Raw genomic sequence first — 57,671 nt, 5'->3', positions numbered from 1 at the left:
GGTGTAGGCGGTTTTTTGGAAATAGGAAAGTGAAAAATATACTTTTGCCAAAAACATTAAGTAATGAAAAGAAAAAATTATTTATTAATGATGATATTCTTTGTGAATATTGTCTTTTCCCAGGTGGGGATGGGGACAGCCAATCCTAGAGGTGCTTTAGACATCAATAAAGAAACTACCAATAATATGGGGTTGGTCCTTCCTACCAATGCAGATCCGAAAAATCTTATCAATCCGATGGGGGGTAATGTGGCAATAGGCACCATTATGTATGATTCTACATTAAGTTGTGTAAGAGTATTCAAATCTACAGGTTGGTCAAATTGTTTATGTGATCAATGTGGCCCAACACCAGGGTATAGTTTAGATTGCTCCAGTGGAGCTCTTACAGGAACCTTTACAGCAGGTACTGCTTCTAATGGTACTAAAGTAATCAAATATACCAACGCAACCGGACAGGCTTATGGAGCTATTTCTATTGCTTCTACAGGAGTAACCGGACTTACCGCAACAGCTCCTGCAGGGACACTGAACGGAAACGGAAGCATCAGTCTTTCTATCAGTGGAACACCTTCTGCATCAGGAGTTGCTAATTTTACGGTGAATATCGGAGGTCAGTCTTGTACGTTTAGTGTAACAGTAGGAGGTCAAACATTTAGAAAAATGAATGTATTAGGAATTACTGCAGAGCCATGGTATGCTCCTGTGGATAATAATACTTATGCTTCAAGAGCTATTCTTACATCTTCACAAAACTTCGGACAAAACGGAACTTTCCCTACCAATGGATTCAATATTGTTGCTGGTGGTGTTTCACAAGGGGTGGCGTTGAAAAACCTTATTAATAATAACAATATTGATATTATCATTATAGGATATTCATATGTTCCTAATGATGCTTCTATTGCAATATTAAATGATTTTGTACAAAACAAAAAAGGAGTATTGATGTATTCGGAAGAATATAATTATACTCAGACACCTAAGTTGATCAATGCGATTTGTGGTGGAAGTGGTACTACGATGACTAGAATTGCAGGTTCCAAATATGATCAGTTGACGAACGTGAATGATCCGTTATTAAATGGTCCTTTTGGAGATATCAGAGGGAAACTAATCGGTTCCGATTATGCTGATACTTCATTCTACACAAAATCAGGATTGCCATCTAATGTGACTGTTCTTGCTAACAGATTTAATGATGCAAGTACCCCATTAATGTTTAAACATAATTCATTAGGATTTGTGTATATGGGAGACTCCGGATGGCTTGGAGGAAGTGCTACGGATGTCAGAACTCAGATCTTCCCAATAGGAATGAATGCGGCAGGAGCTCCTCAAACAAAACCTTGGGCTGATACAACCACTTCATATATGGGATTCCTTTATGCAAATGCTATAGCTTGGGCAGTACAATATGCTCAAACCAATACCAGTACAAATTATATCATTCCTTAGAATACTTAAAGATGGTGTAAGAGTAAAAAGCGCTTATCTTTATTAAAAAAGGAATGTTTTTAAAACAGGCAGGTTATCATAAATAACCTGCCTTGTTTGTTTTGTATGTATTGAAAGTTATTTATTTTTATCTTCTAAGAATAACCTTCTGAGAATAACCTTTCCCTTCTTTTGTTTTCAGATTAAGAATATAAATTCCTCCCGGTAATGTAGCCGGTAGTTCAAACATTTTAGATTGGTATTTTGAACGGTACACTTCTTTTCCAAAAGTATTGGTAATAGAAATATCTGAATCTGTAAATTGAATATCCCCATCTAGAGTGATTTGTCCTGTGGTAGGATTAGGAGATACCGTGAATACTTCGCTGGCTAAGGTTGTTTTTTGTGATATGCGGCCTGATGGAATAGCGAAAGGATCTGCTAATTTTGCAATTTCATTGTTAGTAAGAGTTCTGTTATATATAATTACATCATCCAATAATGCAGCATCCAATCCTCCTGATATGTTAATTTGCATGGGTTGTGTTGTTGTTTTTCTTTTCCAATTTTTTATGAAACTATACGTACCATTGATGTAGACGTATGTTGTTACATCATCTTTTCCTTCCTTATATAGTATTGCATAATGATTATATTGGTTGGTACTAACGGAAGAGGATTTAGTTTCTCCGTCTTGTTTAATTGATATTTTATTGTCTGTGACAAGAATATCAATATCTTCATGATTGTAATTCTTGAATTGGACGGATTTACCTTTATCAGCACGAGCCCAAAATGATAAGGTAGTTTCATCCGCTGAGGTCATTTCGGGAGCTGTAATTTCTGATGAAGTAGCAGCCAGTCCATAGTTACCATAGCTTGAGAAATGAAAGTTTTTAATAGGTGATGTAAAGTCTAATCCTTTCATTTTATCATCCAGGTTTCCATCGAAGGGATAATAAGCTAATGGATCAAGCGGTGGGTTACCATTGGTTGTAAATTGTGTAGGAAGATGATGAACATACTGTATTCTGATATCCTTTCCTAATCCCAGTTCAATGGGAGCACCGTATACAGTAAGAACAATTCGGTTGAAACGTTTTGCCGGTATAAATTCAATGATTCCCTTTTGAGGGTTGGAACCTGGCTTTAGCATACTTGTACTTACTCTTGTTTTGTCATTATTTGATGTGTTGTCATTGAATGATTCAACGAAAATTTGTCTTTCTGCCTGTTTTTTTATTGAGATATTAGGAGTTTCTATACCAATACTTACTTTTCTGAAATTAGGTGTAAGCTCCGGGAAGCTTATGCTTTGCTCAATGCTGGCATTGATTCCTATAGGAATCCTTAGAGTGGCAAAATCGTTTTCATTACTTCCTAACATATTATTCGGGTTATCTATACCACAGAGAAGGCAAAGCCCGCTAATCTTGTAGGATTGGTCTTTTGCATAGGTTTCTTCAAGCTGCGCATAGTATAAAGCGCTCGTTAGAAATAAGGTCGTCAATACTGTTTTCTGCACAGTATTTTTGGAAAAAAATAAATTTTTCATATAATTAATATTTAAGTTGGATGTTTTATGGTGTGGAATGATGCCTTTATTTGATAAAATAGGCTATTGAGAAGTATTGCTATTTTCGATTAAAACTTTTTCAGATGCTTGTTTCATGAGGGAAAGTGAGAATAGCTGGTTTTTCATATAAATGTAAAATAATGCAATTGGTTATTGTGTTGAGCAAATTTACAATATAAAAGGAAATTATATGTCAATTATATGTGAAATGTTTTATTGGTAAGGTTATTTGTTTATAAAATATTGACTTTTAATTTATTAAAAATAAAAAAAGACAGACTCATAAGTCTGCCTTCTATTGATTGTTTTTAATACGATTTATCTAGTTAGAATAATTTTGTTTGAAAAGACTTTTCCATCTTTTGTTTTCAGATTAAGAATATAAATTCCTCCCGGTAATGTCGCCGGCAGTTCAAAAGTCTTCGTTTGGAACTTTGAACGGTACACTTCTTTTCCAAAAGTATTGGTAATAGAAATGTCTGAATTTGTAAATTGAATATCCCCATCTAGAGTGATTTGACCTGTGGTAGGGTTAGGCGATACAGTGAATATTTCATTTGTTAATGGAGCTTGTGGGATAGTAAAATTTGTTGGAACTCTGTATGATTCTGGTAATCCTAATAATTCGTGTAGCTCGTCAATAGTAAGCTTTCGATCATACAAAAGAAGCTCATCCACTTGTGTTGATGAATCAATATTGATCCTTATAGGGCTTGGGCCTGGATATATGAAGCTTTTCTCTATCACATTGGAGATACGTTGAGTGCCGTCTATAGCAATAGATATATCTATCTTATTTTGTCCCAGATCGTTATATTCTATTACGTAATGGTGGTATTCACCAAGAGTGAGGGAAGTAGGTACTCCGTAGAGGGGTAAATCACGAAAGCCGATTGTTTTTGGACTAATATCTAGACTACCAAGTCCAATATTGGTATCGGTGAAAGATAAAACACTTGTGTTCTCGTTAAATCGTGTCCAAAATGAAATAATAAGATTGTGTGATGATATTATTTGTGGGAGAGTTATTTCTGTATCTGTGATAGCTTGCCCGCATTTTGATTGATTTGAAAATGTATTGCCTGCAGTTATAATATTCAACTCTCTTATTCTATCACTCATATCACCATCAAAAGAATAGTAAGCATATGGATCAAGAGGCAGATTATTGCTACATGTGCTAAACTGTGTGGGAAGATGATGAATATAATATACTCTAAATTCATTGCCTAAATTAAGTCCAAGCAGTCCGCTGTGTATGGAAATATTTACTTTATCAAACTGTTTATTAGTGGTAAATTCAATAGTTCCTTTTCTGTTATCACTAGGGGATATTTTTAACATGGTATTATCTACTCTTTTTCTGTCTCCATTGGATGTATTCCCTCTAAAAGTTTCAACATAGATTTCTCGGTTGGCTGATAATGGGGTGTTAGCAGTACCAACACCAATAGATATTTTCCTATAAGCAGGCGCTAATGGAAATGTGAATGTCTGCTCAATCCTGGCACCGTCGAGACCTAAAGGTAAATTAAACGTAGTGTAATCCGTTTCATTGTTTCCTACTGCGTTTTGTGGATTTTGAACCGAACAAAGAACACAAGTTCCGTAAATCTGGTTGGTTTGGCTGGTTGCGTAGGTTTTTCCAAGTTGTGCCTGGTATAAAACGTTGACTAGTAATAGCAATGTGACCAATACTGTTTTTTTTACAGCATATTGGCCCAAGAATAAATTTTTCATAAAATAAATATTTGTTTGGGTTGTATTTAACGATGAAAAAGAAGGTAAGGTTGGGTATAAGTGTATATATACAATTCCCCCTTAACGGTATGCCGGTACAATGCTTTGAATTCCTCTTGAAATGGCAATTTTTCTAAAGATGAATGCCTTTTCACAGAGGTAGTTTACTGAATAGTCAAAATTAATAAATAATAATGAATTGTATGTAAATTTAATATAAAATAATTATGATTTACATTATTTGTTATTAAAATAATAGATTATGTTTTATTAAAATAAAAAGACAGGCTTGTTTGCCTGTCTTAGATGTAATAATTCATAAGGTGTATTATCTTGTCAAAATTATTTTGCTGGAATACATTTTCCCTTCTTTTGTTTTCAGGTTAAAAATATAAATTCCTCCCGGTAATGTCGCCGGCAGTTCAAAAGTCTTCGTTTGGAACTTTGAACGGTATACTTCCTTTCCTGAAGTATTAGCAATGGAAATTTCTGCATCTGTTAATGGGATATTCCCACCGAGTGTGATTGGACCACGGGTTGGATTAGAAGCAATGGTGAGGCTTTCATCAGCTATTGCCATTTTTTGAGTAGTTAGACTTGTTGGAATATTGTAAGATTGCACCAGTTGGGTAATTTCAGTGTTATTCAATTCTCTGTTGTAAGCAATTATTTCATCAATATTCGAATTTTGCATATTGAATACCAGGGTACCATCGTTTTTAGGAGTTTTCCAATTGTCTATTTGGCCTACCGATACTCCATTAATATATAGTTTTACTGTAAGTGTTGTATTATCGGTATTTGGAGAGAAAGTTAATAAATAATGTTTGTATGTATCGGCGGTAATACTACTTTGGATATGTTGAGTTCCATTAAGTTGAGTTAAATACACTGTGTTATCAAAATTAGATATCAATAATCTGGCATCTTGAAAATCTGATACCGCAATATAAGATATGGTAGTACTTACTGTGTTTAATTTTGCCCAAAATGAAATGGTTGCCCCATTGTTTAATAATGCTGTTTTCCCTATAGTAGGAGTTTCGAGACGAACATATGCAGATGGTGCTTTAAGGGAAGTTCCACATATACCGCTTGAAAATTGAGCAGCAGGATATGATGAAAGATCATGCCCGATTATTTTATCTTTAATGTCTCCTTCAAATGGATAATATGAAAACGGATCAAGCGGAGGGTTTCCACATGAAGTAAACGGAGCAGGAAGATGATGGGTATAATAAATTCTGAGTTCTTCACCCATATTAAGTAATCCGCTGCTAAGTGAAATCTTGATTCGGTCAAAACGTTTTGAAGGGTTAAACTCAATGGTTCCTCTTATTGAATTAGGATCATCGGTTTTTACCATTGTATTGTCTAATACCGTGGCGTCATTATTGGAAATATTTCCATTAAAAGTTTCTATCGATATTTTTCCTAATGGTAACGATGTAACAGGGGTATTCACAGTGCCGATTCCAATAGTTACCTTTCTGAAATTAGGGGCAAGCTCTGAGAAAATAAGGGTTTGATCAATACTGGCAAAAAGACCAATGGGAATCTTTAAAGCAGCGTAATTGTTTTCATCACTTCCTACGGCATTTTGTGCATCTACTATGGAGCAACTCAAACAAGGACCCGAAACCTGATGGGTCTCACTACTCGCATAGGTTTTGCCTAGCTGAGCATAACAAAAAATATTCGTTAAAAATATCATGACTGTCAATACAGCTCTTTGAATGCTGTTAAATAAATTTTTCATATAATTAAAATATTGGGGGTTATATATTTAATAAAAGAAGTGATCGAAATTGGGAAATTTAAAAACAGGTTAAACTCCTCGATTATATAAATCATTACTGGGGGAATATGTAGTAAAGATACTGTCATATGCAGCAATATAAGGTTAATATTAGCCCAAAATTAAATAATTAAAGTGAATCATATGTCAATAATAAGTGAATATTTTATTTATTACATTCTTTTTATATCGTATTCCATTCGTTAATAGAGAAATGTAAAAAGACAGGCTTTAAGGCTTGTCTTGAATTAAATAATTATCTTGTTAAAATGACCTTACGCGTAAGACTTTTTATCTTCAGTTTTCCATAAGAGTACAAGTCAGTGTATTTATTTTTATGGAATTTTTATTTTGTTTTTTTAGAATATAAGGAATAAAAAAACCGGCAAACTTAAAAGTTTGCCGGTTTTTTGTTGATAGTTTATTTAATAATAATTTTATTAGAATAGATTTTACCTTCTTTTGTCTGTACCTTCAGGATATAGATGCCTTCAGGTTGTCTTGATTCAAAAGTGTTGGATTTTAATGTACCATGATATACTTCTCTTCCGAATGTGTTGATTAAGCTAACTTCTGATCCTTCAAAAGGAATTTTCCCATCAAGAGTGATCTGACCATCTGTGCTGTTAGCTTTAAAGGTGATATGCGGATCTTTGTATTGGTAAGCATAATAGAGTCTAAGTGCAGCATTTAGACTAAGCAGCCCTCCGTTAAGATTTACTTTAACACGATCAAAAGGTTTGTTCATCGTGATTTCAATTTCTCCTCTGCTTGGATCAGTTCCCCCAAGATTAAGGTTACTAGAATTAAGGGTTTGATAATCGTTATTAGAAACACCTCCATTAAAAGTTTCTATAGTGACACTCGTAGCAATCTGTGCTGCCAACATTGTTTTATCTGTACCAAAACCAATAATAAGTTTATTCGTATCAGCAGCGATATTGGTTTTGTCGAAAATCAAAGTCTGTTCGGTTCTTGCAATAAGTCCTACTGAAACTTGTAGAGTGGAGTAGGTAACGTCATAATTATCCACGGCATACTCCGGATTCAGGACACCGCATCCCAAACAAATGCCCACAACCTGGTTACTTTGGCTGGTTGCATAAAATTTGTTAAGCAGTTGTGCAGATAAATTGTTCATGAAGAACAATGATAAGGCCAATAGAATAGTTTTTCTTGTGAATTGGCTCGCTAATAAATTAGTTTTCATATGGTGAAATTTTGGTTTTAGTTTTTTTTGTAAATCTACACATAAAATGATTATGTTGATAAATTTATTTTATTTTTTTGTAAAATGGTAATAATTCTACTTTTTTAAATATGAATTATTAATTTTTATTTAACGGAGTTTATTGATTGCTCCTTTCCTGAGATTCATTTAAATATAATTCTGTTTTGACAAAAAACTGAGTAGTTGGCAAATGGTAAAAGAATAGCGGTGAATGTAGTATTGAATAAGAATCTACATCTCAAAAGTAAATTAAATTTCATGTTATTAATTTTTAGCTAAGCCAAATTTAAGCATTAATATAAAAAGAGAAAAGAAATATTTCCTTTTTTGGTGATATTTATAATGGCTATGATTGCTACTTTCTATTCCAGCCTTAAGAATAACTTCTAATGATAAAAAGGGATCAGTCCCAAAGTTGTGGGCTAGGTAAAAAATTAGTTAATCTGAAGAAAAAAAATGAATTATCTTTTTACTTCTCTAGGCTTTATATTGAAATTTAATTTCAACGCAAAGATAAGATTCAATTCATTATTGATAAGGGAGCTAAGAAAGCGACAAAAGTCGCTGATGAAGCGATGTAGATATGCGTACGCTTAGAAAGAATCAATACAATTGATTCAGCCTTTGCTTCCTAAAATACAACACCTGATAATAGAAATCCTGGATCAGGCGCAAAACTTGTGGACTAGGCAAAAAGTTAGGTTATCTGAAGAGAAAAAATGTTCTGTCCTTTACGCCCCTAAGATGTATTCTGTAGTTTTACAAAACGCAAAGACAAGAGCGATTCCTTATTGATGAGGAGGCTAAGAAAGCGACAAAGTCGCTGATGAAGCTGTATGGATATGCACACGCTTAGAAAGAATCAATGAAGTTGATTCCAATCTTTGCTTCCCTAAAATAATTCGCAAGAATACTGAAAACTTTGCGTTACATTTAAATGATATAGGTATAAATATTCCAACCTCCCCAACTTTTGAGACTGATCCAAAATCCTTTGCGTTACATTTTAAAATTAAACAGATCTAAATATTCTAAGCCCCACAACTTTTGCGCTTGATCCATAAAAGCAGGTGTATCTCATTATAAATTAGAAGTACGAATGTGTGGTATTTAACCTAAAAGAAAATATGATGTAAATTATAAAGCAAAAAAGAGAAGATCTAATGAAAGTCTTCTCTTTGTAGCCCGTAGGGGAATCGAACCCCTCTTACCAGAATGAAAATCTGAGGTCCTAACCGATAGACGAACGGGCCGGTTAGATGTTTGTTAAGGTATAGCTTTTCAACTTTTGTTTTAAAAAAACCACCGTAAAAATGTCAGTGGTTTTTTAAAACTAAGTAGCCCGTAGGGGAATCGAACCCCTCTTACCAGAATGAAAATCTGAGGTCCTAACCGATAGACGAACGGGCCAGCTATACTTTTACGCTAATTTATTAACGTGCTTAGTTAATTTACTTTTTAAGTTAGCCGCTTTGTTTTTGTGGATAATATTTTTCTTAGCTAATTTATCCAATAAAGCGATAACTTTTGGCAGTTGCTCTGTTGCAGCAGCTTTATCTTCTTCACTTCTCAAGACTTTCATTGCAGTTCTTGCAGTCTTGTGGTAGTATCTGTTACGAAGTCTTCTAGCTTCGTTTTGTCTAATTCTCTTTAACGCTGATTTATGATTTGCCATATCGTTTAAATGTGAGTGCAAAACTATAAACTTTTTTTTAAACTACCAAATTTATTTTGAAAATTTTTAATTTTCTTCTGAAAGGTACTTTCTAAGCTTATCTATTGCCTGTTCTATTTTAAAATTTTCTTGTTCTTTCTCTATTTTTTTGATCGTGTTTCCTAACATGATCAATGCGTTGTTCCATTCTCCAGTCGTATTGGTGAAAGTAAGTTCATCTATTGTCACTTCAAAAGCAACCCTTTCTCCAGTCCTGTAAAGTCTGAAACTGATTTTATCATCTTTGCCTACAATCCCGTCTTCATTGATCTTTAAATCATAACTTTTTGGGTTAGAGTGGATTTTCTTAAAAAGCAATTTAGCTTCTTGTATTTTTAAATCCGGCATGATATAAAATTTGATGGTTCGAAAATCATCTTATACAATGATTTATCAATAATATTTTTCATCAGTGTCACCATATTTGTATCAGCAATTATGGCTAAAATTTTTGCAAATATAAGGCTTTTGTGATATATAATGTTAATGAAATGTCTTTTTAGAATAAAAGTAAAATGTTTTTTTTAATAAAACTCAGTATATCAATACAGTGTATTTTGCCAATTTTATTTCTAATTTGAGAATGTTTCCAAGTCTAGAGATTCTGAAGGTGTATCTGGTTCGAAGAAATTGAGAAATAAAGTCAGATAATATAAAATCCCGTTGTGCATTTTGATATTTTAGTGTCAGTTCAGAGTATGTTTTGAAGCCTGAAAGCTGGAAGTAAATTATAACGAATAACGATTCATCTTTTTTTATTGATCTTAAGGCAAAAGTTAATGTTGCCATAAGCTGTCAGTCATTACAACTGAAAATAACTTCCAGCTTCAACCCTTTTACCGGACATATTTGTCTCGAACTCGCAGGAGATTTTGAAGCAAGAGTTGTAAGGCTTAGAATATTTAAATCTGTTTAATTTTAAAATTTCATGTAAAGGATTTTTATTATCCGTGTTATATTTTAGAAAAAAGACTGAATCAATTGTATTGATTCTTTCTAAGCGTATGCCTATCTACATCGCTTTATCAGCGACCTTTATACTCTTGGCTCCCTTATCAATAATGAATTATATCTTGTCTTTGCATCTAAATAAAACTTCAATGTAAGTTTAGGGTAGTAAAAAGATAACTCATTTTTCTCTTCAAATTAACCCAACTTTTGCACCTGATCCGTTAAATAATATAAAATAAAAAACCTTTAACTATTCAAGGATAGTTAAAGGTTTGTAAGTAGCCTATAGGGGAATCGAACCCCTGTTGCAAGAATGAAAATCTTGAGTCCTGACCACTAGACGAATAGGCCAAATTTTGAGGTTGCAAAAGTAATAATTACCTGCGAAACTTCAAAATTATTTTTTTAAATTATTTATATACTTTTTGTATTACCGTGTTTTTTATGCCCTTACCTTCAAGGTCTTTTTGGAGCTTTACAGCATCTTCCAGGGTATAAACCTTTCCATAGGTATAATAGAATACACCGCTATCTTTGTTTCTTTCTATATCTTTCAGGTTTTGTAAGATGTACGAATTACCGTTTAGTTTTTCACCGGCATATACTTCTATCGTATAATATCCCATGCTTATTTTTTGGTTAGGCATAAAACCTACGGCAAAAGCATTTTTGAATCCTGCATCCTTAGCGGTTTTAAGATTGATATCTCTTACGGAAGCCATATTCGTTACAGCATAATAATATTTGTATTGTCCGTTTTCTTTGAGAGTAAGGACATAGTTTAATCCTTTTAATGCCGGATCATTTTCATTGTACTTGGTAGGAGAACTCATCAATAATATTCTGAAATCATTCTTCAGAGCTACTTCAGCCGGTTTCTCAGGCTCCGGTTTTTTCATCGCGAAAGATCCTCCTGTTTTTCTGTCTATAGCTTTCTTATAGTCTATGATTGCATTATAAATACTTTCTGCAATTTCACTTTGTCCTTTTTCAGAAGCGATATAATGACTTTCCTCAGGATGATTGATGAATCCGGTTTCGATCAGTACAGATGGCATGGCATTCATACGAAGTACGTGAAGGTTTTTCTGAAACACCCCTCTGGAAAATCTTTTGTCTTTATTCACAAAATTATCTTCTACCAGACCGCCCAGAAGGAGACTTGATTCCAAATATTTACTCTGCTGAAGTTTTAAAGCTATTAAAGACTCAGGAGAGTCAGGATTATAAGAACCGAAAGTCTGTCTATCTTTTTCATCAAGAAAGATTACATCATTTTCTCTTTTGGCTACCTCCAGATTTTCGTTGTTCTGGTTGGGTCCTTGTACATAGGTTTCCGTGCCATAAGCTGTAGGTCTTGCTGAAGAGTTACAGTGAATAGAAACGAATAAGTCTGCCTTACTTCTGTTGGCCAGATTCGTTCTGTCCGATAATGATGGATATTCATCGATCTTACGGGTGTATATTACTTTGAAATCTCTGTTTTTTTCAAGCATTGCCCCAACCTTTAACGTAATGGCAAGTGTAACGTCTTTTTCAGCCACTCTTCCAATGTCTGAATAGGTCCTGTTGGCCCCATGATCACTTCCTCCGTGTCCTGCATCCAGAACGATAGTAAATTTCTTTTGAGCGAAAATAAAGTTGCTGATAAGGATAAGGAGAAATGATAAAATTATTTTAAAATTTTGTTTGTGCATCTTACAGTTATAAAAATTATATTAATTTTGGGCCTTAATTATATATAATAAAATTGGCCAAAACCGTCTTCAAAAATATATTACAAATTTTAATTATCCTAATTTTTAACAATTTTTTAGCACAGAAAACTCCTGAAAAATTGCCTAAAAATGCGGTTAATGATACTATTTCCAAAAAGGATACCATTGTTGCAAAAAAAGAAGCTTTGGATGATGTTCTTCGTACAAAAGCCGATGATCAAAGAAGAGACATCCCTAAAAAGATGACATTCCTTAATAAAAATGCACAGGTAAAATATCAGGATATGCAGATTGATGCAGATTATATTTCTATTGATGATAACAAAAACCTGATCTATGCCAGAGGTAAACAAGACTCTTTAGGAAAAATTATTGAGCCTGTTATTACAACGCAGGCCGGTAAAAAATACGAGACCAATCAGTTTAGTTACAATACTAAAACAAAACAGGCGATCGCTTTTAATGCCAGAACAGAGGAAAGTGAAGGGGTGATTATTGCTCAAAAAACGAAAAAATACAATGATTCGGTGTATGCTATGAGAAAAGCGGACTATACAACCGATGATTATTTTATAAAGAAAAAAGATACAGCTGCGGATTATTTTATGAGAGCTTATAATATCAAGCTTATTAAAACCAAGAAGAAATCACAGATTGTTACAGGTCCTATTCAGATGTTTATAGAGAAGGTTCCCACACCTCTTTATTTACCATTTGCGATTCTTCCGTTTTCAGATAAAAGAGCTGCTGGTATTTTGATTCCAAGTTTTGGAGAAAGGGAGGATGTAGGTTTCTTTCTTAACGGGATAGGATATTATCAGCCAATAGGAGAGCATTTTGACCTTAAAGTACTTGCTGATATTTATACAAAAGGAAGCTGGAACCTAAGACCACAAATGAACTATCAGAAAAAGTACCGATATTCAGGGAACTTTACAGCGGATATTGGAACAATGGTAAGAGGGATTAAAGGACTGGATGATTATACCAAAAATAGTACATATAGAATTTCCTGGACCCACTCACAGGATACGAAAGCCAATCCGTTCCTTACCTTCAGCGCTTCTGTGGATATTGTGAGTACAAAGTTTTATAACAATCCACTTAATAATAATTATATTTTCAACCAGAATGTGTTGAATACACAGCAGAATTCAACGGTAACCCTTACCAAGAGATTTCTTAAGCTTCCGGTAACGATTACGGGAACGGCGTCTTATTCACAGAATTTTGCTACCGGATTAACGGATTTGCGTCTTCCACAGATGAACGTAGCGATCAATCAGTTCTATTTATTTAAATCAAAAACCGGAGTAAGACAGGGACTTATTGAAAATATTACGGTAAATACAGGATTGAACCTTACAAATTATGTCAATTCGCAACAAAATGAATTGTTTACCAAATCGATGTGGGACAAAATGCAGACAGGGCTTAAAAACAATATTGCTTTGGCAACCAATACTACTTTGGCTAAATATTTTACATTCAGCTTAAGTGCAAATATTGATAATGCTCTAACGACGAAATCATTAAACAGATACTATGATCCTGTTAAGGCTGTTACTGTAGATGAAATCCAGAAAAATTTTACAGGATATTCCACATTCTCTGCAACAACCAGTCTTCAGACTACATTATACGGTATGATGAAGTTTAAAAAAGGTTCGGTTGTAGAAGCAGTAAGGCATATGATGACTCCGAGTATTGGATTTACCTATTCTCCGGATTTCTCAAGTCCTAATTTTGGCTATTATAAAAATTACTATAACGCGAATGGGGCACTTACTCCTTATTCCATTTTTGAAAAAGGAATCATAGGAAGCCCTACCAGTGGAATGGTGGGTGCCTTAGGATTTAATATCGGGAATAATATCGAAATGAAAGTAAAGTCTAAAAAAGACTCTACCGGAGTGAAGAAGATCAAGATTTTTGAATCCTTAAGCCTTGCAGGAAACTATAACTTTGCAGCTAAAGATCACCCTTGGTCGGTGCTTTCTATTAATGGGCAATCTTCTTTCTTTAATAACAAACTTAATGTTAATACAAGTCTTACCATAGATCCTTATAAAATTGTTTTTGTTCCGGGACAGGATACCGGGATCAGAACAGAACAATTTGGAGGTTTTAGTGTACAAGGGTTTAATGTACAATTGTCTTATCCTTTAAGCAGCGAAGTTTTCGGAGAAAAAAAGGATTATGCTAAAAAGTATTCTTCGAAAGGGGAAGTCCGAAATGAAAATTATTATTTCGATGATGATCATTATGCTCATTTTGATCAGGCCTGGACGTTGAACATTAATGCCAACTATGCATATACAAAAGGTCTGAGCAGATTTGGTTCTAAAATCGCATCGCTTGGTCTTGATGGAAGTATAAAGCTAACTCCTTATTGGAATATCAACGGAAGTACTCACTATGACTTGGTGACTAAACAATTGGCTTATACAAGGATTGGTTTTTCAAGGGATCAACGAAGTTTTACCATCAATTTCAACTGGGTTCCTTTCGGACAGTATAAAGTATATGACTTCTTTATCGGGATAAAAGCCAATATCTTAAGTGATGCATTGAAGTATAAAGACAGAAGTTTCACTCAGCCTAATGCACCTTTCTAATATCAGATTGGCATTTGAGAATATAAATTTTATATTTGCAACCAAAATAAATTCTATTGAAATTGTCATTAATGAAATTGTTTAGTAAACAAATATGTACTTTAAATGGCGATGGCATATGACTTTATAAAAAATAAATACCCACATATGAAACAAATAATCAACACAGTTAATGCACCTGCAGCAATCGGGCCTTATTCACAAGCTAATATGGCCAATGGAGTTTTGTATATCTCCGGACAGATTCCTGTAGATCCTGCAACTGGTAAACTGGTAGAGGGAATCGAAAAAGAAACACATCAGGTAATGAAAAACCTTGAAGCTATCTTAACAGAAGCAGGAATGACTTTTAAAAATGTTGTAAAAGCTACGATCTTCCTTAAGAATATGGATGATTTTGCAGTGATGAACGATATTTATGCTTCTTATCTGGATGCAGAAAGCTTTCCGGCACGTGAGACAGTACAGGTTTCTTGTCTGCCTAAAAATGTGGATATCGAAATTTCTATGATTGCACATCAGGATTAATGAATTTTATAAGAAATACATTTGCGGTGTTGGTGGGTCTTGCTATAACAGGGCTTATCATTACTCTTGGTATAAGAGCATTTCCGCAATGGGTAACCTTTGAAGCTTTTGCTCCGTTTGAGCATTGGCAAAGGTTTCTTTTCAGCATGAAGAATGATAAGGCTTTCTTTGGCTTTCTATTGTTTATTTCAGGATTAGGAACGACAATAGGAGGTGTTGCTACGGCAATTATCGTGAAATATGCAAAAGTGGCTTATGCTATTCTTATCGGATTCATCATGCTTTTTATTGCGATGTTGGATGTGATTATATTTCCTTATCACCCGACATTTTATAAGATTTCTATTTTCCTTACTTTCTTTCCGTTTTCCTGGATCGGGGGTAAGATTGTAGAAGTGATTTATGAGCGGAATAAGAAAAAAAGAATCGTTGAAAAAATGAATAAACCCAAATAAATAAAAAACGCTGTAGAAATTCTCTACAGCGTTTTTTGTTGATATGAAACAAACTATTGTTTGTTTTTTATTAAGGCATTTTAAATCCTTTAGTATAAATTCTTCCGTATTCATCCACAAACTTCACTTGTACATTACCTTGGTATTTATCCAGGATTCTCTCGATATCCTTTTGTGAATTTACAGGCTTTCCATTGATTTCAACAATGATGTAATTGTCAACGATTCCTATTTTTGCCATTTCACTTCCTTCTGCTACATTTTTAGTCGTTACACCACTTGTTAATCCATAGTCTGTTTTAAATCTTTCACTTAATGGTTCAAACTCAGCACCGATTTTTTCAGTAACGCTAAGATCTGCTTTTGTTCTGGTAGAAGTGCCTCCTTTTTGGTCTCTAAGGGTAACTGTCGTACTTCCTTCTTTACCGTTTCTTGAATAGAATACCTGTACTTTATCTCCGGGACGTTTGCTTCCGATAGACATGGAAAGATCAGCGAAATCTGAAATATCATAATTGTCTATTTTGGTAATGATATCACCTTTTTTAAGACCTGCATCTTCTGCGCCACTATTGTCCCCAAAACCTGTAACATATACTCCGGAACCGGATTTAATATTGGTTTTGAACTTTTGGTTGTACATTGCAACTTGCTGATCGTTAGAAAGATCTAAAGACTGAACGCCTAAGAAACCTCTTTGCACGATACCGAATTTCTTGATGTCTTCAACAATTTTTCTTGCCAAATTAGAAGGTACAGCAAATCCATATCCTTGATAATATCCTGTGGTAGACTGGATTGCAGAGTTGATACCGATCAAGTCTCCATTGGTGTTTACTAATGCACCTCCTGAGTTCCCCGGGTTAATTGCTGCATCCGTCTGAATAAAGCTTTCAATTGGATTCGTTGCTTTTCCCTGTCCTCCTAAAATTCCGATTCCTCTTCCCTTAGCAGAAACGATACCTGCTGTTACTGTAGAATTCAATCCCAGTGGATTTCCTACTGCCAATACCCATTGTCCTACTTCAATATTGTCTGAGTTGGCAAAGTTTAAGTAAGGAAGCCCTTTTTCTTCAATCTTTAATAAAGAGATATCCGTGTTAGGATCAGTTCCTACTAAAGTGGCGATATATGATTTCTTGTTGCTTAATACTACTTCTAGTTTATTGGCCCCGGCCACTACGTGGTTATTCGAGATGATATAACCGTCAGGAGAGATGATTACTCCGGATCCCATCCCTGAAGGCATATTGTCCGGAGCTTGTTGTTGCTTCTGCCTTTGCTGGCCTCTGCCTCCTCCAAATGGATCTCCGAAGAAATAGTCGAACAGATCTTGTTCAGATGCTCTGTTTGATGTTCTGCTTTGATAATTCTTAATGGTAACTACAGCCGGAACTGTCGTTTTGGCTGCCTTTACAAAATCATCACCTGTTGCTCCTGTATTCATACCTGCAAATGTTGCTGTAGGTGCTGATGTTGTGAAATAAGATTGATCTCCACTGTTGGAACCGTGTCCGAAATATTGTATTGCTCCAACGGTAGTAGCTCCTGAGATAACCCCTACTACTGCAAATGGTAATAGTTTTTTTAAAGTACTCTTCATTGTATATCTTTCTTTGTTGTTTATTAATTAGTTTTCTTTTTATGTTTTTGAGTAAACAAATTTAATGTTAAATAAGTAAGCAATTACTATGCTATGTTTCAATTTTAACTAAAATTTAACGGCTATTATGTCATTTTATATCTTATGTGATAATTGTTAATGTCAGGATTAACAAAACTTAAAAATTTATTAAAGAAAATATGACAGAAATGATAATATATGTTATAAGCATACAATATAAAAATGCCATCTGTCACTCATCAATTTATGCTTGTTAATCCAGTCATAAATATACTTAATTTAAAAATGTCTATCTTTGCAAAAATATTTTTCTCACTTAAAACGTTTATAGCATGCAACTGTATAACACCTTAAGCGCAGAAGAAAGAGCTCAACTTATTGATGAAGCTGGTAAGGAACGCCTTACGTTGTCTTTCTATGCGTATGCCAAAATTGAAGATCCCAAAAAATTTCGCGACGATTTATTTATAGCCTGGAATGCTCTTGATGCACTCGGCCGTATTTATGTTGCTCACGAAGGAATTAATGCTCAAATGAGTGTTCCTGCTGATCAATTTGAGGCTTTCCGTGATACGCTTGAAGCTTATGATTTCATGAAAGGCATTCGTTTGAATGTAGCGGTTGAACAAGACAATCACTCTTTTTTAAAGTTGACGATAAAAGTCAGAAATAAAATTGTTGCTGATGGTTTGAACGATGATACTTTTGATGTTACCAATAAAGGGGTTCATCTTAAAGCTCAAGAGTTTAATGATATGCTTGATGATCCTAATACCATTGTTGTTGATTTTAGAAATCACTACGAAAGTGAAGTTGGGCATTTTGAAGGAGCAATTACTCCGGATGTAGAAAACTTTAGAGAAAGTTTACCAATCATTAATGACCAATTACAGGATTTTAAAGAAGATAAAAATCTGTTGATGTATTGCACGGGTGGAATTCGTTGTGAAAAAGCCAGTGCCTACTTTAAACATCAAGGTTTTAAAAATGTTTTCCAATTAGAAGGAGGGATTATTGAATACACCCGTCAGATAAAAGAAGAAGGTATCCAGAGTAAATTTATTGGTAAAAACTTTGTATTTGACCATCGATTAGGAGAACGAATTACGGATGATATCATTTCGCAATGCCACCAATGTGGTAAACCGTGCGACAACCATACAAACTGTGCTAACGATGCTTGCCATCTATTGTTTATCCAATGTGATGAATGTAAAGCAGCTATGGAAAACTGCTGTTCTACCGAATGTTTAGAAACAATACATTTACCTTGGGAAGAACAGGTGAAACTTAGAAAAGGTTTACAGGTTGGAAATAAGGTTTTCAGAAAAGGGAAATCTGATGCTTTGAAGTTTAAACACTCAGGTGATTTATCAACACAGCCTTTAGCACAAGCTACAAAAACAAAAGCTGAAACTAAAAATATTCGTCAAAAGATATCTGTTAAAAAAGTGTTGATCGGAAAAGCTGAACATTACTATTCAAAATCTAAGATTGCACAGTTTTTAATTGAAAATAAAGAACTTTCTATTGGGGATAAAGTATTAATTTCAGGTCCTACAACAGGTGAGCAGGAAATTACAATTACTGAAATGTATGCGAACGGTGGTCCTTGTGAAGTTGCAAAAATAGGAGATCAAATTACTTTTGAACTTCCATTCAGAGTTCGTTTATCGGATAAATTATATAAAATCTCGCACGCTGAAAACGCATAATAAGTATGTTGAAAGCCGAGCTTAGAAAAAAATATCTACAAAAAAGAAAAGCCTTGTCACGTGATGAGGCTTTCTTGTTATCTCAAAATATTTTCGATCATTTTGTAGCTTACTTTAAGCCTGAAAAGGGGCAAAAAATACATGTTTTTGTACCTATAGAGAAGTTTAATGAGGTCAATACACAAGTTCTTATTCAGTATTTTTTGGAGCAAAATATTCGTGTTTTTGTGCCTAAAGTTGTGTCAGATCAGCTTATCAATATTGAAATATTTGAAGATACTGTTTTTGCAACAAATAGTTGGGGGATTTCAGAGCCGGTTTCCAATGAAGATTCCGGTGAAAATTACTTCCAATATGTTATTACCCCTTTGCTGTATTGTGATCCAAAAGGAAATAGGGTAGGATATGGAAAAGGATTTTATGACGCACTTTTTCAAAGTCTTTCATCAGATACAAAAAAAATCGGAGTCAATTATTTTGACCCCGAAGAATATATCGATGATGTCTGGGAAAATGATATCCCGTTAGACTATTTAATTACGCCAACCAAGGTGCTGTCTTTCTTTAATGGCTTGGAATAAAAATCTAAAAAGTAAAACTTAAATTCTTTCTTAAACTTAGGAGTCGAAAGTAAGATGTACTGTGCGTTTTTCTCAAAGCTTCCTAAAGACTTGTTTTTATTGTCAAAGTATTCCACGTTGAATTTGGCATAATCCAACGTATCTTTTTTATAAAACTCTTTATAGACATTCAGGTTGTTTACTTTCACTGATTTTACTTTCATACTGTCCAATTCTTTGAATAGCCTTTTGAAAGTTAATGAATCGGGTTTATGGAAGTAACTTTGCATCTGAGAGTAGATTACAGTGTCTATTTCCGTATTTCTATTTCCGGAAAGGTATAAGGTGGACAGGTCCAGAAGTTCCTGAACTTTTTGTTTTGTAATGGAGTTTATTGCCTGCATGCTATCCATTTGTACTGCAGGATAGCTTTTTGCGTTATTGCTGTTTCTTAGTTTGTCAAGATCACTTACTTCTGTCTTTTTATTATTGCAGGCAACAAATGCTAGAAGAAGCATGGTGAAAATTAAAAAGTTATTTATTCTTTTCATCTGTGGAGGCAATTTTAAATTTGATGGATATAATCTTTCCTTTATCTTTTTTCATTTCTATAACGCTCAGGTTTTTCAATGAGGTTGTAGGAGTGGTTACTAAGGTGATATACTTTTGTTTGTCTAGTCTTTCTATACCATAGGTGTTATTGTCATATACCTGATATATTACAGCATTATTGCTGATCAGGTTTTCCAGTTGATTTCTTTTTTGTTTTAAAAGTTCCGGATTTCCGTTGGCATCTTTTACGGAGAAATAATTAACCGCCATTTTATAGTCATCCGGTTTTAATTCAATCATTTCTTCCTCCGGGGCATTTTCAAGGTTTCTGTTTACTTCCAGATATTCATAGAAAGGAGCATTGATCTGCATCTTTATATTCTTATCCTTTGTGGAATAATAAAAACATTCTCCCGGTTTTATTTTATAGAGAAGGGGTGATTCGTTTTGCTTAATAACGCGTATTTCTAAAGTATTAATGACTGAAACTCCACGGTCTTTATCTGTGAAACAATATTTATATGTTTTAGAAAAAAGAACATCTTTAAAACCTAATAGTCCGGTTATGGCGATTAAAACCGAAGTAACAAGTGCCCAGGCATTTTTTTTGAAGAAGTTTTTCTTAGGCGATGTCGTTGAAATTTCAATATCATTTATTGTAGGTGCTGTTTTATTAACCGGTTGATTTTCAGTGATTGATTTTTGTAAATCTGTATTTTCGAGGGTGTTGTTTTCAGCTTTTTCAGGTTGAATTTCATTTTTTTGAAGCTCAGGAGACTCGGCAACGATTTTTTCTAATTCCTGAATATCTTCATCTTCTAAATTTTCATTTTCCTGTAGTAATTCTCCGGCAAAAAGATGTTGCTTTTTGAAATCATACCAAGAATCATATCCCGCATAAATACTCAGTAAATTGAGCATGTCGATCCTCGGTAATTTAGTAACCGGTGAAGTTTTGAAATAGGTATAAAATGATTTTTCGCTGATGTTTCCTTTGGCTTTTTTGCGAAGGTCTTCCTGGAAATATATAATATCGATTCCCTTCCATTTTGAAATATCATCAAAGGAAGGAGTGTATTCTTTTAAATATTGACCTTGGACATCCTTTTTTAGCTGTTCAAAGTGTAATAGATCTAAATCTGTCAATTTTTTAAAAAATAATTAAATTATTGATTATCAGTTATGTTTTTTTGTAAAACTATTTTACAAAGGTATTACAATTATTTTTCATAAACAAATTTTCTAACTGCTCTACCTTTGTCTTGTTCAAATAACAGAACAGAAGAAAATTTTATAAAACAATATTAACAAAATTAAATTTAATTTATTATGAAAAAGTCATTATTCGTAGCTGCTATCGCTGCAATCTCTCTAGTTGCTTGTAAAAAAACTGAAGCTACTGCTACTGAAGGAGCTACTGATTCAGCTGCTGTTACTGCTGATTCTGCTGCTGTTGTAGTTGATTCTGCTGCTAAAGTTGTTGATTCTGCTGCTACTACTGCTGTAGGTGCTGCTAAAGATGCTGCTGCTGCTACAACTGCTGCTGGTGCTGAAGTTGCTAAAGATGCTGCTAAAGGTGCTGCTGACGCTGCTAAAGGAGCTGCTGATGCTGCTAAAGGAGCTGCTGATGCTGCTAAAGATGCTGCAAAAGACGCTGCTAAAAAATAATTTTAGCTTAGCTTAAAAATAAAGGAACCGTTTCACCCAGTGAAACGGTTTTTTTATGCTTTATATTGAAATTTTATTTCAACGCATAGACAAGATTCAATTCATTATTGATAAGAGAGCTAAGAAAGTGACAAAAGTCGCTGATAAAGCGATGTAGATAGGCGTATGCTTAGAAAGAATCAATACAATTGATTCAGGCTTTGCTCTCTAAAATACAATACCGGATAATAGAAATCCTTTGCGCGAAATTTAAAAATTAAACGGATCTAAATATTCCAAGCCCCACAACTTTTGCTCTTGTATCCGAAATACTGATAACTTATCCTTTCTTTTGTTTTAAAGATTCATAGCAGGTAATGGCAACTGCATTACTCAGGTTCAAAGAGTCTATGCTTCCTGCCATAGGAATTAATGTGTTTATGCCTTTTCCTATCCAGAAATCACTCAACCCTGAATGTTCAGTGCCAAATAATACCGCAGAACGCTGGGTAAAATCTCTTTTGTAAAGATGTTCTGCTCTCTCATCCATAAGCGTTGTATAGATATTGAATTTGTTTTTCTGAAGGAATTCCAGGGTTTCTTCATTCTCAGCTTGATATACTTCCATCCCGAAAAGACATCCTACACTGGATCTGATCACATTCGGATTATAAAAATCCGTTTTTCCATCGGCAACAATAAGAGCATCAATGCCAAATGCTTCACAACTTCTTAAAATAGCACCAAGGTTACCCGGTTTTTCTACTCCTTCTACAATAATTACTGTAGAATTATCTTTTGGAGCAAAGGAGGAAAGAGGGACCTCTTTAGCATTGTATATTCCGATAATCCCTTCTGAGCTTCCTCGATAAGCTATTTTTTCATAAACCTTATCGCTTACATAATGAATCTTTCCATCAGGAGTTTTTCCTTTAAATATATTTTCACAAATAAAATATTCTAAAGGTTCAAAATGATATTGGACTGCTCTTTCGTTTTCCTGTTGTCCTTCAACAACAAATACTTTTGATTTTTTACGGAATCTGTTGTCAGTAAGAAGCTTAGTGACATGTTTTATTTTATCGTTTTGAAAACTTTCTATCAACATGCCGCAAAATTATGCAAAATTTATGATTGAGCATATAATCATTTCTTCGGGTGCTCCGAAATAGAGAACTTATGGAAAAAAGAATTTCGTAGTAATTTTTTTTAAATGGTTTTATCTGTCTGTTTTCCGAGGGGCTTTAGTATGATAATATTTCCAATAAACAGAGTAAGACAACTTGCGACCCAAAGATAATATCCCAGTCCATAAGAAAGTATAGGATATTGATGTCCTGCTTCATCAACCGTTATTTCTCCAAAAAACAGATAAGATAAAGATAGACAGACTGCAAGTAAACTCAGTACAGTTGACACTTTTACTTGTTGCATTAATAAAGCAATAGCCGAAATAAAGAGTAGTGGATTGGCCAGCCAAACGAAAAAACCACCATCTGATTCTGCCCAACCTAAGAGAAAACAATCTATGGCCGGCATTTCTCCTTTATTATTACTTATATAGACTGCGGTAAAAAAAAGAGATACAATAAAGAGAATGATGCTCAAAATAAGGGTAATGTATATCTTTTTCATAAGGTTTAGTTTTCGGATGAATCTATGATATTGCTATTGTCGACAAGGCTCTGAGGTAAATCTTTTTTATTTTTGATACCTAATGATTTCAGTTTTTGAGTTTGAATAATTAGATTGTCATTTCCGGTGTGAAGTTGTTTATAGGCATCATTGTATACGTTTTTAGCCTGATCCAGGTTTCTTCCTACTTTTTCCAGATTTTCCACAAATCCTACAAATTTGTCATAGAGTTTGGCACCGCGTTCCGCTATTTCCATAGAGTTTCTGTTTTGATATTCGCGCTTCCAGAGATCTGCAATCAATTTAAGAGAAGTAATAAGATTACTTGGGTTTAGTAATAGAATCCTTCTTTCATAGGCGTAATTCCAAAGATTTTGGTCAGCCTGCATTGCTGCGATATAAGCTGGTTCACTTGGGATGAACATCATAACAAAGTCTAATGATTTTCCATAATCATCATAGGCTTTCTGACTCAATTGGGTAATATGATTTTTAATAGAACCCAAATGCTGGTTGAGTTTGATGGCGTATACATCAGCGTCCGTTTCGTCTACCAATTCTGTAAATGCTGTCAACGAAACTTTAGAATCAATAATCACATTTCTTTCATCCGGATATTTTACAACGGCATCCGGACGCATTTTTTTACCTGAAAATTCGGAAAATAGGGCATTGTTGTCCTCATCGCGTAGCTCATGTTCGAGGAAATATTCTCTTCCTTTTACTAATCCTGATTTTTCAAGGATGCTTTCCAGAATCATTTCGCCCCAATTTCCCTGAGTTTTGCTTTCGCCTTTTAAAGCTCTGGTTAATTTTTTTGCATCATCAGAAATTTGTTGGTTCAATTCTGCAAGTTCTTTTACTTTTTCAGCCAATGAGAAACGTTCCTTATTTTCTTTTTCATACGCTTCATTAACCTTGTTTTTTAAGTCGGCAATTTTCTCTTGAAAAGGTTCCAGTATATTTTTGAGATTATTTTGATTTAAAGTAGTAAACTTTTCTGTTTTCTCTTCTAAAATCTTATTGGCTAAATTTTCAAACTGCAGTTTAGATTCTTCCTGGATTTTTGTGATTTCTTCTTTTTGAGTCTCCAAGGATTGTTGAAGGCTGTCATTTTTTGCGGAAAGCTCTGAATTTTTAGCAAAAATATCCTGTTTCTCTGTAATTAGTGTTTCAATATAATTGGTTTGTTTAAAATTGAGTTGTTTCAATTCCTGGAACTGAGTATTCAACGAAGAATATTCAGCAGAGATTTTGGCAAATTCATTTTTAAGATCGTTCAATAAATCCTGATGTAGAAGATTTTGTTCTTTTTCTTTGTGAACTTCCTGGTTGAGCTCTTGGATTTTTTGATTGGCATTTGCAAAGTCCGAATTACTTTTTATGTATAAAGTATTTAATTCATCATAAGAACTTCTTGAAACCATTGAGGATTTCAACGCAAAATATAAAATAACTGCACCCAGTACTCCGCCTGCAATACATCCAATAATTAAATATATCATCTCCATCTTCCAAAATTATGAAAAAAGGGCATAAGTTGGACAAGAGTTCCGAGGGCTCCGGAAAAAGTGGTGAAAAAATCAGCTTCTCGCTTGTGATTCCCTTTCTGAATTAGAATACTTATATTTATAGGAAATTTCAGAAACGGATGAATATTTTGTTGGTAGAAGATGATCAAAGAATTAGTAACTTTTTGATGAAGGGGCTTTCCGAAGCAGGGTATAGCATGACGCTTGCAGATTCGGGAGAAAAAGCACGTGAATTTCTTAATTCATATGATTTTGATATTATCTTAATGGATATTATGCTTCCCGGATTGGATGGGATGCAACTTACCCAGATTATACGATTTAAAGGGAATTATACTCCGATTATTGTATTGAGTGCTTTAAATAGTCCGGATGATAAAATCAAAATGTTGGATCTGGGTGCAGATGATTATTTATCTAAACCATTCCATTTTGAAGAACTTATTTCAAGAATCAAAGCCCTTACAAGACGAAATAAATTAACTTATCAAAAAGAAGATCAGTTCTTAACATGTGGTGGTATTACGATTGATACTCACCTTCATAAAGTATCCCAAAATAGTAAGGATATTGAATTTTCTCCTACAGAATACAAGCTTTTTACTTTTTTAATGGAAAATAAAAATAAAGTATTAAGCCGAACCCAGATATTGCAAAATGTTTGGGGAATTGATTTTGACAATAGTACGAATGTAGTGGACGTATATATATCTTACGTCCGTAATAAAATTGATGAATCTGACCAGAAAATTATCCACACAGTAAAAGGAACAGGATATCTGATTAAAGACTAAAATGACATTAAGGAACAGATTTACTCTTATTTCGAGCTTATCGTTTGGAATTGTTTCTATCATCACATTTCTGGTGATATTTTTTGCTTATTATGATAGTACTAAAATTTCTTATTTTGAAAAATTAAGGAACACGGCACTTATTTCTGCAATTTACTATCTGGAAAAAGATGAGCTTCCAAAAGACAGACATGCTCAGATCAAAAAAGAGTATAATCATTTGATTCAAAATAACAGAGTTGCGGTTTATAATCAGAACAATGAAGTGACTTTCGGACAGAATTTGAATGATGAAAATATCAAACCTTTTCATTTAAAAGCAGCCAGAAATAATAAAGGGACAGAGTTTATGTCTGATAATCAATTCTACTACGGAATTTTTTATCCTGATAATCAGGGTGATTTTGTAGTGTTTGTCAAATCTCCTAATGATTCGTTCCGTTCACAAATTCTGAGGCTCTCCATTATCATGTTTTCTGTACTGATTATTGGATTATTGGCAATTTATTTTTTGAGCCGATACCTTTCTAAGATTGTATATAAGCCTATTTCAAATGTGGTAGAACGCATCAATAGTGTAGATTATAGCAATATTTCTACAGCGATTACTTCTACCAATACCAACGATGAAATTGAAGAGCTGATCAAATCTTATAACAAGTTATTGGGAAGGATTTCAGAAAATGTACTTTTACAACAGAATTTTATCAATTATGTTTCTCATGAGTTTAAAACTCCATTGGCTGCTATCTCAGGGAATCTTGAAGTTTTTGCCCAAAAAGATCGTACTCCTGAAGAATACCGGACTGTAGCTAAAGAATCATTGGAAAATGTCTATGAAATTGAAAGTATTCTTAATAATCTTTTGCTGATGTCGGGAATGACTAAGCTTGAAGCATCTCACAAGCCGGTAAGAATGGACGAGCTGATCTGGAAAATTTATGAAAAATTAGAACCCAGAGCTAAAGAAAAAAACTCTTCGCTTAAAATAGATTTGCAGGTTACAAAACCTGGATTATTAGAGTTTCCCGGAAATGAGACATTGCTCTACCTGGCTTTGTACAATATTGTGGAGAATGCTATTAAATATTCCCACGATCATCCCGTAGTCATTACGTTGTTGGAAAAAAATCAATATTTAAACATTGAAGTAAGAGATCAGGGAAAGGGAATATCTCCTGAAGATCTTCTGAAAGTTTCTGAAACTTTTTACCGGGGTAAAAATGTTGACAATATTAAAGGAAGCGGAATTGGGTTATCATTATCCAAAAGTATTTTTGATAATCATAATATCAAAATGAAAATTGATTCTACAGTAAATGTTGGTACGAGTGTTATGCTTGCTTTTCCTTCTGGTTTATAATTTCCCACAGATTATTCAGATTTCCACAGATGTTCATGGATAGGCTTTTCAAGTAGAATAATAGTGTTATTTGTGAAAAGTATTTGTGCAATTTGTGTTTAAAAAACCTGCTTAATCTCCCTCATTTGCGAGAATTAAAAATATATCCCAACCTATTCTAATCAAACTCTAATATTAAACTAATTGAATTTTAATTCTACTCGAAATTGAGTCTAATATTAGAAAAATAGCTTTGTGGTCTTAAAATATGAGACCTTGAAGAAGATTATTTTTACTTTATTTTATATTCATTTTTTCAGTTTCTTTTGTGCGCAAATTTCTGATACTTTAACTCTAAGTAGGAAAGATGCGGAAGCTATGTTTTTGGCTAAAAACCTTGATCTTATAGCTCAGAAATTAGAAATCTCTCAAGCTGAAGCCAGAACACTTCAGGCTAAATATTGGCCGAATCCTAAATTGACAGTCAATGAAATTAATCTATGGAGGACCTACGATATAGAAGATCAGCCTGCACTTATCGGAAACTGGGGGAAAACCAGTCAGGTTGCTGCCGAAATTGAACAGGTGATTCAGACTGCAGGTAAGAGAAGGAAAAATATTGAGCTCCAGAAGATTGAAGTGGAAGGGGAGAAATATGAACTGCAGGAGGTTTTGCGTGAGCTTAAAAAAACGCTAAGAAATGCAATGACTGAAATCCTGTACAATCAGGAACAGCAAAAAATATATCAAAATCAGATTTCTTCCATTGAAAAATTAACAAAGTCCTTTCAAAACCAATTAAACCTAGGAAATATCAGTAAAGCGGAGTACGTCCGCTTAAAAGCGCAGGAAATTGAATTCAAGAAAAAACTGATTTCGTTGAAACAGGAAATTGAAGACCAGCAGGTGGAGCTGAAAGCTTTACTGATGATTCCGTCCCATTCTTATCTCGTTGTTTCAGATTCTTTTACTATGCCGGAGAAGCAACTTTCAGAAGTTGAATTATCTCAATGGTTGGAAAAAGCTAAAGAAAACCGACCCGATATTTTGATTTCAAAAAATAAGGAAAAACATGCCGAGAAAAATCTGGAAATACAAAATGCAATGAAGACACCGGACGTTGCTGTTTCCATAGGGTATGACAGGGGAGGAAACATTATGAAAGATTTCATTGGAGTAGGAGTTTCGGTTGATCTTCCGATTTTCGATCGCAACAAAGGAAATATCCAGGAAGCAAAACTCGAAATTGAAAAAATGAAACTTGAAACCCGCAAGAATACATTGAAATCTGAGAATGAAATTGTTTCTGTTTTTAGAAATTATATCCGTACACAAAAAGTTTCCGAAGAAATTGACGACAGCTATGAATCTACATTAGATGGATTATTGGTAAGTCATGAGAAAAACTTTAGGCTAAGGAATATCAGTATGTTGGAGTTTATGGATTTTCTGGATACGTACATCAGCAATAAAATGATCATACTGGATACTAAAAAAGAACTTAATCAATACTACGAAAACCTGCAATATGTTGTAGGACAAGATTTATAATATCTACATATGAAAATAAACACTACCCAATACATTACAGTATTTTATCTATCTGCCTTGGTTGCCCTTACAGGTTGCAAAGATAAAAAACAGGAGCATGAAGAAGAAAAAAGTTACTGTATTAGTAAAGACCTTAAAAAAGACCTTAAGCTGGTTAGAGTAGATATGCTTCCCGTACAGGAAAGTATCACATTAACCGGAGAGGTTGAAAGCAATTCCGACAAAACTGTTCCTTTTGTAAGCCTTGTGGACGGAGTTGTCATAGATACCTATTTTTCTTTGGGAGATTATGTAAGAAAAGGACAGGTTCTGGCAAGTGTAAAGAGTACGGCTGTTAATGAAATGCAAGATGATACGCAAACTTCACAGGCTCAATTAGCTGTAGCTAAAAGAAAACTTGCCTCTGTAGAAGCGATGTATAAAGATGATATTGCTTCTCAAAAAGATTTGCAGGAGGCTAAATCAGACGTTGCTATTTTACAATCCAATATTTCTAAGACTCAAAAAAATATGCAGTTGTATTCGGCGGGAAGTAGTACAATTCAGATTAAAGCTCCTGCGGATGGTTATGTCATTTCAAAGAATATCTCCAAAGGAATGCCTGTTACTGCCGGAGGAGACCAGCTTTTTACTATTTCCAACCTGGATAAAGTTTGGGTAATGGCTAATGTATATGCTACCAACATGAGGAATGTATATGTTGATCAGCCGGTAGTTGTAAAAACATTGGCTTATCCGGATGAAAGCTTTTCAGGGAAAATAAACAATATTTCCCAAGTCTTTAATGAAAATGAAAGGGTATTAAAGGCTAAAATCATTATGGATAATAATGGAATGAAACTAAGACCGGGGATGTCCGCAGATATTGTTTTGCCTATTAATGCACAAAATAAAAGCGCTCTGGCAATTCCTGCTAAGGCATTGATTTTTGACAATAACCAAAGCTATGTGGTTGTATATAAGAAAGACTGTGAATTGGAGATCAGGCCGGTAACGGAAGTTGCTTCCAATAGCCAATATATTTATGTGGAAGGAAATTTAAAGCAAGGAGAAAATGTCATTGCTTCCAACGGGTTGCTTATTTACGAAAACCTGAAAAACCAATTAAATAATTCTACGAAGTAATGCGAAAGTTTGTACAGAATATAGTTTCCTTCTCTTTAAAGAATTCATTGATTGTTCTTTTGGGGACCTTCCTTTTGCTGGCCGGAGGAATCTACTCTTATATACATACTCCTATTGAGGCATTTCCGGATGTTACCAATACAAGGGTGAGGGTGATTACCCAATGGCCGGGGAGAAGTGCTGAGGAAATAGAAAAATTTGTCACACTCCCAATTTCAAAAGAAATGAACGCTATTCCGAATAAAACATCGGTAAGGTCTATTTCTCTATTCGGGTTGTCGGTGGTTACGGTGATTTTTGATGATCATGTTAATGACTTTTATGCACAGCAATATGCTTCCAATAAACTAGGAAATGTAAATCTTCCCAATGGTGCAGAATACAGCATAGAGCCTCCTTCAGGGGCTACAGGAGAGATTTATAGGTATATTATTAAAAGTAAATTACCGATAAAAGAAGTAACGGCTATCCAGGATTGGGTGATTGAAAGAGAGTTGCTGGCAGTTCCCGGAGTAGCAGATGTAGTGAGTTTTGGAGGTGAAGAAAAGATTTATGAAATTAAAATCAATCCTACAGAACTACATAATTATGACCTGTCTCCATTAGATGTATATGAAGCTGTTTCGAAAAGTAACATAAATGTAGGAGGAGATGTAGTGGCAAAAGGAGATCAGGCATATGTAGTACGAGGCATCGGTTTGTTGGAAAGTAAAGAGGATATTGAGAATATCAAGATTGAAGTAAAAGGGTCTACTCCTATTTTAGTAAAACATGTGGCGGAAGTAAAAGTTTCTGCCAAACCAAGACTGGGGCAAGTAGGATATAATAAAGAGAATGATGTTGTAGAAGGAATTATTATCATGCTTCGTGGTGAGAATCCAAGTGAAGTTATTGCCAGGCTGAAAGACAGAATAGAAGAACTGAACGGGGGAGAATTACCCGGGGATGTTCAGATTGTCCCGATTATTGATCGTACAGAATTGGTGAATACTACTGTTCATACCGTATCTAAAAATTTGGTTGAAGGAGTAATTCTTGTTTCTATTATTGTATTTATATTCTTATACAATTGGAGAACTACATTTATTGTAGCATCGGTCATTCCTTTGGCTTTCCTTTTTGCGATTATTATGTTGAAAATTCAAGGACTGCCGGCCAATTTGATTTCGATGGGTGCATTGGATTTTGGATTGCTGTTAGAAGGGACATTAGTGATCGTAGAGCATGTATTTGTCGCCCTTGAACATCGGGCCAAGAAAATTGGATTGCGAAGGTTTAATAAAATTTCCAAGTTGGGGATTATCAAGAGAAGCGCAGGAAGTGTGACAAGTTATATTTTCTTTGCTTTATTGATCCTTATTGTTGCGTTGATGCCTATTTTCTCTTTTCAGAAAGTTGAAGGAAAAATGTTCTCCCCTCTGGCATTTACATTAGGATATGCATTATTAGGGTCTTTGATTTTAAGTTTGACTTATGTCCCGGCGATGTGTAAACTTTTATTAACTAAAAATATAGAGGAAAAAGAAAACTTTATTTCAAAATTTTTTAGAGTTAATATCTACAGAATTTATGAATTCAGTGATCGTCATAAAAAAGGATTTATAGTAGGATTCGTTGCTTTACTGGCTATTTGTGGTTGGAAATTTTCTAACTATGGCTCTGAGTTTTTACCAAAGTTGAATGAAGGTGCGATTTATGTGCGTGCTACTCTTCCCAATAGTGTCAACCTGGACGAATCGGTAAGACTGACTAAAGAGATGAAAGAGATCTTAATGAAGTATGATGAAGTGAAGTTTGTGATGACCCAAACAGGTAGGCCTAATGACGGGACGGATCCAACAGGCTTTTTTAATATAGAATTTAATATTCAGCTGAAACCTGAAAATGAATGGAAGAAAAAAATATCGAAAGAAGAATTATTGGAAGAAATGAGGGTTTCGTTGGAAAAATATCCTGGTATCAATTTCGGATTCAGTCAGCCGATCCAGGATAATGTGGAAGAATATGTTGCCGGAGTAAAGGCACCATTGGTTATCAAAATCTTTGGAAACGATTTATTCGAACTTGAAAATTATGCAAACAAGGTGGCTAATTCCATCAGAACGGTTCCGGGAATTGCTGATGTAAATGTTTTTAAAAATATCGGACTTCCTGAACTAAGAATACAACTCCATGATTCCAAAATGGCCAAATATGGAATTTCTACAGCGGATGCACAGGCCGTTATTGAAATGACGATTGGAGGACAGGCGGCTACTAAATTTTACGAACAGGAAAGAATATTTGATGTCATGCTAAGGTTCGAAAAGCAATACCGTGATACACCGGAGAAAATGGGAAATATTTTGATCCCTACTCAGGATAATAAAAAAGTACCATTAAAAGAAATTGCCACCATTGATTATCATACAGGACCGTCCTTTATATATCGTGAAGGAAACAGTAGGTATATCGGAGTCGGATTTAATATTGAGGGACGTGATTTGGGAAGTACCATTGCTGAAGCAAAAGCTAAGGTAGAAAAAGAAGTAAAGATTCCCAAAAGTAATAAAATGACCTGGGCCGGAGAATTTGAAAGTAAAGAAAGAGCAGCAAGACAATTGGCAATGGTTGTTCCTGTTTCTCTGGTACTTATTCTGATGTTATTATATTTTAATTTCGGGAATGTAAAAGATACTTTAATTTCTTCTATTACACTGGCATTTGCATTTATTGGGGGCTTTATATCACTTTGGTTTACAGGAACTATTTTTGGAATCTCTGCAGGAATTGGTTTTATTATTCTATTCGGGGTTGCCACCATTGACGGTATCGTTCTTATAGGGGTGATGAAAGAAAATCTGCAAAATAGAATGCCTCTTAAACAAGCTATTTCAGAAGGCGTACGAAGCAGAATTCGTCCGGTAGTAATGATTGCTCTAATGGGTTCTATGGGGCTATTCCCGGCAGCAATATCCAATGGGATGGGTTCAGAAATTCAAAAGCCTTTGGCGATTATGATTGTAGGCGGGTTGATTATTTGTATGCTGTTGTCATTTACAATACTGCCGATCATTTTCCATTATGCATATCGTAAAAAATATAGGGAGACACATAGTCTTTAATATTATTGTTCATTATGTTTAGCCGGGATCCGTGAGGAAGATCCTGGCTTTTTTATGGTATTTGTTTGTTTGATAGATAGTTGTATTTTGATTATATTTATATTATTAAATAACTATTACCATGATGCCACAACTTAAAAACAAAATAGATTTTGCTAAATATGATGATATTGATCAGTTATCAATTGACGAATTAGAATCTTACCAATCTCATTTCGAATATGATTTCAATTTTGGAAAAATCCCGACGGAAGATCCTTATACATTAGAAGGGCAGCAAACTCGTCTGGCATTTATTAATCAAAAATTAAATACTTCAACAGATTATATTTCAGGAAAGAAAGTATTTGCTGATCATAATCTTTTAAAAGGAAATATTGAAAATTTTATAGGCATGGCACAGATCCCTGTTGGGATTGCAGGCCCATTAGTCATTAATGGAACTACGGCACGGGGTTCTTTTTATATTCCTATGGCTACCACGGAAGGTACTTTACTAGCTTCTTACAGTAGAGGAATGAAAGCATGCAGGGAATCTGGTCTTATGACAGTTGTATGTCTGCAAGAGGGGGTTCAGAGATGTCCATTGTTTAAATTTAACAATATAATTGAGTTGGGCAGGTTTGTTAATTGGATTTTACATCATAAACAAACGTTTATAGAGATTACGAATGCTACAAGCCGTTTTGCAAATTTATCAGATTTAGGGATCAATATCGATGGCAATGAATTAGTAATAAGATTTGAATATACAACAGGTGATGCCTCAGGACAAAATATGGTGACTATTTGTACCAATCAAATCTGTAAGTATATTATTGAATTTTGCCCGGTAAAACCTGTGCACTGGGTCATAGACAGTAATATGTCCGGAGATAAAAAAGGAACAGGTTTAGTGCTAACAAGGGTAAGAGGAAAAAAAATAACTGCGGAAATTGTATTAAAAAAAGAAATTGTACAATCTGTCTTACAAACTACCCCAGAGCTGATGGCTCGTACTGCCACTAGTTTTACTAACGGATGTATTAAATCCGGCGCCTTGAGCACTGGAATGCATCCTGCTAATGCTCTAGCAGCACTATTCATTGCTTGTGGGCAAGACGTGGCCTGTGTTTCTGAAGCATGTACTGCTATTACCAGGATGGAATTGACCGATAATAATGATCTCTATTGTTCTATTACGATGCCGAATATGATTGTAGGGACCATTGGTGGAGGTACTTCTCTTCCTACTCAGAAAGAATGTTTATCCATGATGGGTTGTTATGGAGAAGGAAAAGCTGTAAGATTTGCCGAAATATGTGTCGCTCTTTGTTTGGCTGGAGAAATATCTATTTTAGCCGCATTATCAGCCGGACAATTTGCAAATGCCCATCAAAAATTCGGAAGAAAGTGACAGCTACTATTACATTATAATTTTCTTTATGTGATAAATTTAAAAAGTGAGCCTATGTGACTCACTTTACTTTTATAATGTTTATTCTTTTATTCTTAAAAATTCTTTTGCCAATTCAATCATTTTAGGATCTCCTGTATATTTACCATGTTCATCAGATAGTTTTACTGTTGGGATCCATTCTTTATTAGGAGCTTGTACGCCGATGAGTTTCATTACGATGTTCATTGGCTTTAATCCAACATCGTTGGTAAGATTAGTTCCTATTCCAAAAGAGATTCCTATTTTTCCTCTACAGTAATTGGTAATTTCTTCCACTTTTTCAAGGTTTAAGGCATCTGAGAAAATAATGTATTTAAACATAGGATTGATGCCATTGTTTTGATAGTGGGCAATAGTTTTGTCTGCAAATTCCAGAGCATCACCACTGTCATGGCGAACACCGTCGAAAAGTTTTGCAAACTTTTTGTCAAACTGCTGGAAGAAAACATCAGTGGTGTAAGTATCAGAAAGAGCCACTCCCAGATCGCCTCTATAAACATCTACCCAATGCTCCAAAGCCAGTTCATTGGCCATTTTAAATCCATATTCTGCAGCATGGAACATAAACCATTCGTGAGCGTGGGTACCGATAGGCTTTACTCCATATTTCATTGCAAAATGGACGTTTGAACTTCCGATAAATGTTGAATCTTTTTTCTGTGTTAAAGCTTCCATTACCAAATTCTGAACCTTATAGGAATGTCTTCTTCGGGTACCAAATTCTGCAAAAGTTACTCCAAGTCTGCCTAATGAATCTGCTTTTTCAATCGTTTTGCTCATGACTACTTCATTAGAATCTCTTTCCATATGGTTCATCTCATAATGAAGCTCACTGATCAAAGCCAATAACGGGACCTCCCAAAGAATAGTTCTGTACCAAAGCCCTTCAACAATTACAGAAAGGTCTCCACCTTCCTGATGAATTTTTACTTCGGATGGATCATAATGATAACCTTCCAGGAAATCCAGGTAGGGAAGGTCTATGTATGGGCAAGTTCTTGCCATGAACTTTTTCTCATCTTTGGTGAGTTTGAGTTCGGCCATCTTATTTACGGCTTCTTTCAAAGCAACATCAAAACCTTCCGGAAAGTGGTGTTTCCCTCTGTTGATAAATTCATATTTTACAATAGAGCTTGGAAATAATTTTACCACCGCATTCTGCATGGTTATTTTATAAAAGTCATTATCTAGAATAGAGTTCAATCGTACGTCATTCATAATATGTGTAATTTTAACGCAAATATAAGAATTAAAAATAAAAATCGCCTAAATGTAAGACGATTTTTTTGAAATATTTCAATGCTTTTACGGACTTATTTTCCCAAATACGAATTATACATCCAAACTTCTTTTTCCTGTTCTGTAATATAGTCGCTCATCTGAGAGTTTGTACCTTCATCACCGGCTTCGTCGGTAATATCTAAAAGCTCTCTTTGAAGATCAAGCACTACCTTGAATGAACTTAAAATTTGTTCAACGCTTTTTGTACCATCACTTACTTCTTTACTTTCTTTGATGGTAGCGACTTTTAAATAATCTGAATAATTGTGTGCCGGAGTTGCTCCTAACGTTAGGATCCTTTCAGCAATTTCATCGATTTTTAAAACTAAACTATTATATAGCTCTTCAAATTTTGGATGAAGGGTAAAAAACTGATCTCCTTTGATATTCCAGTGAGATCCTCTTGTGTTTTGATAAAATACGGAGTAATTAGCTAAAAGTACATTTAATTTTTCTGCTATTTTCTTGCAGTCGGCTTCTTTAAGGCCTATAATACTTGCATTTTTCATATGTATATGTTTATTTTTTAGTTACTTTTTTATCTATATACAAAGTTATGAAATATTGTGCCGAAGACCCTTGATTATTAATAGATGATAACTATTAGAAAATTTTTTAAAATGGTTTGGAAGTATTAATATTGCAAAATGATGAGAAGCTTTTTAACGACTGCTGCGATATTTTTCGGGATATGTTTTATTTATATCTTGATAATGTTGTCCAGTACAGAGAATTATTTTACCTATATTCTGGATGATGCTTATATTCATTTGGCAGTTGCTAAACATTTTGCAATAAATGGAGTTTGGGGAATTACAAAATATGCTTTGTCGTCAACTTCTTCCTCTCCCGTTTTTACATTGATTATAAGTGCTTTAATCTCTGTTTTTGGAGATCATGCTCTCATACTACTGATTTTTAATTTGGCTATATCCGGATTACTTATTTTTTTCCTTAGTAAGTATTATTCATTGTTTTTGCCGGATAACAGATCAATTATCATGGCAAGTTTATTTAGTCTTTTCACGGCAGTATTGCATGTGCAGGTGATGTCCGGTATGGAGCATGTTTTACAGGTTTTTGTAATTGCAGTGAATATCTATTATTTTCAAAAATGGTATCAAAACAATTTTAAAATTGGATTTGATGCTTATGGCTTTTACTTTACTATATTACTGCTAGGGTTGGTGAGATTTGAAAGCATGTTTTACTTTCTGTCATTTGCTTTCGTATTCTTATTGATCAAAAAAATTAAAGAGGCTGCGCTGGTACTTGTTCTGGGGTTTGTCCCCATTCTTATCTTTGGATACTTTAATTATTCCAACAGTGGATACTTTCTTCCCAATTCGGTTATACTAAAAGGACCTTTATTGGATTTTTCGGGTAATATTTTTAAACAGCTTATTGAACTCTTTTTTGATAGGGTAATTGCCAATAGAAAATTTTATAAAATAGGATTATTCCCTTTGCTGGCATGTTTGTTCTTTATTTTTAAAGATTATAAAAAGAAAGAAAACTTTCAGAAGATTATCCTAAACAATTTCCTGCCTGTGGTGTGGATCTTTGCTTTTTTCATGCACTGCATGTTTAGCCGATTGCTTGAGATTTATCGCTATGAGGCTTATCTTTTAATGGCTTTTGCAATGATTTTTATTCCAAGAGTGAAGGTGTTTTTTACCAATCCGGTTTCGTCATTCAGATCAGAAAAGATAGCAGGAAGCTTATTGATTATAAATTTATTATTGCTCATCAATAAGTCTGTATATGGACATATTATGATAACGGGAGGTACTACTAATATTTATGAACAGCAAATACAGTCTGCAAGATTTCTGAAGAAATATTATAATGACTCGAAAGTAGTTGCGAACGATATTGGAGCTATTTGCTACTTTACGGATATTCATTTACTGGATTTTATGGGGCTTGGTTCTAATAATGTGGTTCCTTATAGAATAAAAACTAAAAAGCCGGGTGATGTATTTTATGATTTTCTGGCCCGATACTCCGGAGATAATAAATATGAATTGGCCATAGCTTATGATGAATGGTTGGATTGCAGGGCTCCTAAAAGCTGGAAAAAAGTGGCTTATCTTGAATTAAATGAAGAGAATGTTGTTCTTGCTCAAACCAACTTGTTTATTTATTCTATAGATCCCGGTAGTCGCGAATCCTTAATACAAAATATAAAAAAGTTCAATTGGAATAAAAATGTTAAGGTTAAAATTCTAGAATAAAATTTTGTAATGACCTGAAATAAATACCTAAGACCCGTTCTGCATTTTGATATTTTAACGGCAGCTTGGAGTAAAGTGGATTTGAAGCCGGGAGCTGGAAGCTGGAAGTGATGAAGATCATAAAGAATAACGATTCATCTTTTTTATAGATCTTGAGCCAAAAATTAATGATGTAATAGGCTGTTGATCTTTACAACTGAAAGTGGCTTCCCGCTTCTTTCTTCCAGCTTCCAACCCATTTCCCAGACTTTCTTGCTCCGAAATTCGGTGATTTTAGCTCAAAATGCAGAGCGAGTTAACCAAGATAAAAAATGGCCAAAATGATATTTAATATTCACTTGGTCATTTTTTATTTCATCATCTTCTTAATGGGTGGCATAATGACTCTTGTTTGATCTTTTATAATGAAACAATTATTCTCCTGTTGTTGAATTCTTAAGGAATAGATAACAATTTGTTAATGGATGTTGAAGCGATGTTTTCTAGTTTTGCATCCGAAATCCACAAATAAATAAATCTATGAAAAAGATCTTCTTGTATTTTGTCTTATCATTTTTATTATTTTCATGTAGTAACAATGATACGGACGCACAAACCAACACAAATCCGACAGAAAAGTACCAAACAAAAAATGTTGTACTATTAGTTGTTGATGGTCCTCGTATTTCCGAAACATGGGAAGCTCCCAACAAAGAGAATATCCCTAATAGGGTAAATCTTTTAAGCCAGGGAGTATTTATCAGTAATTTCAGAAATAATGGGACTACTAACACAAATCCGGGACATAGTGCTATGTGTTCAGGAGTGTATGAAAGTATCAAAAACGATGGAACTGAATTACCAGGATTTCCATCTGTGATGCAACAGTGGTTAAAATTTACCGGAGCCAACAAAACAAAAGCCTGGGTTATTGCTTCTAAAGATAAATTGGAAGTATTGAATGATTGTAAACTGGCAGATTGGAAAGGAAAGTTCCAGCCCAGCACCGATTGTGGGGTGAGTGGAAACGGTTCAGATTATCGTGATGATGCTATTACCATGACCAATACGAAAAAAGTGATGAAAGAATATAGCCCGAATATTATCGTAATCAATCTTAAAGATGTGGATTCTTACGGACACGCTAACAATTGGAATGAATATATAAAAGCTATAAAAACAACAGATGCTTCAATAAAAGAAATCTGGGATTATATTCAATCGCTTCCGGCATATAAAGATAAAACAACATTAATTGTTTCTAATGACCATGGCAGACATCTGGATGCTAAAGGAGGTTTTAAAAATCACGGAGATGATTGTGAAGGATGCAGACATATTGAGTTTTTTGCAATGGGGCCCGATTTTAAAAAGAATACAACCATTAATACTGGAAATTACGAACAAATCGATATTACCAGTACTATAGCAGAGCTTTTGGGAATGCCTTTACAATATGGAAAAGGAAAAGTAATAAAAGATATTTTTAAATAATAATAAAAAAATTGAAACAAACCTCCATGATCTAAAAATGATTAAAAATCATAAAAATCATGGAGGTTTTTTATTGTTATGAAAAACGAAAAAAATATTTTTGAAATAAATAAAAATACATAACTGCTTGTCAATTAAAAAAATATTACTATTTTTGCAGCCTAAAATAAAAAGCAATTAAATGCCTACTATTCAACAATTAGTAAGAAAAGGAAGAGCCACGCTTGCCAAGAAGAGCAAATCGGCTGCCCTTGATTCTTGTCCACAAAGACGTGGAGTATGTACGAGAGTATATACTACTACACCTAAGAAACCTAACTCTGCACTTAGAAAAGTAGCAAGGGTAAGACTTTCTAACGGTAAAGAAGTTAACGCCTATATCCCGGGCGAAGGACATAATCTTCAAGAGCACTCGATAGTATTGGTTAGAGGCGGAAGGGTGAAAGACCTACCGGGAGTACGTTACCACATCGTAAGAGGTGCATTAGACACCGCTGGTGTAAATGGAAGAACTCAGAGAAGATCTAAGTACGGAGCTAAGAGACCTAAACCAGGACAAGCTGCTGCAGCTCCTGCAAAAGGAAAGAAAAAATAATCATTAAATAAGGTACAGAAGCAATGAGAAAGACAAAAGCGAAAAAAAGACCGTTGTTACCAGATCCGAAATTTAATGATCAATTGGTAACGAGATTCGTAAACAACTTAATGCTAGACGGTAAGAAGTCTATCGCATTCAAAATTTTCTATGATGCATTAGATATCGTAGAAACTAAAAAAGGAGAAACTGAGAAAACAGCCCTTGAAATCTGGAAAGATGCATTAACAAACGTTATGCCTCACGTAGAAGTACGTTCTAGAAGAGTAGGTGGAGCTAACTTCCAGATTCCTATGCCAATCAGAGCTGATAGAAAAATTTCTATGGCAATGAAATGGTTAATTAGCTACTCTAAAAAGAGAAATGATAAGTCTATGGCTTTGAAATTAGCTAATGAAGTTGTAGCTGCTTCAAGAGAAGAAGGTGCAGCTTTCAAAAAGAAAACTGATACTCACAAAATGGCGGAAGCTAACAAAGCGTTTTCACACTTTAAATTCTAATCTGAAATGGGTAGAGATCTTAAATTTACAAGAAATATTGGTATTGCTGCTCACATTGATGCGGGTAAGACTACCACTACAGAAAGGATTTTATTTTATACAGGTGTAAACCACAAAATTGGAGAGGTTCACGATGGTGCTTCTACAATGGACTGGATGGAGCAGGAAGCAGAAAGAGGTATTACTATTACTTCTGCTGCAACTACTTGTTCTTGGAACTTTCCAACAGATCAAGGAAAACCTGTTGCAGATACTAAACCTTACCACTTCAACATCATCGATACACCGGGACACGTTGACTTCACTGTAGAAGTAAACAGATCTTTAAGAGTATTAGATGGATTGGTATTCTTATTCTCAGCAGTAGATGGAGTAGAGCCTCAGTCTGAAACAAACTGGAGACTTGCTGACAACTACAAAGTTGCTAGAATGGGATTCGTAAACAAAATGGATAGACAAGGTGCTGACTTCCTTAACGTGGTAAACCAGGTTAAAGAAATGTTAGGATCTAACGCAGTTCCAATCGTTTTACCAATCGGTGCTGAAGAAGATTTCAAAGGTGTTGTTGACTTAATTAAAAACAGAGCGATCATCTGGGATGAAGCTGGGCAAGGTGCTACTTTCGAGGTAGTTCCAATTCCTGAAGACATGAAAGATGAAGTTCTTGAATATAGAGAGAAATTAGTAGAAGCTGTTTCTGAGTATGACGAAACTTTGATGGAGAAATTCTTCGAAGATCCGGATTCAATTACAGAAGAAGAAATCAATGCTGCATTGAGAGCTGCTACTATCGATTTATCTATTATCCCAATGACTTGTGGTTCTTCATTCAAGAATAAAGGAGTACAGTTTATGTTGGATGCAGTATGTAAATACTTACCTTCTCCATTGGATAAAGATGATATCAAAGGTACTGATCCAAGAACAGACGCTGAAATTACAAGAAAGCCATCTGTAGATGAGCCTTTCTCTGCTCTGGCATTTAAGATTGCTACTGACCCGTTCGTAGGAAGATTAGCATTCTTCAGAGCATACTCTGGAAGACTAGATGCTGGTTCTTATATCTTGAACACTCGTTCAGGAGATAAAGAAAGAATCTCTAGAATCTATCAGATGCACGCTAACAAGCAAAACCCGGTAGAATATATTGAAGCTGGTGATATTGGTGCAGCGGTAGGATTCAAGTCTATCAAAACTGGTGATACGATGTGTGATGAGAAAAACCCGATCATTCTTGAATCTATGGTTTTCCCTGATCCGGTAATCGGTATCGCTGTTGAGCCTAAAACTAAAGCTGACCAGGATAAAATGGGTAACGCTCTAGCTAAATTGGCTGAAGAAGATCCAACGTTTACGGTAAGAACCGACGAGGCTTCTGGACAAACGATCATCTCTGGTATGGGTGAGCTTCACTTAGATATCATTGTAGACCGTATGAAGAGAGAATTCAAGGTTGAAGTAAACCAAGGACAACCTCAGGTAGAGTACAAAGAAAACTTAACGAGAGTTGCTCAACACAGAGAAGTTTACAAAAAACAATCTGGTGGTAAAGGTAAATTCGCTGACATTGTATTTGAACTAGGACCTGCAGACGAAGGTAAAGTTGGTTTAGAATTCATCAATGAGATCAAAGGTGGTAACGTTCCTAGAGAATTCGTTCCTGCAATTGAAAAAGGATTTAAAGCTGCAATGAAGAACGGTCCATTGGCTGGTTTCGAAGTTGAAGGTATTAAAGTTACTCTTAAAGATGGATCTTTCCACGCAGTGGATTCTGATGCTCTTTCATTTGAAATGGCTGCTAAATTAGGATTTAAAGAAGCGGGACGTGCTGCTAAGCCAGTAATTATGGAGCCTATTATGAAACTGGAAGTTGTAACTCCGGAAGAATACATGGGTAACATCATTGGTGACCTTAACAAGAGAAGAGGTACTATCAGTGGTCAGGAAGAGAAAAATGGAGCTGTTGTAATCAAAGGTTCTGTTCCACTTTCTGAAATGTTTGGATATGTAACTACTCTAAGAACACTTTCATCAGGAAGAGCTACTTCTTCTATGGAATTAGAGAAGTACCAAGCTACTCCACAAAACGTTGCTGAAGAAATCATAGCTAAAGCAAAAGGTTAATTTTTAAATTAAAGAAATGTCACAAAGAATCAGAATAAAACTAAAATCTTACGATTACAACTTGGTAGACAAGTCTGCTGAGAAAATCGTAAAAACGGTAAAGGCTACTGGTGCTGTTGTAAACGGTCCAATTCCATTGCCAACGAATAAGAGAATCTTCACAGTGTTGAGATCTCCGCACGTAAACAAGAAAGCAAGAGAGCAGTTCCAATTATCAGCTCACAAGAGACTAATGGATATCTACTCTTCTTCTTCTAAAACTGTTGATGCTCTAATGAAATTAGAACTTCCTTCAGGAGTTGACGTTGAAATTAAAGTGTGATAATTTGCATACTTTGCAATGATTATAGAATCCGTTCCTTTTTAGGAACGGATTTTTTTTTGCCATAAAAAGTGTCGGAATATTTCAAATAGAAGGTTAAAATGGTGAAACTTTTTTTTTAATTTAATGATCCGTAACCATAAACTGGGTTTGAAGTGGTATAGCTATTCATCTTGTTAATACGTTGTTTTATTTTGAATGTTTCTAAATAACACTTTGGAATCTGATATTGATTAGTCTTTTGCGGGTGACATATGTCAGTTTATATTGTTTATTTAGAATTAATAAAAACAATAAATTTGCAAAAAATCATTAAATGAATAAAGTAGTATCCTTTTCTCTGCTGTTATTGGGTGGGGTTCTTGCAAATGCACAGAAAGTGAATGATTCAATTAAACATAAAAAAATTGAAGAAGTAGAACTATTTGGTGACAGAAAAAAACAACCGGAAGGCCTGGAAGCAATTACAAGATTGCCACTAAAAACCAGAGACCAGATCCAAAGTATTTCTGTAATCTCTCATAAAGCAATCGAAGAATTAGGAGCACTTACCGTTACTGATGTAGCTAAAAATGTACCTGGTGTAACTTTATTCTCCAGTTATGGAGGAGGAAGTGAAAGTATGTCCATCAGAGGATACCGTGGAGTTCCCGTATTAAAGAATGGAGTTCAGATGGATTCTGACTTCCGTACTGCAGGAATGATGACCGATATGCAAGGGGTAGAAAGTATCCAGGTTATTAAAGGTTCTGCCGCAGTAAGCCAAGGAATTGGAAATGGTTTAGGGTCTGCAGGTGGTGTTATCAACGTAGTAACTAAAAGACCTCAATTTATTGACCAGACTAATGTTGGATTCCGTTACGGAAGCTGGGATTTTTACAGACCAACAGTAGACTTCCAGAGAGTCTTGGATTCTGAAGGAAAAGTAGCGGTGAGATTCAACGGAGCTTATCAGAATAACAATTCATTTAGAAGTCATGTAAAAGGAGAAAGAATTTACGTAAATCCATCAGTGGCATTCCGTCCGGATGATAAAACATACATCAATGTGGAGATGGATTATTTGCATGATAGAAGAACACCGGATAGAGGAACTATCAATACGGCTCCCGGAGATGTAGAAGCACTTTATCATATGCCTAAAGGGAAGTTCTTAGGATATACTTCTGACTATGCAATAACAGAAACTTATAATTTTGCAACTACTGCTATTCGTAAGCTTAATGATAAGTTGAAAGTAAGAGCCGCTTTTGTAAACTCTGTAAGCAATTCTGATAGTGAGGCTTCATCAATATCGTTACCAACAGGCGGAACAGATTATAATATCAGACAGCGTACAATCGGTAAATCCGAATCATTGGACATCAACAGAGTTTTACAATTAGACTTCATTGGTGAAAACGTAAAAACAGGTTTTATCAATCATACTTTCCAAGTTGGATTTGACTGGAGAGAATCAGAAACATCTTCTGTTACCTATAATGCATACAAAAACTCGATCTCAAGGGAAAATCTAATTACAGCAAGACCAAGAAAAGAGAAAATTGGTGATAAAATGGTAGATTTTGCGGCTAATCCTCTTGATATTATAGATGTAGTAAATGGAGGGATTCCTAATACACTTCCTGTAAATGTTATCTATGAAAACAAAGGACGTTCTAATATTGTGATGACTCCGACTATAGGAGCAATGGCACAGGATGTAATGTCTATTGGTAAATATGTGAAAGCACATTTAGGAATCAGATATAGCAGATTGAATGGTTCTGGCAATCAGATAGTTGATGCGTGGAATCCTTCTTTTGGGCTAATTCTTTCACCAATTGAAAATATTAATCTGTTCGGATCATATACAACAACAACTTCTTTAAGATCATCAAATAATATATTGCAAGCAGGTGGGTTTGTTGGGCCATCAAATACAAAACAATGGGAGGCGGGAATTAAATCAGATTGGTTTAATGAGCGTTTAAGATTCAATGTTACTTGGTTTGATATTAATACACAAAATTTATCATTCCAGATTTTAGGTGAAAACTATACTCCAATAAAAGATGCAAATAATAATAATCTTTATGGATTAGCGGGTAACCTGAGAAGAAAAGGAGTAGAAGTAGAACTTATTGGAAGAATTTTACCAAACCTTCAGGTGATGTCAGGATGGGCTTACTTAGATGCTCAATACCAGAATAGTCCTGCTTATATGGATGGATCAAGACCAATGAATGCACCAAAGCATACTGCTAATGCATGGTTAAACTATAAATTCAATATGGGTATTTTAGATGGTTTAGATATTGGAGCAGGAGTTTATTATGTTGGAAAACGTCCGGTAGATGAATATAGTAAGCAAACATCTATGGCCAATCATATCAACAGTGTAAGAGCTGGTGATAAACCTTTCGATATGCCTGATTATACTACAGTAGATGCACAAGCAGGATATACGCTCAAAAATGGTGTTGGGGTAAGAGTATTCTTCAACAATATTTTCAATGCAGTAGGGTATAGTTCTTACTTCAGAGGAGGGTATATTGATCAGATCCAACCTAGAAACTTTGCAGTACAGGTAAACTATAAATTCTAATCAACAAATTACTCTCATATTAACTTTTTTTAATTTATTCATATCAATTTTAATTTTGGAAACATTAAGGCGGTAACACTGTCTTAATGTTTTTTTTTGAATACCCTATAAAGGCTTTGTTTAAAAAATCTCTACAGGAAAGCAAGGAGGAAATGTAACAGTTATCAATGAGGAATCAATAATGAGATAAGTAGCTTTGTGTAAGTGAATGGGAATGCCTTATATGAATTTTATATACCTCATTTTTAGTTTTATATCTTTAAATTGAAGTTAATTTTATACATTTATTAGTAGAAAAATAAATGCTATGAGCCATAGGAATAATAATTTTTTTGAAAAATTTTCAAACTGGGCGGTAAAGTTTACTGGAAGTCAATTTGCATTTCTTGGAGCAATGTTTATTGTAATAGCATGGGCAGTCACAGGCCCGTTCTTTAATTATTCAGAAACCTGGCAGCTTGTGATTAATACCGGAACCACCATTATTACCTTTCTTATGGTTTTCCTGATTCAAAAAGCTCAGAATAAAGATTCAAAAGCAATACAAATTAAGCTGAATGAGATTATTGCAGCTCATGAAAAAGCAAGCAATAGAATAGTAGATATTGAGGACCTTACAGAAGCAGAACTGGATCAGTTACATTGTTACTATGAAAATCTTGCTCAATTTTCTAAAAAGGATGCAGATATTCATACTTCTCATTCTATTGATGCAGCTCAAAGAAACCAGGACTATAAGTACGAGTTCTTTAAAAAAAGACATGAAGAATGGTTACAGAAGCAAGGACAAAATGAAAAATAACAATTTTATTTAAATTTTTCTTCAAATAAGTTAAATTGTAGATTTTTTTTAATTTTCATGATTGAATTTAATGTTTTATTGATGATTTTATAACATTTTTGCATTTTTTATTTGTTTTTAATAGCATGATTGTAAATTTGTTGTTTAAAAATTATTCAAATGAAACGAAAATTATTTTGTTTACCATTGTTGGTTATGGCCGCAACGGTAAGTGCACAATGGACTCAAGATGTCCCAAAACAAAAAATTCTAAAAGAGAGCGAAGATTCTTTTTACTACAAGCTCGATATTAATCAAATAAGAACTCAGTTATTAAGAGCCCAGAAAGTGGGTGAAGGTTCGGCTGTTAGCATCAATATTCCGACTTCAGGAGGGAAAATTGAGCGATTTATGGTCAATAGCTTTCCCGTTCTGGATGAAAAATTAGCCAATGAATATCAACTTGGATCTTATGCCGGGGTAGGAGTTGATGATCCTTCAAAATATATTCGCTTTAGTGTTGCTCCCAACGATTTCCAATCAATGATAATTGGTAGCAATGGTAAATATGAATTTATAGAACCGGCAACGGCAGATAAATCTTATTACTCTGTACATGGAAAAACCAGCAAAAGCGGACATGCTTTTGCCTGCAGTACTAAAGAAGATAAAGAATCTGTTGATAGACTTAAGAAGCTGATGAATGCCGGAGAAACAGCCAGATCAAACAATAGAACCTATCATACTCTTAGGTTAGCATTGTCTGTTACCGGAGAGTATACTACTTATTTCGGTGGTACAGCCGGTGCACTTACTCAGATGAATGCTACTTTATCAAGAGTAAACGGAGTGTTTGAAAAAGAGTTTAATCTCCATCTTAATATGATAAGTGCTCCTAACCTTATCTTTACAAATGCATCCACAGATCCTTATAGTAATTCAGATTATATGTGTAGGTGGAATAATGAGTTGATGGGAGTGTTGAATGGTGGTACTTATGGCGCTACTAATGCTGATTTTGATATTGGACATCTTTTTGGTGCCACAGGTGGTGGTGGTAATGCAGGATGTATAGGTTGTATTGGAAGTAATAACACGTCTACAACATCTATTAGTGCAGCTAATAGTGACTGTAAAAATAGTGCAGGAACTTACTATGCCTATATTTCTCCAAATAGGTATAAGGGTAGTGGGTACACTTCCCCGGCAGATGCTATACCAATGGGAGATAATTTTGATATAGATTTTGTAGCTCATGAAATGGGACACCAGCTTGGAGATAATCATACCTTTAGTAGATCCGAGGGAGGTACTTCAAATACTTATGTTGAACCAGGTACAGGAAGTACTATCATGGGATATGCAGGGCTTTGGGGAACAATGTCGGTTCAGCCTCATTCAGATCCTTATTTTCATACAGTCAGTATTGATCAGGTTCAAGCAAATCTGGCAGCGGTAACGGTTGATGTAGAAACTCCTATTACAAATAATCCTCCGGTTGTTACAGCAATGAATACAACGTATACAATTCCTAAATCTACACCATTCGTATTGACTGCTTCTGCTACAGATCCGGATGGTGATGCTTTGACATATTGTTGGGAGCAGGTGGATACAAGTAGTCTTTCTGGGGGAATAACAAAAACAAATATTGGAACTACAACCTCAGGAGCCAATTTCAGATCATGGTCTCCAACGAGTAGTCCTACAAGATATTTCCCTAAATTATCAACGGTTTTAGGTGGAGCTGTGAAAAATACGAATGATTTTGAGGCGGCTTCAACAGTGGCAAGAACAACCAACTTCCGCGTAACGGTAAGAGATAATAAAGCAAATGGACAGACACAAACTGCTTATGCAACCCAAAAAGTTGTAGTTGGATCTGCCAATGCTTTTACCGTAAATACCACTTCATTAACACCAAATGCAACTTCAACGATAGCATGGACTGTTTCCGGAACAACAGCATCTCCATATAATGTCGCGAATGTTAAAATTGATTATACCACAGATAATGGAACAACATGGAATAATTTGGCGGCATCAGTTCCTAATAGTGGTACAGCAAATGTTTTTATTCCTGGAACTTTATCCGGTAAGACGATCTACATTAGAGTATCAGCAATTGGAAATGTTTTTTATGCCGTAAATAAAGCAGTGGTAAGTGGAACAGCGCCATTAGTTGCTAAAATTGAGAGTCCAAAATCAGTTCAGATCTATCCAAATCCTGTAGATGATATCGTAAATGTGCTGAATGTATCACCGGAATCATCTTATGAAATCTTCAATAGTCCCGGACAGTTGATTTCAAAAGGAAAAATAGGAGATGGTAAAATTAATGTGAGCACCTTAGTAAAAGGAGTTTATCTTATAACAATCACTGGTAATGAAATTAATATGACTACTAAATTTGTTAAAAAATAATCGAGCTTAAAACCCAAAATAAAAAACCTCTGAGTCATCAGAGGTTTTTTTATGAATAATTTTATCTCATAAAATAGCTGAAATAGCTACAGCTTCCCATGAGGTCTTTGGCTGCTTCGGTATCAGAATACTGACTTTTCAGCTGAGCAAAATATGTTCTGTATTTCTGATTTCTGAGGGTGTTCATTTCCTTTTGATGAGCCTCTTCTTTCTCGGACCATTTTGGATCAGAGTAATCAAAATTCCCCTGATTTTTCGCTTCATACTGGTAATATTTACCCTGTTCAGCACTGGCCATCTGGAATAAAATTCTGGCTTTATCCTCTTTGTTATTTGAAAGCTTAAGGGCTTTTTGATAATAATTGATTGATAAGTCAAAATTATCCGGTTCGATATAAGAAGTATCTAGGAAATTTTTATAATAATACATATAAGGATTGGCTCTGTCTGTATTCCAGAAGTTATACTTTCCCCCATTGGTGTTATCAATATCCATCACGAACAATTGTCGGTAATACCCTAAAATAGAAGTATTGTATAATAAATTTCCGATAAGTTGGTTGGCTCTGGATGCTTTTTCATCAGTACCGTTTCCTATCTTTTTAAGTTGGATTAAAGCTTCTGCAAGTTCCAATTTATTCATGGTATTTTTGATGAATGGGAAGTCGGAATAATTTTCAGCTTTCATACTTTCGGTATCCGGACTTTGATAGCTTTCCCAAACGTTATGTCCGAAAACAAGATTGGAAATGTTTTTATAACCATCATATTCAGCAGGAGCATATTGTTTTTGGGTGATCTTTTGACCTTCTTTCTCTGTCCAATCATAATTTTGTCTTGGAATGCCTGCAAAACCTTTTGCTTTTACATAATAAGATTTTGCCTTTTCAAAATCAGCCAGTCTCATGGCTCTGTCTCCGTAGATCGTATTGAAGAATGCATCGATATTACCTACGCTGTCCATATTTTTAGCAATGATTTGTTGCTCAAATTGAGTTTTGTTTGATTTTCTATAGAAGTCTTCAACACTCTTTACCAAACTGGAGTTTGGATTGTATTGAAGATCAGAAAGTTTGTTATTCATCAGGAAAGATTTTCCGTCTTCTCCCTGAAGGAAATAACGATTGGCCAAAACATCTTTAAGGAAATCAGCAGTAGAAGGAACTTCGCCATAATAATCGAAATTGTCTGTGGTGGCAGTATCTTTCTTTACCGGTTTTTCTACAAAATATTCTGCATAATCTTTCATCAGGCGATCTTCATAAGCAGCATCAATTTTAGGTTGGGAAACAATATCGTTCAACACTTTCATTCTTTTGATTTCTTCCAGATATTCGGGATTACTTGTTTTGATTTCGTTTAGAATTTCAGTGCTGCCCTTGTAGTCTTTTTTTAGGAATTTAAGATAAGCATTGGCAATTTGCCAATATTCATCTTTAGATTTCTCTTTAGTTTTTTCGGTGAATTTTTCCAGATCGTCCAGATAATCTTTCATCTTTTCATCATACCCGTATCCGGTAGTATAAAACGGAATCCTGTTTGGGTTGTTTAATAACTCATCATCACTTAGGTCTGCTTTATTGGCATCACCCGTTTTATCAGATTTGGAATCTCCAAAAAGATTTTTGAAGAATCTTACGATTTTTTGCCAGAAAGAAAGCTTCTCTTCTCTTACCTCGGGAGCACTACCTGCCTTTACATCTTTTGAAGAAGAGACATTAGTATCTGCTTTTCCTCTTTGTGTATAAATATTATTGGCGGCATCTGAAGTATAATAATAAATTGGAAGATAACTTCTTTCCAGTTCGTTGATGCTTCTTGCTGCCATTACTTTTAGAATTTCAGAATCCGGATTGATGTCATACATCTTTTCCATAGTCGGAATTGGATTATTGAAGTCTTCATATCCCAAAAGGAAATAAGCCATATTTTTTTCCTCATTGGTATTTGCTCTTTTCAAGATGTTGCTGAAAGATGCCGTGTCAGATAGTTTCATAGAAACAAATGCTGATTCCTTCCTATCTTTAGTGTTCATAAATACCTGAAAGAAGTTCCAGTTGGCATCACTGTTCATCTCCATTCCTCTTTGAGCTCCTGCCAGCTGATCCAAAGCCATGAAGTAAACAGTACTTTTCAATTTAATCGGAGCAACATAAGTATTGAAAGCTTTTACTGCAGAATCGTAATTTCTTGTATAATGATTCAAACGTACCAGCTGATATCCGTAACGTTGTTTGATTTCAGGATTTTTGGCTGCGTTGTATAACGAAGTTAAAGCTGCGATCGTTTTATCATAATCAAGTGCTGTCGCATTCTTTCTGTTGGCATCTCTGTCATAATAAAATGAATTTTCGCTTTCAACATAATTGATGCTCATATAAGGTTCCAGATATTTTGCCTCAATTAAGTAATCAATTCCTTCTTTATATTTCTGATAAGAACCCGTTCCTAATTTTAATAAAAGTGGATGGGTCGGGTTGCCATTCTTAAAAGCGTTCAGATCGCTCATACTCATTTTATAGACAAGATTTGCCGTCTCTGAATAAGTGAGCTGATTATTAAAGAATTTTCTCCATGTTTCAATATTATCATCCGGAATCAATGAGGGATTATATCCGCCATAGAATCTGGTTGAGTAGGTGTGTAGAAAAGGAAGATAAGCTTTATCCTTAATAATGCTTTGTGTAAAAAGATTGAAATAATCATAATCAGGATCCGACCATGCACAGGCATCGGATTTCGTATAGAAAAGAGATACCACAGCAAGTGAAAGAATATACTTTTTCATAAGAGATGTGTAGTGTTTTTAGTTTTTATAATGATTTGTAATTCAGTCTTGACAGGAATATTTTATATTTAAAATTGTTCTGCCACTGTCTGTGAAATATTTAAAAATTTCGGTCCAATACAAATTTACTATCTAATTGATAATATATAATATTAAAATGAGGTATTTTTTTCTGTAAAAAAGAAACAACATCCTGAATCTGTTCATCAGATATTTCTTCCACCTTTATTGTAAAGCCTTTATTCAGATAGTTTCCAAAATAGAATCCATCTTTCAAAATTTGAACTTCATGATCCGAAATTTTTTTAAAATTTGGATTTTCCAGGTCTTTTTTTGATAATGCATTAATCAGTTTATGTTTCTCCAGGTGATTAGTCACGATTCCCCATGAATAAATAGGTAATGCTACTTCAATATTTTTGATAGGATAATCTTCCATTTTCGAAAGATAGCTCTTTAGAACATTGACATCCAGAATTGAATTTTTATCCGATTTTTCCAGTGGAGATGAAGTGGAATAGCACATCAGGTAGACCTTTTCCACAGGAGGTATTCCTGTTTGTTTTTTATCTTTAACCTGGTGAAGGCGGAGAGTACAAGTAATTTCTTTTCCTGAGACCTTTTTAAGCTCCTTCAGAAATTTGAAGTAATCATCTCGTGTTCCGGCAGTCCAGTCGCAGTCGATCTGAATTTCATTATTGGTTTTTAAATGATATTCTTCTGTTTTCTTTTGAATTAAATGATGAATGCTTGCTGCGAGAAACTTAATACCCTCGCCGGAAATGTTTAATAGGGACCTATTGGTAATGAATACCGTTGGGACAATCTGTTTATTGGTCTGAAAACTTTTATCTTTTGTAATTACAGCAATCGGCTGAAACTGATCATTTACTTTATCAACATCAAAAAATCTCGTATATAAATAAGGTACGGGAGCTTGTTCTAATACTTTTTTTTCTTCTTGCTCCAACTTTAGGCTGGTCTTCCAATAATAAAAAGTATAAGGATGATCTTCTTTTTTAGTGCAAGAAGCAATAAAAAAGAAAACCCATAAAATCTTTAGTATTTTCATACTGTGGTAAGCATAATTTATTTGCCAAAAGTAAAAATATTTCCCCAAACATTAAACCGTAAAATCCCGGTGATTCTTATTTGGGTATTAATTTTATAATTTTAAACTTACTCCCCGACAAAACCTAACAATTGTATAACCACTTCCGAGGGGGGTAAATCAAAAGATTTAACAAGGTGTTTTTTTTCACACACGAAAAAACCACTCGAAAGGAGTGGTTTGATATAATTTAGTAAAAGATCACATTAAAAAACTGTTGCAGCAAGTTGAATTCTCGCATACTTATTAGATGGATTCCATATAGCCATCATAGAAACAGGAAGGCTGTAATGATCAGTTATTTTGATTACTTTTCCTGCTTTTAAACCGATGTTCACAATATCAAAGCTATTTTTTCCATTTCCATAGAGGAAGGTTTTATCGTTAAGAGCAAAACCGGCACCTACAAAAGCGTCGAGATTTACTTTTTGGTCCTTAATGACAGGATAGCTTGCCTGGATGTAGGTGGAGTACCTGTTTTTCTTATAGCTTCCATCCGGTTCCAGAATAACTTCTCCTGCATTGGCACCTCCGTAAAGCATAATATCTGCTTCAATATTAATCGGGAATGAAGGCCCAAAAGTATAGTTGGTTCTTAAATCAATAATGTGAGCCGTTCTTCTCTGTGAATAACTGAAAATGTCATCGGCTGCCACGGCAGTATTGATATTCCTAGAATTATAAAGATCCCATAACCCAATATAAAAACGTCCGTCAGAATATTGAACATAGTAATTGATCTCTTTGTAATGGGTGTTATCTTTATCATCTGCAAGAGCCGATGCGCCCCAAATACCTACTTTCCATTTCTTTTCCGCATCCAACGCATAGGAAAGGTTTCCCATTACGACAGGCTTATCGGTGATGATCAATCCTCTCCATAAGTGGTTGTTTTGAATATTGGCTGTAAAATCAAGCCTGCCACTTTTAGTTTCTGTGCTTTCTTGGGAAAGCAATCTTCCTGTACCTAATGCTAATAGGAAGATTCCCTTTAAGATTTTTTTCATCATTTGGCTTATTTTAAAAATCCATATAAAACAGCAGCAATAATGGCTCCTATAACAGGTCCTACTACCGGAATCCACGCGTAGCTCCAATCACTACTTCCTTTTACGGGAAGGATAGCATGCATGATTCTTGGAGCAAGGTCTCTGGCAGGGTTAATAGCATATCCTGTAGTTCCTCCTAGAGATAATCCTATTACCCATACAAGGAAGGTAACCGGAATCGCTCCCACAGAGCCTAAACCTACTTTTGCGGTAGGATCAGCTTGTAAAGAAATACTTGGGTTAGCAAAATAAAAAATAGTAAACACAAGTACAAAGGTTCCTATAATTTCACTGATAAGGTTAGATGAAGTTTTTCTGATAGCCGGTCCTGTACTGAAGCAAGCTAATTTGGCACCTTCATCTTCTGTGATAGCAAAATGATCTTTATGAAAAAGCCATACGAGAAAAGCACCCAGCATTCCTCCGATCATTTGAGCTGCAATATAAGAAGGAACCAGATCCCATGAAAATTTTCCGGCAGTAGCCAGACCAATTGTTACGGCAGGGTTTAAGTGGGCACCACTTACTGGCCCTGCAACAGTAACACCAACGAATACGGCTAATGCCCATGCGGTAGTAATTACAATCCATCCGGAATTATTCCCTTTGGTATCTTTTAAGACAACATTGGCTACAACACCGTTGCCTAATAATATAAGAAGCATCGTTCCGATTACTTCTGCGATAAATGGAGTCATATGTTAGTTTTTAAGGTGAGGGAATTAATCTTCGATCCAGCTTTGAGCACGTGATACCGCTCTTTTCCAAGAGGAGATCATTTTGTCAACTTTTTCCTTTTCCAATTGAGGATGGAAATCTTTATCTACAATCCATTGGGCTTGTATTTCATCTATATTTTTCCAGTAGCCTACAGCAAGACCTGCAAGATAAGCAGCTCCTAATGCAGTTGTTTCCAGAGTTTTTGGTCTTGTAATTTTAAAGCTGAATAAATCGGATTGAATCTGCATCAGCAAATCACTTGCAGAGGCCCCTCCGTCTACTCTTAACTCAAGGCTCGCTCTTCCTGAATCAGCTTCCATAGCTTTTACAATGTCATAAACCTGGAAAGCAATTCCTTCCAATGTAGCTCTGGCAACATGTCCGTCCGTAGTACCACGAGTGATGCCTACAATTGTTCCACGTGCATACTGATCCCAGTAAGGGGCTCCTAAGCCTGTAAGAGCCGGAACAAAATAAACACCTCCGTTATCACTAACAGATGATGCTAGTTCATTCACTTGATCTGAAGAATCGATTAGCTTAAGGCCATCTCTTAACCATTGAATAGCTGCGCCTCCGACAAATACACTTCCTTCTAAAGCATAGTTCACCTCTCCGTTGATTTTCCAGGCAACAGTTGTAAGGAGATTGTTTTTAGATGATACTGCTTCTTTTCCTGTATTCATTAATAAGAAACATCCTGTTCCGTATGTGTTTTTTACCATTCCCGGAGAAGTACACATTTGTCCGAATAAAGCAGCTTGTTGATCCCCCGCAATTCCTGCAATTGGAATTTTAGTGGAGAATAAGGTCGTTGCTGTTTCTCCATACACTTCGCTACTTTGTTTTACTTCAGGAAGTATAGCTTTAGGGATATTAAATAATTCTAATAAATCGTTATCCCATTCCAAAGTATGAATGTTTAAGAGCATGGTTCTGCTGGCGTTGGATACGTCGGTGATAAACATTTTACCACGGGTTAATTTCCAGACAAGCCATGTATCAACAGTTCCGAAACATAATTTCCCGGCTTCTGCTTTTTCTCTTGCTCCTTTTACATTGTCAAGGATCCATTTTAGTTTGGTAGCAGAGAAGTAAGCATCAAGTACCAATCCTGTTTTTGCTTTGATTGTTTCCGCATGTCCCTGTTCTTTCAGCTCATCACAATATTTTGATGTTCTACGGTCTTGCCATACAATAGCATTATAGATAGGTTCACCCGTTTCTTTGTCCCAAACTATCGTTGTTTCACGTTGGTTTGTAATACCGATAGCGGCTACCTCCAATCCGGAAATACCTGCCTTGGCAATAATTTCTGCTGCTACGGAAATCTGAGATGACCAGATTTCATTAGGATCATGTTCTACCCATCCCGGAGTAGGGAAGATCTGTTCGAAGCTTTTCTGAGAAACATATTTCATTTCTCCACTGTGATTGAATAGAATCGCTCTGGAGGAAGTTGTCCCCTGATCTAAAGCGAGAATTAGTTTTTCATTCATATACTAGTGTTAATTTAGGTTAGTAACTTTAGGAGAATAAGGAGTTAATAAATATCCTTTTGCTAATTCAATGAATTCATTTTCTTGTTGCTGTGCCCACTCTTCAGTGTATCCTTTTTCCTCAGCAATAATTCTTGCCACATGATGAGCGCTGTCAATAGCTGCTCTTGCATCTAAAAATAACAGGCGAACTCTTCTTGCTAAAATATCCTCAATTGTTTCAGCCATTTCTTGTCTTACAGCCCATACCACTTCCGCAACAGTAAAGGGGTGATCAGGGTGAATTTTTTGTGCATAACGAGGATTGCTCTCTTGTAAAGCTTTTATTGCCGGAATGTCGGATCCGTAAACATATAAATGATTGGTTCTGTCTACCTGTTCAGGTTTTACATTCCCATGGATAGAGAGGTGTTCCGTTTTAGAAGCTGCATTTCCTAATCTGTGAACTTTCATAGCTTCGTCAACGGTATCTTCAGCCATTTTTCGGTAGGTTGTCCATTTTCCTCCAATAATAGAAACCAATCCTGTATCTGAAGTTATAACTTTGTGGCTTCTGGAAACTTCTTTGGTGCTTTTGCTTCCGTCTTTAGGGGCAGCAAGAGGACGAAGTCCTGCGAAAACAGATTTTACATCTTCACGGGTTGGTTTTTTCGCTAAATACTGTCTTGCCGTATTTAAAACAAAATTGATTTCTTCCTCTAAAGCGCGTGGCTCAAAGCTTTCGGTTTCCAATAGTGTGTCTGTGGTCCCTACCAATGCTCTGTCGTGCCATGGAACAACAAATAGAACTCTGCCGTCTGAAGTTTTTGGTATCATGATCGCATCATCGCTTTTTAGAAATGATTTATCAAGCACTAAGTGAATTCCCTGGCTTGGAACAACCAGCTTACCATGTTTAGGATTGTTCATGTTGAGAATGTCATTGGTGAATACCCCCGTTGCATTGATGACAACATTTCCATGAATCTGATACTTTTGTTGAGTGAATTGATCCTCAGCAGTAACTCCAATAATTTTATCCGAATCATTTTTTAAAAGACCTACTACCTTCATATAATTGATAGCACTGCCTCCTTTTTCAATAATGGTTTGAGTTAAGTTAATGGCTAATCTGGCATCGTCAAACTGTCCGTCCTGGTAAACAACTCCACTCATCAAATGGTTTTGTTCAATAGTAGGAAGCTTTTCAACGGTTTTCGATTTGCTGATGTATTTGGTTTTACCCAAACTCAGTTTTCCTGCAAGGAAATCATAAACAGACAGCCCGATTTTATAGTAGATTCCTCCCCACCAAGTATAATTAGGAATAATGAAAGACTGGTTTTTTACAATGTGTGCTGCGTTTTTAGCCAGTAAACCTCTTTCTTTTAATGCTTCTTTTACCAAACCGACATCTCCTTGTGCAAGATATCTTACTCCACCATGTACCAATTTGGTGCTTCTGCTGGATGTTGCTTTTGCAAAATCATGAGATTCAAGTAATAATGTTTTGAATCCTCTGCTTACTGCGTCTAATGCTGAACCTAAACCACTGGCTCCTCCTCCTATGACAATAAAGTCCCATTCTTTTACATTGGTTAACTTATTGAGTTCTTCGTTTCGTTTCATAAATGTTTCGTTTATGTTTCGTTTTCAAATATATAAATTAAAAATGAAAGCAAAAAGAAAATAAATGAAATTTCAATATGTTAAAAAAAAACGGTAATTTTGAAGAAACGAATAAAATGGAGAAGCTAATCCCAAGGCATGATGAAATATTAAAGGAGTTGGATGAAAAAGGCCATGTTCTCGTTCA

43 protein-coding genes and 3 tRNA genes are annotated in these 57,671 nt (G+C 35.0%); 22 read left to right on the top strand and 24 right to left on the bottom strand.

The features are described from left to right. Nucleotides 1-63: 63 nt before the first annotated feature. Nucleotides 64-1,458: a hypothetical protein gene (locus CW752_RS04030; RefSeq protein WP_101238485.1), complete on the top strand. Its 1,395-nt coding sequence runs from the start codon at nucleotides 64-66 to the stop codon at nucleotides 1,456-1,458. 127 nt (nucleotides 1,459-1,585) lie between these two features. Here CW752_RS04030 and CW752_RS04025 read toward each other — a convergent pair whose 3' ends face one another. The 10 genes from CW752_RS04025 to CW752_RS03980 all read right to left on the bottom strand — a co-directional run bounded on the left by CW752_RS04025 (nucleotide 1,586) and on the right by CW752_RS03980 (nucleotide 12,144). Further along, on the bottom strand, nucleotides 1,586-2,992 hold the full coding sequence (locus CW752_RS04025) for a LamG-like jellyroll fold domain-containing protein (RefSeq protein WP_101238484.1): 1,407 nt from the start codon (nucleotides 2,990-2,992) through the stop codon (nucleotides 1,586-1,588). Between the two features lie 339 nt (nucleotides 2,993-3,331). Further along, nucleotides 3,332-4,753: a T9SS type A sorting domain-containing protein gene (locus CW752_RS04020; protein WP_101238483.1), complete on the bottom strand. Its 1,422-nt coding sequence runs from the start codon at nucleotides 4,751-4,753 to the stop codon at nucleotides 3,332-3,334. A gap of 328 nt (nucleotides 4,754-5,081) precedes the next feature. Then, entirely contained in the window at nucleotides 5,082-6,512 is a 1,431-nt protein-coding gene (locus CW752_RS04015) for a LamG-like jellyroll fold domain-containing protein (protein ID WP_101238482.1), read from the bottom strand. A 460-nt stretch (nucleotides 6,513-6,972) separates the two neighbouring features. Beyond that, nucleotides 6,973-7,761: a T9SS type A sorting domain-containing protein gene (locus CW752_RS04010; protein ID WP_101238481.1), complete on the bottom strand. Its 789-nt coding sequence runs from the start codon at nucleotides 7,759-7,761 to the stop codon at nucleotides 6,973-6,975. 1,202 nt (nucleotides 7,762-8,963) lie between these two features. Next, nucleotides 8,964-9,035, bottom strand: a tRNA-Glu gene (locus CW752_RS04005). Nucleotides 9,036-9,120: 85 nt separating this feature from the next. Continuing rightward, nucleotides 9,121-9,192: transfer RNA gene (locus tag CW752_RS04000), tRNA-Glu, on the bottom strand. 10 nt (nucleotides 9,193-9,202) lie between these two features. After that, nucleotides 9,203-9,457 carry a 30S ribosomal protein S20 gene (gene rpsT, locus CW752_RS03995; protein ID WP_101238480.1) on the bottom strand — a complete coding sequence of 85 codons (255 nt, stop codon included), beginning with the start codon at nucleotides 9,455-9,457 and terminating at the stop codon, nucleotides 9,203-9,205. 66 nt (nucleotides 9,458-9,523) lie between these two features. Then, entirely contained in the window at nucleotides 9,524-9,844 is a 321-nt protein-coding gene (locus CW752_RS03990) for a hypothetical protein (protein ID WP_101238479.1), read from the bottom strand. A gap of 882 nt (nucleotides 9,845-10,726) precedes the next feature. Further along, nucleotides 10,727-10,798: transfer RNA gene (locus tag CW752_RS03985), tRNA-Glu, on the bottom strand. Nucleotides 10,799-10,857: 59 nt separating this feature from the next. Then, complete coding sequence (locus CW752_RS03980; RefSeq protein ID WP_185117565.1) at nucleotides 10,858-12,144, bottom strand: N-acetylmuramoyl-L-alanine amidase; 1,287 nt, start codon at nucleotides 12,142-12,144, stop codon at nucleotides 10,858-10,860. A gap of 53 nt (nucleotides 12,145-12,197) precedes the next feature. Here CW752_RS03980 and CW752_RS03975 point away from each other — a divergent pair, with 53 nt between their 5' ends. From CW752_RS03975 to CW752_RS03965, 3 genes are all read left to right on the top strand, one after another. Continuing rightward, on the top strand, nucleotides 12,198-14,783 hold the full coding sequence (locus CW752_RS03975; protein ID WP_101238478.1) for a putative LPS assembly protein LptD: 2,586 nt from the start codon (nucleotides 12,198-12,200) through the stop codon (nucleotides 14,781-14,783). A 147-nt stretch (nucleotides 14,784-14,930) separates the two neighbouring features. Then, on the top strand, nucleotides 14,931-15,311 hold the full coding sequence (locus CW752_RS03970; protein ID WP_047491629.1) for a RidA family protein: 381 nt from the start codon (nucleotides 14,931-14,933) through the stop codon (nucleotides 15,309-15,311). Continuing rightward, nucleotides 15,311-15,766, top strand: a complete 456-nt coding sequence (locus tag CW752_RS03965) for a hypothetical protein (protein ID WP_101238477.1) — start codon at nucleotides 15,311-15,313, stop codon at nucleotides 15,764-15,766. Before CW752_RS03970 ends, CW752_RS03965 begins: the two co-directional genes overlap by 1 nt. A gap of 70 nt (nucleotides 15,767-15,836) precedes the next feature. Here the strand turns inward: CW752_RS03965 and CW752_RS03960 are convergent, their stop codons facing one another. Beyond that, on the bottom strand, nucleotides 15,837-17,369 hold the full coding sequence (locus CW752_RS03960; protein WP_101238476.1) for a trypsin-like peptidase domain-containing protein: 1,533 nt from the start codon (nucleotides 17,367-17,369) through the stop codon (nucleotides 15,837-15,839). 353 nt (nucleotides 17,370-17,722) lie between these two features. Between CW752_RS03960 and CW752_RS03955 the strand changes: the two genes are divergently transcribed. Together CW752_RS03955 and CW752_RS03950 are read left to right on the top strand one after the other, a co-directional pair. Beyond that, on the top strand, nucleotides 17,723-19,105 hold the full coding sequence (locus tag CW752_RS03955; protein ID WP_101238475.1) for a rhodanese-related sulfurtransferase: 1,383 nt from the start codon (nucleotides 17,723-17,725) through the stop codon (nucleotides 19,103-19,105). 53 nt (nucleotides 19,106-19,158) lie between these two features. Continuing rightward, nucleotides 19,159-19,686 carry a 5-formyltetrahydrofolate cyclo-ligase gene (locus CW752_RS03950; protein WP_317044717.1) on the top strand — a complete coding sequence of 176 codons (528 nt, stop codon included), beginning with the start codon at nucleotides 19,159-19,161 and terminating at the stop codon, nucleotides 19,684-19,686. On the opposite strand, the gene CW752_RS03945 is transcribed toward CW752_RS03950, so the two are convergent. Together CW752_RS03945 and CW752_RS03940 are read right to left on the bottom strand one after the other, a co-directional pair. Beyond that, nucleotides 19,635-20,216, bottom strand: coding sequence for a hypothetical protein (locus CW752_RS03945; RefSeq protein ID WP_101238473.1), 582 nt, complete (start codon nucleotides 20,214-20,216; stop codon nucleotides 19,635-19,637). The two genes, CW752_RS03950 and CW752_RS03945, sit on opposite strands and share 52 nt — an antisense overlap. Then, nucleotides 20,200-21,363, bottom strand: a complete 1,164-nt coding sequence (locus CW752_RS03940; protein WP_101238472.1) for a hypothetical protein — start codon at nucleotides 21,361-21,363, stop codon at nucleotides 20,200-20,202. The genes CW752_RS03945 and CW752_RS03940 overlap by 17 nt, the downstream gene beginning before the upstream one ends. Before the next feature lie 183 nt (nucleotides 21,364-21,546). Here CW752_RS03940 and CW752_RS03935 point away from each other — a divergent pair, with 183 nt between their 5' ends. Then, complete coding sequence (locus CW752_RS03935) at nucleotides 21,547-21,885, top strand: hypothetical protein (RefSeq protein WP_101238471.1); 339 nt, start codon at nucleotides 21,547-21,549, stop codon at nucleotides 21,883-21,885. Between the two features lie 319 nt (nucleotides 21,886-22,204). Here CW752_RS03935 and CW752_RS03930 read toward each other — a convergent pair whose 3' ends face one another. The 3 genes from CW752_RS03930 to rmuC all read right to left on the bottom strand — a co-directional run bounded on the left by CW752_RS03930 (nucleotide 22,205) and on the right by rmuC (nucleotide 25,010). Then, nucleotides 22,205-22,972, bottom strand: coding sequence for a TrmH family RNA methyltransferase (locus tag CW752_RS03930; RefSeq protein WP_101238470.1), 768 nt, complete (start codon nucleotides 22,970-22,972; stop codon nucleotides 22,205-22,207). A gap of 101 nt (nucleotides 22,973-23,073) precedes the next feature. Further along, nucleotides 23,074-23,499 (bottom strand): hypothetical protein, encoded by a 426-nt coding sequence (locus tag CW752_RS03925; RefSeq protein WP_101238469.1) that lies wholly within the window; start codon nucleotides 23,497-23,499, stop codon nucleotides 23,074-23,076. A gap of 5 nt (nucleotides 23,500-23,504) precedes the next feature. Next, entirely contained in the window at nucleotides 23,505-25,010 is a 1,506-nt protein-coding gene (gene rmuC / locus CW752_RS03920) for a DNA recombination protein RmuC (protein WP_101238468.1), read from the bottom strand. A 140-nt stretch (nucleotides 25,011-25,150) separates the two neighbouring features. On the opposite strand from rmuC, the gene CW752_RS03915 reads away from it, so the two are divergent. The 6 genes from CW752_RS03915 (at nucleotide 25,151) to CW752_RS03890 (ending at nucleotide 34,343) form a co-directional block, all read left to right on the top strand. Next, nucleotides 25,151-25,825 carry a response regulator transcription factor gene (locus tag CW752_RS03915; protein ID WP_101238467.1) on the top strand — a complete coding sequence of 225 codons (675 nt, stop codon included), beginning with the start codon at nucleotides 25,151-25,153 and terminating at the stop codon, nucleotides 25,823-25,825. 1 nt (nucleotide 25,826) lies between these two features. Then, a complete protein-coding gene (locus CW752_RS03910; protein ID WP_101238466.1) occupies nucleotides 25,827-27,188 on the top strand; it encodes a sensor histidine kinase in 1,362 nt (453 codons plus the stop codon). A 255-nt stretch (nucleotides 27,189-27,443) separates the two neighbouring features. Next, nucleotides 27,444-28,718, top strand: a complete 1,275-nt coding sequence (locus CW752_RS03905) for a TolC family protein (RefSeq protein WP_228401609.1) — start codon at nucleotides 27,444-27,446, stop codon at nucleotides 28,716-28,718. A gap of 9 nt (nucleotides 28,719-28,727) precedes the next feature. Further along, nucleotides 28,728-29,843, top strand: coding sequence for an efflux RND transporter periplasmic adaptor subunit (locus tag CW752_RS03900; RefSeq protein WP_101238464.1), 1,116 nt, complete (start codon nucleotides 28,728-28,730; stop codon nucleotides 29,841-29,843). Beyond that, nucleotides 29,843-32,947, top strand: coding sequence for an efflux RND transporter permease subunit (locus CW752_RS03895; RefSeq protein ID WP_101238463.1), 3,105 nt, complete (start codon nucleotides 29,843-29,845; stop codon nucleotides 32,945-32,947). The genes CW752_RS03900 and CW752_RS03895 overlap by 1 nt, the downstream gene beginning before the upstream one ends. Nucleotides 32,948-33,068: 121 nt before the next feature. After that, entirely contained in the window at nucleotides 33,069-34,343 is a 1,275-nt protein-coding gene (locus tag CW752_RS03890; RefSeq protein ID WP_228401607.1) for a hydroxymethylglutaryl-CoA reductase, read from the top strand. 81 nt (nucleotides 34,344-34,424) lie between these two features. On the opposite strand, the gene pncB is transcribed toward CW752_RS03890, so the two are convergent. After that, a complete protein-coding gene (pncB, locus tag CW752_RS03885; protein ID WP_101238461.1) occupies nucleotides 34,425-35,603 on the bottom strand; it encodes a nicotinate phosphoribosyltransferase in 1,179 nt (392 codons plus the stop codon). Nucleotides 35,604-35,698: 95 nt separating this feature from the next. Beyond that, the gene (locus tag CW752_RS03880) at nucleotides 35,699-36,175 is read right to left on the bottom strand and encodes a Dps family protein (protein ID WP_101238460.1); all 477 of its coding nucleotides are present in this window, start codon (nucleotides 36,173-36,175) and stop codon (nucleotides 35,699-35,701) included. Nucleotides 36,176-36,379: 204 nt separating this feature from the next. On the opposite strand from CW752_RS03880, the gene CW752_RS03875 reads away from it, so the two are divergent. The 9 genes from CW752_RS03875 to CW752_RS03835 all read left to right on the top strand — a co-directional run bounded on the left by CW752_RS03875 (nucleotide 36,380) and on the right by CW752_RS03835 (nucleotide 48,709). After that, entirely contained in the window at nucleotides 36,380-37,903 is a 1,524-nt protein-coding gene (locus CW752_RS03875; RefSeq protein WP_101238459.1) for a hypothetical protein, read from the top strand. A gap of 519 nt (nucleotides 37,904-38,422) precedes the next feature. Then, nucleotides 38,423-39,376, top strand: a complete 954-nt coding sequence (locus CW752_RS03870; protein ID WP_101238458.1) for a sulfatase-like hydrolase/transferase — start codon at nucleotides 38,423-38,425, stop codon at nucleotides 39,374-39,376. Between the two features lie 181 nt (nucleotides 39,377-39,557). Next, a complete protein-coding gene (rpsL, locus tag CW752_RS03865; protein ID WP_002983146.1) occupies nucleotides 39,558-39,971 on the top strand; it encodes a 30S ribosomal protein S12 in 414 nt (137 codons plus the stop codon). A gap of 23 nt (nucleotides 39,972-39,994) precedes the next feature. After that, the gene (gene rpsG / locus CW752_RS03860) at nucleotides 39,995-40,471 is read left to right on the top strand and encodes a 30S ribosomal protein S7 (RefSeq protein WP_027371737.1); all 477 of its coding nucleotides are present in this window, start codon (nucleotides 39,995-39,997) and stop codon (nucleotides 40,469-40,471) included. 6 nt (nucleotides 40,472-40,477) lie between these two features. Continuing rightward, the gene (gene fusA, locus CW752_RS03855; protein WP_101238457.1) at nucleotides 40,478-42,595 is read left to right on the top strand and encodes an elongation factor G; all 2,118 of its coding nucleotides are present in this window, start codon (nucleotides 40,478-40,480) and stop codon (nucleotides 42,593-42,595) included. Nucleotides 42,596-42,611: 16 nt separating this feature from the next. Beyond that, nucleotides 42,612-42,917: a 30S ribosomal protein S10 gene (gene rpsJ, locus CW752_RS03850; protein ID WP_002661363.1), complete on the top strand. Its 306-nt coding sequence runs from the start codon at nucleotides 42,612-42,614 to the stop codon at nucleotides 42,915-42,917. Nucleotides 42,918-43,233: 316 nt separating this feature from the next. Beyond that, nucleotides 43,234-45,504, top strand: a complete 2,271-nt coding sequence (locus tag CW752_RS03845; protein ID WP_101238456.1) for a TonB-dependent siderophore receptor — start codon at nucleotides 43,234-43,236, stop codon at nucleotides 45,502-45,504. Between the two features lie 307 nt (nucleotides 45,505-45,811). After that, nucleotides 45,812-46,306 (top strand): low affinity iron permease family protein, encoded by a 495-nt coding sequence (locus CW752_RS03840; protein ID WP_101238455.1) that lies wholly within the window; start codon nucleotides 45,812-45,814, stop codon nucleotides 46,304-46,306. A 159-nt stretch (nucleotides 46,307-46,465) separates the two neighbouring features. Next, the gene (locus CW752_RS03835) at nucleotides 46,466-48,709 is read left to right on the top strand and encodes a zinc-dependent metalloprotease (protein ID WP_101238454.1); all 2,244 of its coding nucleotides are present in this window, start codon (nucleotides 46,466-46,468) and stop codon (nucleotides 48,707-48,709) included. Nucleotides 48,710-48,770: 61 nt separating this feature from the next. Here CW752_RS03835 and CW752_RS03830 read toward each other — a convergent pair whose 3' ends face one another. The 6 genes from CW752_RS03830 to CW752_RS03805 form a co-directional block, all read right to left on the bottom strand. Next, nucleotides 48,771-51,497 carry a hypothetical protein gene (locus CW752_RS03830; protein ID WP_101238453.1) on the bottom strand — a complete coding sequence of 909 codons (2,727 nt, stop codon included), beginning with the start codon at nucleotides 51,495-51,497 and terminating at the stop codon, nucleotides 48,771-48,773. A gap of 100 nt (nucleotides 51,498-51,597) precedes the next feature. Next, complete coding sequence (locus CW752_RS03825; RefSeq protein WP_101238452.1) at nucleotides 51,598-52,569, bottom strand: hypothetical protein; 972 nt, start codon at nucleotides 52,567-52,569, stop codon at nucleotides 51,598-51,600. 245 nt (nucleotides 52,570-52,814) lie between these two features. Next, entirely contained in the window at nucleotides 52,815-53,615 is an 801-nt protein-coding gene (locus CW752_RS03820; RefSeq protein ID WP_101238451.1) for a hypothetical protein, read from the bottom strand. Between the two features lie 8 nt (nucleotides 53,616-53,623). After that, on the bottom strand, nucleotides 53,624-54,355 hold the full coding sequence (locus CW752_RS03815) for an MIP/aquaporin family protein (protein WP_101238450.1): 732 nt from the start codon (nucleotides 54,353-54,355) through the stop codon (nucleotides 53,624-53,626). 24 nt (nucleotides 54,356-54,379) lie between these two features. Beyond that, nucleotides 54,380-55,876: a glycerol kinase GlpK gene (gene glpK / locus CW752_RS03810; protein ID WP_101238449.1), complete on the bottom strand. Its 1,497-nt coding sequence runs from the start codon at nucleotides 55,874-55,876 to the stop codon at nucleotides 54,380-54,382. Nucleotides 55,877-55,885: 9 nt separating this feature from the next. Further along, nucleotides 55,886-57,484: a glycerol-3-phosphate dehydrogenase/oxidase gene (locus CW752_RS03805; RefSeq protein WP_101238448.1), complete on the bottom strand. Its 1,599-nt coding sequence runs from the start codon at nucleotides 57,482-57,484 to the stop codon at nucleotides 55,886-55,888. Nucleotides 57,485-57,671 lie beyond the last annotated feature (187 nt).

This window comes from Chryseobacterium sp. PMSZPI, from assembly GCF_002835665.1.
GTDB lineage: Bacteria > Bacteroidota > Bacteroidia > Flavobacteriales > Weeksellaceae > Chryseobacterium.
This window is presented reverse-complemented; position numbering and strand designations above follow the sequence as displayed.

Excerpts from the sequence above, each read along its gene's own strand:
- CW752_RS04030 (WP_101238485.1), top strand. The coding sequence starts at position 64 with ATGAAAAGAAAAAATTATTTATTAATGATGATATTCTTTGTGAATATT.
- CW752_RS04025 (WP_101238484.1), bottom strand. The coding sequence starts at position 2,992 with ATGAAAAATTTATTTTTTTCCAAAAATACTGTGCAGAAAACAGTATTG.
- CW752_RS04020 (WP_101238483.1), bottom strand. The coding sequence starts at position 4,753 with ATGAAAAATTTATTCTTGGGCCAATATGCTGTAAAAAAAACAGTATTG.
- CW752_RS04015 (WP_101238482.1), bottom strand. The coding sequence starts at position 6,512 with ATGAAAAATTTATTTAACAGCATTCAAAGAGCTGTATTGACAGTCATG.
- CW752_RS04010 (WP_101238481.1), bottom strand. The coding sequence starts at position 7,761 with ATGAAAACTAATTTATTAGCGAGCCAATTCACAAGAAAAACTATTCTA.
- rpsT (WP_101238480.1), bottom strand. The coding sequence starts at position 9,457 with ATGGCAAATCATAAATCAGCGTTAAAGAGAATTAGACAAAACGAAGCT.
- CW752_RS03990 (WP_101238479.1), bottom strand. The coding sequence starts at position 9,844 with ATGCCGGATTTAAAAATACAAGAAGCTAAATTGCTTTTTAAGAAAATC.
- CW752_RS03980 (WP_185117565.1), bottom strand. The coding sequence starts at position 12,144 with ATGCACAAACAAAATTTTAAAATAATTTTATCATTTCTCCTTATCCTT.
- CW752_RS03970 (WP_047491629.1), top strand. The coding sequence starts at position 14,931 with ATGAAACAAATAATCAACACAGTTAATGCACCTGCAGCAATCGGGCCT.
- CW752_RS03965 (WP_101238477.1), top strand. The coding sequence starts at position 15,311 with ATGAATTTTATAAGAAATACATTTGCGGTGTTGGTGGGTCTTGCTATA.
- CW752_RS03960 (WP_101238476.1), bottom strand. The coding sequence starts at position 17,369 with ATGAAGAGTACTTTAAAAAAACTATTACCATTTGCAGTAGTAGGGGTT.
- CW752_RS03955 (WP_101238475.1), top strand. The coding sequence starts at position 17,723 with ATGCAACTGTATAACACCTTAAGCGCAGAAGAAAGAGCTCAACTTATT.
- CW752_RS03945 (WP_101238473.1), bottom strand. The coding sequence starts at position 20,216 with ATGAAAAGAATAAATAACTTTTTAATTTTCACCATGCTTCTTCTAGCA.
- CW752_RS03935 (WP_101238471.1), top strand. The coding sequence starts at position 21,547 with ATGAAAAAGTCATTATTCGTAGCTGCTATCGCTGCAATCTCTCTAGTT.
- CW752_RS03930 (WP_101238470.1), bottom strand. The coding sequence starts at position 22,972 with ATGTTGATAGAAAGTTTTCAAAACGATAAAATAAAACATGTCACTAAG.
- CW752_RS03925 (WP_101238469.1), bottom strand. The coding sequence starts at position 23,499 with ATGAAAAAGATATACATTACCCTTATTTTGAGCATCATTCTCTTTATT.
- rmuC (WP_101238468.1), bottom strand. The coding sequence starts at position 25,010 with ATGGAGATGATATATTTAATTATTGGATGTATTGCAGGCGGAGTACTG.
- CW752_RS03915 (WP_101238467.1), top strand. The coding sequence starts at position 25,151 with ATGAATATTTTGTTGGTAGAAGATGATCAAAGAATTAGTAACTTTTTG.
- CW752_RS03910 (WP_101238466.1), top strand. The coding sequence starts at position 25,827 with ATGACATTAAGGAACAGATTTACTCTTATTTCGAGCTTATCGTTTGGA.
- CW752_RS03900 (WP_101238464.1), top strand. The coding sequence starts at position 28,728 with ATGAAAATAAACACTACCCAATACATTACAGTATTTTATCTATCTGCC.
- CW752_RS03895 (WP_101238463.1), top strand. The coding sequence starts at position 29,843 with ATGCGAAAGTTTGTACAGAATATAGTTTCCTTCTCTTTAAAGAATTCA.
- CW752_RS03890 (WP_228401607.1), top strand. The coding sequence starts at position 33,069 with ATGATGCCACAACTTAAAAACAAAATAGATTTTGCTAAATATGATGAT.
- pncB (WP_101238461.1), bottom strand. The coding sequence starts at position 35,603 with ATGAATGACGTACGATTGAACTCTATTCTAGATAATGACTTTTATAAA.
- CW752_RS03880 (WP_101238460.1), bottom strand. The coding sequence starts at position 36,175 with ATGAAAAATGCAAGTATTATAGGCCTTAAAGAAGCCGACTGCAAGAAA.
- CW752_RS03875 (WP_101238459.1), top strand. The coding sequence starts at position 36,380 with ATGTTGTCCAGTACAGAGAATTATTTTACCTATATTCTGGATGATGCT.
- CW752_RS03870 (WP_101238458.1), top strand. The coding sequence starts at position 38,423 with ATGAAAAAGATCTTCTTGTATTTTGTCTTATCATTTTTATTATTTTCA.
- rpsL (WP_002983146.1), top strand. The coding sequence starts at position 39,558 with ATGCCTACTATTCAACAATTAGTAAGAAAAGGAAGAGCCACGCTTGCC.
- rpsG (WP_027371737.1), top strand. The coding sequence starts at position 39,995 with ATGAGAAAGACAAAAGCGAAAAAAAGACCGTTGTTACCAGATCCGAAA.
- fusA (WP_101238457.1), top strand. The coding sequence starts at position 40,478 with ATGGGTAGAGATCTTAAATTTACAAGAAATATTGGTATTGCTGCTCAC.
- rpsJ (WP_002661363.1), top strand. The coding sequence starts at position 42,612 with ATGTCACAAAGAATCAGAATAAAACTAAAATCTTACGATTACAACTTG.
- CW752_RS03845 (WP_101238456.1), top strand. The coding sequence starts at position 43,234 with ATGAATAAAGTAGTATCCTTTTCTCTGCTGTTATTGGGTGGGGTTCTT.
- CW752_RS03840 (WP_101238455.1), top strand. The coding sequence starts at position 45,812 with ATGAGCCATAGGAATAATAATTTTTTTGAAAAATTTTCAAACTGGGCG.
- CW752_RS03835 (WP_101238454.1), top strand. The coding sequence starts at position 46,466 with ATGAAACGAAAATTATTTTGTTTACCATTGTTGGTTATGGCCGCAACG.
- CW752_RS03830 (WP_101238453.1), bottom strand. The coding sequence starts at position 51,497 with ATGAAAAAGTATATTCTTTCACTTGCTGTGGTATCTCTTTTCTATACG.
- CW752_RS03825 (WP_101238452.1), bottom strand. The coding sequence starts at position 52,569 with ATGAAAATACTAAAGATTTTATGGGTTTTCTTTTTTATTGCTTCTTGC.
- CW752_RS03820 (WP_101238451.1), bottom strand. The coding sequence starts at position 53,615 with ATGAAAAAAATCTTAAAGGGAATCTTCCTATTAGCATTAGGTACAGGA.
- CW752_RS03815 (WP_101238450.1), bottom strand. The coding sequence starts at position 54,355 with ATGACTCCATTTATCGCAGAAGTAATCGGAACGATGCTTCTTATATTA.
- glpK (WP_101238449.1), bottom strand. The coding sequence starts at position 55,876 with ATGAATGAAAAACTAATTCTCGCTTTAGATCAGGGGACAACTTCCTCC.
- CW752_RS03805 (WP_101238448.1), bottom strand. The coding sequence starts at position 57,484 with ATGAAACGAAACGAAGAACTCAATAAGTTAACCAATGTAAAAGAATGG.